This window comes from Rhodovulum sp. ES.010 (assembly GCF_900142935.1).
Classification (GTDB): Bacteria; Pseudomonadota; Alphaproteobacteria; order Rhodobacterales; family Rhodobacteraceae; genus Rhodovulum.
The window spans coordinates 508,280-563,685 of sequence record NZ_FSRS01000001.1; the positions used below are offsets into that span (position 1 = coordinate 508,280).

Consider the following 55,406-nt stretch of genomic DNA (forward strand, 5'->3'; position numbering starts at 1 on the left):
AGCGTCCTGCGGTGCCAGCACAAGTACTGGAGCCGCCGGGAGCAGGCCGGGGCCGTGCCCGAGACGGTGCCGCGATTCGCGCTGGTCGATCCCTTCGAGGCCGATGCCGGCGATCCGCCGCTGCCCTATCCGTTCTGGATCAAGCCGGTCACGTCGCATTCCTCGATCCTGGGGTTCCGGGTCCGGAACCGGGCCGACTACGCGCATGCTCTGTCCGAGATGCGGGCCGGCATCCATCGCTTCGCCGGACCGCTGGAGGTGCTGATGGGGTATGCCGACCTGCCGGACGAGATCGCGGCGGCGGGGGCCGCGCAATGCATCGCCGAGGAGATCATCTCGACGGGCCGGCAATGCACGCTGGAAGGCTACGTCTTCGAGGGCGAGACGACGGTCTACGGCATCGTCGACTCGATCCGCGGCCGCAACCGCTCCAGCCTCGAACGCTACGAATACCCCTCGGCGCTGCCCGAACCGGTCAAGGCGCGGATGCGCTCCTACGCGGCGACGGTGCTGGAGCGGATCGGCCTGGACGACACGCCCTTCAACATGGAGTTCTTCTACCAAGCACGGGACAAGCGGTTGTCGCTGCTGGAGATCAATGCGCGCATCTCCAAGTCGCACAGCCCGATCTTCGACAAGGTCGAGGGCGTGCCGCACAAGGAGGTGATGATCGACGTGGCGTTGGGGCGCCGGCCCGAGTTTCCCGCCCGGCGCGGCGCCTATCGCTACGCCGCCAAGTTCATGCCCCGGCTCTACGGCCATTCCGACGACGAGATCGTGACCCACGCCCCGTCCGAGGCGGAGGTCCGCGCGCTGGAGGCGCGCTACCCCGGCACCGACATCAAGATGCATGTCGACCAGGGGATGCGGCTGCGGGACGATCACCATTACGACGAGTACAGCCACGAACTGGCGGCGATCTTCATGGGGGCCGACAGCCGCGACGCGCTGCACGCCAATTTCCGCCGCCTGTTCGACGAGATGGACATTCGCACCGCCCGGCCGGGACGGACCCCGCAATGAGCGCGCCGGCCGTCCGCACCGCGTTTCCCCGCGCCATCCGCGACCGCGAGACCGTGTGGATCCCGATGCGCGACGGGGCGCGGCTGGCCGCGCGCATCTGGCTGCCCGAGGATGCCGAGTCCGACCCGGTGCCCGCGGTGCTGGAATACATCCCCTACCGGCGGCGCGATTTCACCCGCGCGCGCGACTCGGTCATGCACGCGTACGTCGCCGGCCACGGCTATGCCTGCGTCCGGGTCGACCTGCGCGGCAGCGGCGATTCCGACGGCGTTCTGCGCGACGAATACCTGGAACAGGAGTTGCAGGACGGCTGCGACGTGATCGAGTGGCTGGCCGCGCAGCCCTGGTGCAGCGGCACGGTGGGGATGATCGGGATATCCTGGGGCGGGTTCAACGGGCTGCAGATCGCCGCGCGCCAGCCGCCGGCGCTGGGCGCGATCATCACCGCCTGTTCCACCGACGACCGCTATGCCGACGACATCCACCACATGGGCGGCTGCCTGCTGGGCGACAACCTGTCCTGGGCCTCGGTGATGTTCTCCTACACCTCGCTGCCGCCCGACCCGCAGGTCGTGGGCGCGCGCTGGCGCGACATGTGGACCGAGCGGCTGGAGCGCAGCGGGCTGTGGCTGGAAACCTGGCTGCGGCACCAGCGCCGCGACGCCTATTGGCGCCACGGCTCGGTCTGCGAGGATTACGCGGCGGTGCGCTGCCCGGTGATGGCGGTCAGCGGCTGGGCGGACGGCTATTCGAACGCGGTGTTCCGGCTGTTGGCCAACCTCGACGGGCCGCGCCAGGGGCTCATCGGGCCGTGGAGCCACAAGTACCCCCATATCGGCGTGCCCGGCCCGGCCATCGGGTTCCTGCAGGAATGCGTGCGCTGGTGGGACCACTGGCTGAAAGGCATCGACGCCGGCGTGGACGACGACCCGATGCTGCGGGTCTGGATGCAGGACAGCGTGCCGCCCAGCGCGCGGTACGCGCACCGGCCCGGCCGCTGGGTGGCCGAGCCGGACTGGCCGTCCTCGAACGTCAGGACGGTGCGCCGCGGGCTGGGGCCGGGGGCGATCCTGGCCGAGGGCGACACCGGGCCGGAGGCCGACCTGCCGATCCAGTCGCCGCTGACGCTGGGGCTTTTCGCGGGCAAATGGTGTTCCTACGCCGCCGGTCCCGACCTCGCGCACGATCAGCGGCAGGAGGATGGCGGGGCGCTGATCTTCGACAGCGCGCCGCTCGACGCGCCGCTGGAAATCCTGGGTCGGGTCTGCGTCGAACTCACCCTGTCCAGCGACCGGCCGCTGGCCATGGTCGCGGTGCGGCTGTCCGATGTCGCCCCGGACGACAAGGCCACCCGCGTCACCTACGGCATGCTGAACCTGACCCACCGCACCTCGCGCCAGCATCCCGAGCCGCTGGAACCGGGCAAGCGCTATACCGTGCGGATCGGGATGAACGACATCGCCCAGTCCTTTCCCGCCGGGCACCGGCTGCGCCTGGCGGTCTCGACCTCCTACTGGCCGCTGGCCTGGCCTTCGCCCGCGCCCGTGCGCCTGACGATCCATCCCCGGCAGAGCGCGCTCGACTTGCCGGTGCGCGCGCCGCGCCCCGCGGATGACGGCCTGCGCGCGTTCGGCCCCCCCGAGGGGGCGGCGCCCACGCCCCGGCGCGTGGTCGAGACCGGGCATCACAACTGGCTGGTGCATCGCGACCTTGCACGGGACCTCTCGACGCTGGAGGTGATCAACGACAACGGCATCCTGCATCTCGACGAGATCGACCTCGACGTGGAGAACCGCGCCTTCGAGTGGTATTCCGCCCAGGGCGACGATTTCCTCTCGCCGCGGGGCGAGACGCGCCTCCTGCGCGGGCTGAAGCGCGACGACTGGGCGGTGCGCACCGAGGCGCGCACGGTCCTGACCTCGACGCCCGCGGAGTTTCGCATCTCCGCCGATCTCGATGCCTGGGAGGACGGCAACCGGGTCTTCTGCCGGAGCTGGAATCTGTCGCTGCCGCGGGATTTCGTATGAGCGCCCGGAAACCGCCCGGCGTCGCGCGGCGTTGCCGCCGCGGAAGGTGCCGAAAGCGTTTGAACTCCGCGACGATTTTGTGAACACTCCGGCCGAACGAGGGGGGCGAGGGCCGATGACGGTCATTCACCCGCACAGACCCGAAGCAGCGGCCCGAGGCGCCGCCGCGACCGTTCTGGCCGCGTTCACGGCGATACGGGCGGCGGGCCGCCCCGTCCCGAACGACAATAACGCCCGTGCCCTCGCGTCGGGGGCGGGCGGCTTTCCAAGACGCGACGAGGCCCCGAGCCACGACACAGGCAAACATCACATGGTCCAACTGGAGATCACCATGAAACTCAGAAACCTCATGGCCACGGCCGGCGTGCTGGCCCTTCTCGGCACGGGCGCGTCCGCCGCCCAGACCCTCGTCTACTGCTCCGAGGGCTCGCCCGAGGGCTTCGACCCGGCGCTCTACACCTCGGGCACCACCTTCGATGCCTCCTCGCACCCGGTCTTCAACCGCCTGGTGGAGTTCGAGACGGGCACCACGAATGTCGTGCCGGGCCTCGCCGAAAGCTACGAGGCGTCCGAGGACGGGCTGGAATACACCTTCAAGCTGCGCCAGGGGGTGAAGTTCCATTCCAGCGACCAGTTCACGCCGAGCCGCGACTTCAACGCCGATGACGTGATCTTCACCTTCGAGCGCCAGTGGAAGGACGACCACCCCTACAACGAGGTCTCGGGCGGCACCTGGGAATATTTCGAGTACATGGGGATGTCCGATCTCATCAAGGAGATCGTGAAGGTCGACGACTACACGGTGAAGTTCGTCCTGAACCGGCCGGAGGCGCCGTTCATCGCCAACATGGCGATGGATTTCGCCTCGATCCAGTCGAAGGAATATGGCGACGCGATGATGGAGGCGGGCACGCCGGAGATGCTGAACCAGCAGCCCATCGGCACCGGCCCGTTCCAGTTCGTCGCCTACCAGAAGGACGCGGTGATCCGCTATGCCGCGAATCCCGACTACTGGAAGGACGGCCTGCCCAAGGTCGACAACCTGATCTTCGCGATCACCACCGACAACTCGGTCCGCTACCAGAAGCTGAAGGCGGGCGAATGCCATGTCATGCCCTTTCCGAACCCGGCCGACGTGCAGGCGATGAAGGACGACCCCGAGGTCAACGTCCTCGAACAGGAAGGGCTGAACGTCGGCTACCTCGCCTACAACACGCAGATGGCGCCCTTCGACAACCCGAAGGTCCGCAAGGCGCTGAACATGGCGATCGACAAGCAGGCCATCATCGACGTGGTGTTCCAGGGCACCGGGACGGCGGCCAAGAACCCGATCCCGCCGATCATGTGGTCCTATAACGACAACGTCGAGGACGACCCGTTCGACCCCGAGGCCGCGCGCGCGATGCTGGAGGAAGAGGGTGTCAGCGACCTGTCGATGAAGGTCTGGGCGATGCCGGTGCAGCGGCCCTACAACCCCAATGCGCGCCGCATGGCCGAGCTGATCCAGGAGGACTTCTCGCAGATCGGCGTCGATGTCGAGATCGTCACCTACGAATGGGGCGAGTATCTCGACCGCTCGAAGGACGCCGACCGCGACGGCGCGGTGCTGCTGGGCTGGACCGGCGACAACGGCGACCCGGACAACTTCCTGGCGCTGCTCGGCTGCGACGGCGTGGGCGGGGCCAACCGCGCGCAATGGTGCCACGAGCCGTTCCAGGAGCTCCTGGAGGCCGGCAAGGTGACCTCGGACCGCGACGAGCGCACCGCGATCTACGAAGAGGCGCAGGCCGTCTTCAAGGAGCAGGCGCCCTGGGCGACCATCGCGCATTCGGTCGTGTTCATGCCGGTGCGCCCCGAGGTCGAGGGCTACAAGGTGCATCCGCTGGGCGGCCACATCTTCACCGAGGTGGGGCTGTCCGAGTGACGGCCTGACGACTGCGGGCGGGGCCGATGGCGGCCCCGCCCGGCTTATGGGGGTTTCATCGACATGGCGTCGAAACTTGCGGACTATGCCGGGCTTGCGTCCCGGCTGGGGATGGATGCCGTGGCCCTGGTGCCCGGCCCCAACTTCACCCGGATGACGGGCCACGGCTTTCACAGCAACGAACGCCCGCTGGTCGTGGTGGTCCCGGCCGAGGGACCGCCCGCGGCCATCGTGCCGAATCTGGAACTGCGGTCCTTCGATCTTCTGGATTTTCCCGGCGCGGTATTCGACTGGCGCGACCAGGACGGCTACCAGCCCGCCTTCGAGGCGCTCGCCCGGCACATGCCGCTGGGGCGGCTGGCGGTCGAGGGGCAGGTGATGCGGGTCTTCGTCCATCACGCGCTGGCGGCCGCCTATCCGGGGCTCGACCTCGTCGATGCCGAACGCGAGATCTCTGCGCTGCGCCTGCGCAAGACCGGCGATGAGATCGCCGCGCTGGAGCGGGCCATCGCGATTTCCGAACGCGCCCTGGCCACCGTGCTGGACCGGGTGCGCCCCGGCCAGACCGAGAAGCAGGTCGAGCAGATGCTCATCCAGGCGCTGTTCGCCGAGGGGGCCGAGGACCTGGCCTTTCCGCCGATCGTGGCGGCCGCCGACAACTCGGCGCGGCCGCACGCCGCCGCCCGTCCCGACTACGCTATCCGGGCGGGCGATGCGCTGCTTCTGGATTTCGGCGCCCGCTGGGGCGGGTTCTGCGCCGACATCACCCGCACGGTGTTCGTCGGGCATGCCACCGACGAGGCGCTGGAGGTCTACGACACGGTTCTCAGCGCGAATCTCAAGGGCCACGAGATCGCGAAACCGGGCGTCACCGCGCACGCCGTGGACGATGCGGTGATCTCGGTGCTCGAATCCTCGCCCTTCGCCGAGCATATCCGCACCAAGACCGGCCACGGGCTGGGCCGCGAGGTGCACGAGGCGCCCTACATCATGCGCGGCAATCCCCAGCCGCTGGAGCCGGGCATGGTCTTCACCGACGAGCCGGGCCTGTACCGGCCGGGCGGGTTCGGGGTGCGCATCGAGGACGACATTCTCGTCACGGAAACCGGCTGCCAGTCATTGACCACCTTTCCCCGCGAGTTAATAGTGACCGCCTCATGATCCGCTACCTCCTCGCACGCCTGCTGACCTTCTTGCCCACCTTCATCGGGGTGACGCTGATCTCGTTCGCGTTCATCCGCGTGCTGCCGGGCGACCCGATCATCGTGATGGCCGGCGAACGCGGGCTGAGCGAGGAGCGCTACCAGGAGCTTTACGAACAGTTCGGCTTCGACGAGCCGCTGGTGGTGCAGTTCTGGAACTACCTCACCGGGGTGCTGCAGGGCGACCTGGGCGTGTCCTACGTCACCAAGCGCCCGGTCTGGGACGAGTTCTTCGCGCTGTTTCCGGCCACGCTGGAACTGTCGATCTGCGCCATGGTCTTTGCCATCGCCGTGGGGCTGCCCGCGGGCGTGATCGCCGCGGTCAACCGCGGCAAGCTGTTCGACCGCGTGCTGATGTCCTCGGCGCTGGTGGGCTATTCGATGCCGATCTTCTGGTGGGCGCTGCTGCTCATCATCATCTTCTCGGGCAATCTCGGCTGGACTCCGGTCTCGGGGCGGATCGATCTGCTGTATTTCTTTGAGCCGGTCACGGGGTTCATGCTGATCGACACGCTGCTGTCGGGGCAGGATGGCGCGTTCGCCTCGGCCGCGCGCCACCTCGTCCTGCCCGCGATCGTCCTGGGGACGATCCCGCTTGCGGTGATCGCGCGCCAGACCCGTTCGGCGATGCTGGAAGTCCTGTCCGAGGACTACATCCGCACCGCGCGCGCCAAGGGGCTGTCGCCGCTCAGGGTCAACGGCATGCACGCGCTGCGCAACGCGATGATACCGGTCATCACCGTGATCGGCCTGTCGGTCGGCACGCTGCTGGCCGGCGCGATCCTGACCGAGACGATCTTTTCCTGGCCGGGAATCGGCAAGTGGATGGTCGACTCGATCTTCCGCCGCGACTACCCGGTGGTGCAGGGCGGGCTTCTTCTGATCGCCTCGATGGTGATGGTCGTGAACCTGACGGTCGACATCCTCTACGGGCTCATCAATCCCAAGATCAGGGCGCGGAAATGACGGCAGACACCGACGCACAGGGAACGGCGCCGGCGCGGCAGGGCCAGCTGGCCGAGTTCTGGTACTATTTCCGCGAGAACCGGGGCGCGGTGATCGGGCTCTACGTCTTCGTGGCCTTCGTCTTCGTGGCGCTCTTCGCGCCGCTGCTGGCCCCCTACGACCCCACCGAGCAGTTCCGCGATTACACCCTGCTGCCCCCGGCTTGGGCGGACGGCGGAACCTGGGCCTTTCCGCTGGGCACCGACCCGCTGGGGCGGGACATGCTCTCGCGGCTGATCCACGGCGCGCGGTTCTCGTTCTTCGTCGGCATCGTGGTGGTGGTCGTCGCGGCCTCGGGCGGCATCCTGATCGGGCTGATCGCGGGCTTCGCGCCGAAATGGCTCGATACGCTGATCATGCGGCTGATGGACGTGATCCTGGCGTTTCCGTCGCTCCTGCTGGCGTTGGTGCTGGTGGCGATCCTGGGCCCCTCGCTGCTGAACGCGATGATCGCCATCGCGCTGGTGCTGCAGCCGCATTACGTGCGCCTCACGCGCGCCTCGGTGATGGCCGAGCGCACCCGCGATTACGTGGTCTCGGCCCGCGTGGCGGGGGCCAAGCTGCCCCGGCTGATGTTCGTGACCGTGCTGCCCAATTGCCTGGCACCGATCATCGTGCAGGCGGCGCTGTCGTTTTCCACCGCGATCCTGGATGCCGCGGCGCTGGGCTTTCTCGGCATGGGGGCGCAGCCGCCCACGCCCGAATGGGGCACCATGCTGGCCGAGGCGCGCGAGTTCATCCTGCGCGCCTGGTGGGTCGTCACCTTCCCCGGCGTCGCGATCCTGGTGACGGTGCTGGCGATCAACCTGATGGGCGACGGGCTGCGCGACGGGCTCGACCCCAAGCTCAAGCGGAGCTGAGCGAATGGCGCTGCTCACCATCCGGAACCTCTCGGTGGATTTCGCCACCGCGTCGGGCCAGTTCCGCGCGGTCGACGCGATGGACATCACCGTCGAGGCGGGCGACATCCTGGCCATCGTGGGCGAGTCCGGCTCGGGCAAGTCGGTGTCGATGCTGGCGCTGATGGGCCTTCTGCCCTGGACCGCGACGGTCACCGCCGACGAGATGAGCTTCGACGGGCAGGACCTGCGCGATCTCGCGCCGCGCACCCGCCGCAAGATCGTCGGCAAGGACATCGCGATGATCTTCCAGGAGCCGATGTCGTCCTTGAACCCGTGCTTCACCGTGGGCTTCCAGATCAAGGAGGGGCTGAAGAAGCATCTCGGCCTTGACGCCAAGGCGCGCCATGCCCGCGCGCTGGAACTGATGGAGATGGTGGGCATCCCCGATCCGGCGCGGCGGCTGAACGCCTTTCCGCACCAGCTGTCGGGCGGCATGAGCCAGCGGGTGATGATCGCGATGGCGATCGCCTGCCGCCCGCGCCTGCTGATCGCGGACGAACCGACCACCGCGCTCGACGTGACGATCCAGGCGCAGATCCTGGACCTCTTGACCGCGTTGCAGGCCGAAACCGGCATGGCGCTGATCCTGATCACCCACGACATGGGCGTGGTGGCCGAGACCGCGCGGCGCGTCAGCGTCCAGTATGCCGGCCAGAAGGTCGAGGAACAGCCGGTGGAGCCGCTTTTCGCGACCCCGCACCACCCCTATACCGCGGCGCTGCTCGCCGCGCTGCCCGAACGCGCCACGACGCGTATCCTGCCGACGATCCCGGGCGTGGTGCCCGGCCAGTTCGACCGGCCGAGGGGCTGCCTTTTCGCGCCGCGCTGCCAGTATGCCGACGAGACATGCCGGCAGGTGCCGCCCGTCGTCCAGCCGCCGGGGCTTGGCTGGGCACGCTGTCACTATCCGCTGCCACACGGGGAGGGCCGGGGATGAGCGAACCCGTCGTCAGCGCCCGCGGCCTGTCGCGCTTCTACGAGGTCGGGGGCGGCCTGCTGTCGAAGCCGCAGGAGATTCGCGCGCTTTCGGAAGTGAGTTTCGAGATTCCGCGCGGGCGCACGCTTGCGGTTGTCGGCGAGTCGGGCTGCGGCAAGTCCACGCTCGCGCGCGTCGTCACGATGATCGAGCCGCCCAGCGAAGGCGGCTTCGCCATCGAGGGCATCGGGATCACGCCCGACCAGTGGGACGCGCATCGCGACGCCGTGCAGATCGTGTTCCAGGACCCCTACGGCTCGCTCAACCCGCGCCAGCGGGTCAGTGCCATCCTGGCCGAGCCGCTGAAGATCAACCGCAAGGACATGTCCCGCGCCGAGCGCGAGGAAAAGGTGCGCGAGGTGATGCGGCTGGTGGGTCTGCGCCCGGAATTCTACGACCGCTACCCGCACATGTTCTCGGGCGGGCAGCGTCAGCGCATCGCGGTCGCCCGCGCGCTGATGCTGGAACCGAAGGTGCTGGTGCTGGACGAGCCCGTTTCGGCGCTCGACCTGTCGGTGCAGAGCCAGATCCTGAATCTGCTGCTGGAACTGCAGGAGCGGCTGGGGCTGACCTATCTGTTCATCTCGCACGACCTGTCGGTGGTCCGCCATGTCTGCGACGAGGTGATGGTGATGTATCTCGGCCGGGCGGTCGAGACCGGCACCAAGGACGAGGTGTTCGAGCGGCCGCGCCACCCCTATACCGTCGCGCTGTTGTCCGCGACGCCAGTGGCCGACCCGGTGCGCGAGAAGGAACGCATCAAGCTGTCGGGCGAGTTGCCCTCGCCGCTGAACATTCCGCCGGGCTGCCCTTTCGCCGCGCGCTGCTGGAAGGCGCAGGACCGATGCCGGGCCGAGCGCCCCGTGCTGGAGGGCGACGGGCACAAGGCCGCCTGTTTCTACCCGGAGAACACCTGACGCCGGCCCGCGCCGCCGCGCGGGGCTCTCACTCCGCGTCGGGCAGCAGCTTGCCGGGGTTCAGGATGCCCTTGGGGTCGTAGGCCGCCTTCAGCCGCCGCATCCAGTCGAGCGCGTTCCCGTGTTCGGCGCGCATGTATTTGCGTTTTCCCAGGCCGATCCCGTGTTCGCCCGTCACCGTGCCGCCGAGGCGCAGCGCGGTCTCCGCCAGCCGCCGCGAGAATTCCGCGACGCGTTCCATCTCGTCGGCGTCTTCGGGGTTCAGCCGCACCCCGCAATGGAAGTTCCCGTCGCCGACATGGCCGACGATGGCGCTGGTCAGGCCCAGATCGCGTGCACCGGCCTGCGCGTCGGCCACCGCCTCTGCCAGCGCCGAGATCGGCACGCAGACATCGGTGGCGAGCGTCCGCTTGCCGGGCTCCAGCGCGCCGGTCGCGTGGTGGGCGTTGTGGCGCATCCGCCAGAGGGCGCTGCGCGCCTCGGTCGTCGTCGCGTCCTGCCAGCCTGACACGCCGTGATCCTCGGCGATCTCGCGGAACAGCGCCGCCTGGTCGGCGACCGCGCCGGGCGCGCCGTGGAACTCCAGGAAGAGATGCGGCATTTCGGGCATCTCGGCGCCGGCGTGGAGGTTGAAGCCCCGCACCATCATCTCGTCGACGAGCTCGATCCGCGCCATGGGGATCGCCGCCGGCATGACCTCGATCACGCAGGCCACCGCCTCGGCGACGCTCGGGAACCGGCAGGTCGCGGCCGCGACCGCCTCGGGCAGGGGGTGCAGGCGCAGCGTGAGTTCGGTGATGATGCCGAGCGTGCCCTCCGAGCCCACCAGCAGATGCGTGAGATCGTAGCCCGAGGCCGATTTCCGCGCCCGGCTGCCGGTCCGGATCACGCTGCCGTCCGCCATCACCGCCTCAAGCGCCATGACGTTGTCGCGCATCGTGCCGTAGCGCACGGTGGTCGTGCCGGAGGCCCGCGTGGCCGCCATGCCGCCGAGCGAGGCATCGGCGCCCGGATCGACCGGAAAGAACAGCCCCGAGTCGCGCAGCGCGTCGTTCAGCCCGGTGCGCGTCAGGCCGGGCTGCACCACCGCGTCCATGTCGCCGCCATGGACCGCCAGCACCCGGTTCATGCGCGACATGTCCAGGCTGATCCCGCCCGCGACGGGCAGGTGCTGGCCTTCGAGCGAGGTACCGGTGCCGAAGACGGTGACCGGCGTACCATCGGCGGCACAGGCCCGGACGATGGCCGCCACCTCCTCGGTCGATTCCGGGAAGGCGACGGCGTCGGGCAGGGCCGGCGGGAAATGCGACTCGTTCCGGCCGTGCTGGTCGCGCACGGAGGCGCCCGTCGACAGGCGCGGGCCGAGCAGGTCGGCGAGGTCGGAAAGGGCGCTCATGGGGACCTCCTGTCTGGGTGACGCGCCCCGGTGAACCGCGACCGGGCGGCGAATGCAAGGGGCCTCAGCCATAGGTGGCCAAGAGCGCCTTCAGGTCGTCCAGCGTGTTCGCCTCGGCCGGCGGCTTGTCGCGGCGCCAGCGTGCCATGCGCGGGAAGCGCAGCGCCACGCCCGACTTGTGGCGGGTGCTTTCCTGGATGCCCTCGAAGGCGATCTCGAAGACCTGCTCGGGCCGGACCTGGCGCACCGGCCCGAAACGCTGGAGCGTGTTGCGCCGGACCCAGGCGGTGATCGAACGGAACTCGGCGTCGGTGAGCCCCGAATAGGCCTTGGTGAAGGGCACGAGGTCGGCGCCGTCCCACACCGCGAAGGTGAAATCGGTGTAGAGCGTGGCGCGGCGGCCGTGGCCGGCCTGGGCATAGATCATCACCGCGTCGACGGTCAGCGGGTCGAGCTTCCATTTCCACCAGTCGCCCTTCTTGCGCCCCGCCAGATAGGGCGCGTCGCGGCGTTTCAGCATCACCCCCTCGGCGCCCTCGGCCCGCGCGCCTTCGCGGATAGACGCCAGCGCCGGCCAATCGTCGAAGGGCAGGAGCGGCGACAGGCGCAGGGGGCTGTCCTCCGGGAGCCCGGCGAAGAGGTCCTCCAGCCGCGCGCGGCGCTCGGCAAGCGGCGTTTGCCGGATGTCGCGGCCCTGGTGTTCGAGAAGGTCGTAGGCCTTGAGCACCACCGGCGCCTCGGCCAGCAGTTTCTTCGGCACGGTCTTGCGGGTGATCCGTTTCTGGAGCGCGGCGAAGGGCAGGGGGCGCCCGTCCATCCACGCGAGAATCTCGCCGTCGATCACCGTGCCCTCGGGCAGGAAGTCGCGGGCGGCCACGAGTTCGGGGAAGCGGTCGGTCATCAGTTCCTCGCCGCGGGACCAGACGAAATGTTCGGCCCCCCGGACGATCAGCTGGCCGCGGATGCCGTCCCACTTGTATTCGGCAAGCCAGTCGGCCGCGTCGCCCAGCCCCTCGGCGCCCTCCTCGACCTGGTAGGCCAGGTAGAACGGGTAGGGCCGCGAAAGCTGCGCGGCGGGGTCGGGGGCCTCGATGAGCCCCGCCCAACTGGTCGTCGCGGGCGTCCAGTCGCCCATCAGCCGGTGCGCAAGCTCCGCCTCCTCGATGCCGGTGGCCTGCGCCAGCGCGCGCGTCATGAGCTTTTGGCTGACGCCGACGCGGAAGCCGCCGGTGATCAGCTTGTTGAACAGGAACCGCTCGGTGCCGTCGAGCGCGTCCCAGGCGGCGAGGATGCGGGCCTTGCGCTCGGGCTCGGGCAGATCGGCAAGCGCGACGATCTCGGCCATCCAGTCCGAGAGGCTGGCGGTGCTGTCGCCGGTGGCGGGGGGCAGCACCAGCGCGATGGTCTCGGCCAGGTCGCCCACCACGGGGTAGCATTCCTCGAAGAGCCATAGCGGCAGCCCGGCGCGTTCCGCCGCCCATTCGCGAAGCCGCGTCGTGTTGACCGCCCGGCGCGGGCGGCGCCCCGACAGAAGCGCCACGGTCCAGAGGCGGTCGTCCTCGGGGGCTTGCGTGAAATAGTCGGCCAGCGCCGCGACCTTGGGGGTGATCCTTGTGGTGCGGTCGAGCGCGGTGAAGAGGGCGGCGAAGCGCTTCATTCCTCCTCCCCGTCCGCGCGGTCGAGGCTTTCGCCCTCGAAGGCGGTCTGGACGATCTCGGCGTCGTAGCCTTGCTCGGCCAGCCAGCGGCGGAAGACGCTGGTATAGCCGTGGGTCACGAAGACGCGGCTTGCGCCTGTCTCCCGGATCGCGTCGTTCAGCCCGGCCCAGTCGGCGTGGTCGGACAGGACGAAACCGCGGTCGGCGGCCCGCCTGCGGCGCACGCCCCGGAGCGCCATCCAGCCCGAGGCGAAGCCGGTGGCCGCCTTGCCGAATCGCCGGGCCCAGGGCCCGCCCAGCGCCGAGGGCGGCGCGAGGACCAGCGCGCCGGCATGGGCCTTGAGATCGGTGTCGGGCGTGACCTGCACGGTGTCGGGCAGCGCTATCCCCTGGGCGCGCATCACCGCGCAGGTCGCCTCGACCGCGCCATGGGTCAGGATCGGCCCGATGCCCGCGTCCACGCCCGCGAGCAGGCGCTGCGCCTTGCCCAGCGCGTAGGCGCCGAGCAGCGTGAACCGGCCCTCGGCCGCGGTCTGCGCCCACCAGGCGTCGATCTCGGCGAACACCTCCGCCTGCGGGCGCCACTTGAACACCGGCAGCCCGAAGGTGCATTCGCTGATGAAGGCATGCGCGGCGACAGGCTCGAACGGCTCGGAGAGCCCGTCATCCTCCAGCTTGTAATCGCCCGAGACCACCCAGACCTCGCCGCCCACCTCGACCCGGATCTGGGCCGAGCCGGGCACATGGCCGGCCGGGTGGAACGACACGGTGGCGTCGCCGATCCGGCGCGTCTCGCCATAGCGGACGGTGTCGAGGCGAATGTCGCCCAGGCGGTGGCGGATCACCGGGGCGGCGGTGTCGGTCGCGAGGTAACGGCCGTGGCCCGGCCGCGCGTGATCGGCATGGCCATGGGTGACGAGCGCACGGTCGACCGGCGCCCAGGGGTCGATGAAGACATCGGCCGCGGGGCAGTAGATGCCGCGCTCGGTGAAGGTCAGGACGGCCATGCTGGGCAGTATAGGGCCGGGCGCGGCCGGGGCCACGGCGCCCGCATGTCAGACGGAGACGGCGGAGGCCGGCCCGGTTCCCGGTCCGCCGAGCGGGGCACGCGGCGCGGCGTGGCGGAGAAAATGCTCGGCCACCTCGTCGAAGACGCGGTCGCGGACCGACGCCCCTTCCATCATCACCTCGTGGCGCGCGCCCTCGATCTCGCGAAGGGTGCCGGACGGCCAAACGCCCTTGACCGTGCGGATCGCGTTCGGGCAGACGATCCGCTCGTCGCTGCCGAGATAGGTCAGCGCGGGCAGGGGCGGCGGCGGCATGCGGACCAGCGCGCGGGTCTCGCGCAGCGCCTCGTGCAGCCAGCTGAGGCTCGGGCCGCCCAGCGCCATCTCGGGCCGCGCGGCGATTTGCCGGCGCATGTAGCCGTACATCTCGGCGTCGCCGGTCAGTTCGTTGTCGTCGAAGTCGCTGGCCTCGACATAGGCCGCGGCGCCGCGGCCCGGCGTGACCCGGCTGCCCAGGCCCAGGGGGCGGCTCGCGGCGCTGATCATCCAGGCCGCCGGCCGCATCAGGGGTGGCATCCGGATGCCCCACATCGGCGCGGTAAAGACGACCGAGGCCACATCCAGCCCACCGTGCAGGGCGCGCAGCCCGATGCAGCCGCCCATCGAATGCGCCAGCAGGTGGAAGGGGCGGGGCAGGCCCAGCGCGCCGGCGGCGCGCGCCATCGCCTCCACGTCGCGCTGATAGGCCGCGAACCGGTCGACATGGCCGAGCACGGGGTCGTCATGCAGGCGGTCGGCCAGCCCCTGTCCGCGCCAGTCGATCGCCACCGTGGCGAAGCCGCGCGCGGCCAGGTCGGCGGCCGCGCGGCCGTATTTCTCGACATACTCGGTGCGGCCGGGAAACAGGAGCACCGTCGCCCGCGCGCCCGTGGCCCCCCAGACGGCGAGGCGCAGCCGTATGCCATCCGCGGCCATGATCCAGAACGCCCCGGCGTCTCCGGGGCCCTCGGCGATGTCGTTGTAAAGCGGTGCCTCCTCCATCGATCCTTTACTTGGGTCAGGAGAACATCTGGGCAAGTTGCATCGCCTTGCCCATGTCGCCCTCGATCTTGAGCTTTCCGGTCATGAAGGCGGCCGTCGGGTTCACCTCGCCATCCATCATGCCCCGGAACGTTTCGAGCGAGGCGAACAGCGTGACATCCGCCTCTTCGTCGCCGGGGCGGGCGCCCTCGCCGTCGATGATCACCGAGCCCTCGTCCTCGATCACGAACTTGACGACGCCGTCGACCGCGTTGTTCATCCGCTCGTTCAGGGTCTCGACGGCCTTGTCGATCATCTCGCTCATCTCGGTCCTCCGATTGTGATTGCGCGGGCTGTCGCATTTTCCGCGCGTTGCGCTAATCTCAAATGTGTTATGGGCATCTCGCGTCACATTCTCAATGCTGTCGTCACGGCATTCCTGGCCGCCGCGCCCGCCCTGGCGGACGGATCGCGGGCCGAGGCTCTGCTGGACGAGTTGCAGCAGCCCGACCTGCCGAACTGGAAGAATGTCGAGGACTCGATCTGGGAGGAATGGTCCAGATCGGGCTCGGCCGCGATGGACCTGCTGCTGCGGCGCGGTCGCGAGGCGGTGGAAGAGGGCGCGTTCGAAACCGCCATCGAGCATCTGACGGCGCTCACCGATCATGCGCCGGATTTCGCCGAGGGGTACAACGCCCGCGCGCTGGCCTATTTCAAGACCGGCCGGTTCGGCCCGGCCGTGGCGGATCTCGCCCGCACGCTGCAGCTTAACCCCCGGCATTTCGGGGCGTTGATGGGGCTTGGCGCCATCCTGGAGGAAACCGGGCGGTATGACGCCGCGTTGGAGGCGTATCAGCGTGCCCATGCTATACATCCGCACGATCCTGACCTAGAAGAGGCCGTGACACGGCTGGAACTCATGACCTCCGGCCGCTCGCTCTGAGATCGGGCGAAAGGGCAGGGAATGGCAGAGCAGGCGAGGATCACCGCGGTCCTCGGGCCGACGAATACCGGCAAGACCCATTATGCCATCGAGCGGATGCTGGCCCACCGGACGGGCGTGATCGGCCTGCCGCTGCGACTTCTGGCGCGCGAGGTCTATGACCGGATCGTGGCCCTGCGCGGGCCGTCCGTGGTGGCGCTGGTCACCGGCGAAGAGCGGATCGTGCCCGACCGCGCGCAATACTGGGTCTGCACCGCCGAGGCGATGCCCACCGGCACCGGCGCCGACTTCCTGGCGGTGGACGAGATCCAGCTTTGCGCCGATCCCGAGCGGGGGCATGTCTTCACCGAGCGGCTGCTGCACGCGCGCGGGTTGCACGAGACGCTGTTCCTCGGCGCCGAGACGATGCGCGGCGCGATCCAGGCGCTGGTGCCAGGGGCGCATTTCATGAAACGCGAGCGGTTCTCGGAGCTCGTCTATACCGGCTCGAAGAAGATCAGCCGGATGCCGCCGCGCTCGGCCATCGTGGGATTCTCGGTCGAGAACGTCTATGCCATCGCCGAACTGATCCGCCGGCAGAAGGGCGGCTGCGCGGTGGTGATGGGGGCGCTGTCGCCCCGCACCCGCAACGCGCAGGTGGAACTCTACCAGAACGGCGACGTCGATTACCTGGTGGCGACCGACGCGATCGGGATGGGGCTGAACCTCGACATCAAGCATGTCGCCTTCTCGGCGCTGTCGAAATTCGACGGCCGCCGGATGCGGCCCCTGCAGCCCAACGAACTGGCGCAGATTGCGGGACGCGCTGGGCGGCACACCCAGAACGGCAGCTTCGGCGTCACCGGCGAGGCGCGGCCGCTGGACGACGAGGTGGCCGAAGCGATCGTCGAGAACCGCTTTGCGCCGGTGCGCAAGCTGCAATGGCGCAATGCGCGGCTGGATTTCGGCAGCCCCGAGCGGCTGATCGCCGCGCTGGAGGCGCGCGCCGAGGGCGACTGGCTGACCCGTGCGCGCGAGGCCGACGACCTGCATGCCCTCAAGACGCTGGTCGCGCTGCCCGATCTGCGCGACCGCCTGCGCGACGCGCGCGACGTCAAGCTGCTGTGGGACGTCTGCCGAATCCCGGATTTCCGCGGCATCTCGTCGACCGAGCATACCGGCCTGCTCGAACGCATCTTCGGCTATCTGAACGAGTCGGGCCGGGTGCCGGACGACTGGCTGGCCAGGCAGGTGAAGCGCATCGACCGGACAGATGGCGACATTGACACGCTCTCGAAACGTCTGGCCTATATCCGCACCTGGACATATGTCGCACAGCGCACGGGCTGGGTGGCGGACGAAGAGCATTGGCGCGGCCTCACCCGCGCGGTAGAAGACCGCCTGTCCGATGCGCTGCACGGCGCGCTGACGCAGAGATTTGTTGACCGGCGGACGAGCGTGCTGCTTCGCCGGTTGAAGCAGAAGGAGAGCCTTGTGGCCGAGGTGAACGACAAGGGCGAGGTGACGGTCGAGGGACAACATGTGGGTCGCCTCGAAGGCTTCCGATTCCGTCAGGACGCGTCCGCCAGCCCGGACGAGGCGCGCACCCTGCGCCAGGCGGCGCTGGCGGCCCTCGGTCCCGAGTTCCACCTGCGGGCCGACCGGTTCTACAATGCGCCCGACACCGAGCTGGACTTCACCGAGCAGGGCGGCCTGATGTGGGGCGGGAACGCGGTGGGCAAGCTGGTGCCCGGCGCCGACCCGCTGAAGCCGCTGGTGGAGCCCTTCGTCGACGAGGAGGCCGGCCCGGACGTCGCCGAGAAGGTGCGCCGACGGCTGCAGCATTTCATCGACCGCCGCGTGGCCACCCTGTTCGAGCCGCTGGTGAACCTGCAGCGCGACGAGACCCTGACCGGGCTGACCCGCGGCTTCGCCTTCCGCATGGTCGAGGCGCTGGGCATCCTGCCGCGCGAGGGCGTGGCCCAGGAGGTCAAGCAACTCGACCAGGAGGCGCGCGGGCAATTGCGCAAGCACGGCATCCGGTTCGGGCAGTTCACGATCTTCATGCCGACGCTGCTGAAGCCCGCGCCGACGCGGCTGCGCCTGGTGCTGTGGTCGCTGTCCAAGGGACTCGAAGAGTTCCCCGAAAGCCCGCCGCCGGGGCTGGTGACGATCCCGTCGGGCGAGGGCGTGACGCCGGAAATCCACACGCTCGCAGGGTACCGCGCCGCCGGGGCGCGGGCGATCCGTATCGACATGCTGGAGCGGCTGGCCGACCTTCTGCGCGCCGAGGACACGCGCGGCGGCTTCGAGGCCAAGCCCGACATGCTCTCGATCACCGGCACGACGCTGGAGCAGTTCGCCGACCTGATGCAGGGACTCGGCTACAAGGCCGAGCGCGGCGAGCGGCCCAAGGTCAAGGGCGCGCCGGCGATCACGCCCGAAAAGGCAAGCGACGGCGAGGCGACGGCCGACGCGGACCCGGCCCCGGAGGCGACCGAGGTCCCGGCCGCGGAGACGCCCGCCGCCCCGGCCGAGGGGGAGGCCGCTCCCGAGGCGGCGACGCAAGACCCGGCGGAAGACGGCCCGACGGATGCGCCGGCCGGGGACGAGCCCGAGACCGAGGTGTTCTATACCTTCTCCTGGGCGCCCCGGCGGAAGGGCGGCGGACGCCCCTCGCGCGGCGACCGGCCCCAGGGCAAGGGCAAGCCGCGCGGCAAGCCCAAGGGCAAGGGCGGCCCCCGCCACGACAAGCCCGCGAGCTTTCAGTCGCGCCCGCCCAGGAAGGACAAGCCGATCGATCCCGACAATCCCTTCGCCGCCGCGCTGATGGGCCTGCGGGACAAGTCCTGACGGCGTGAGCGACGGCGGCCCCCGCCCGACGATCCGGCTGGACAAGTGGCTGTGGCAGGCGCGCTTCTTCAAGACACGCACGCTGGCGGCCAGGACCGTTTCGGGCGGGCATGTCCGGGTCAACGCCGCCAAGACCGACAAGCCGGGCGCGCGCGTCGGCCCGGGCGACACGCTGACCTTTCCGCAGGGGCGCGACATCCGAGTGGTGCGCATCCTCGCGCCGGGTGCGCGCAGAGGGCCCGCGACCGAGGCGCGCAGCCTCTACGAGGACTTGACCCCGATCAAGGAACGCCCCCCCGAAAATCCGCGATACGAGGGCCGCGGGCGCCCCACCAAGAAAGACCGCCGGGAGATCGCGCAGCGACGCAAACCCCCGCTTGAATGATGTGGCCCTGTGTTCTAGTTCCTGAACAACAAGGATAATGTGAGTCTGCAAATGACCTATGTCGTCACCGACAACTGTATCGCCTGCAAGTATACGGACTGTGTCGAGGTCTGCCCCGTGGACTGTTTCTACGAGGGGGAGAACATGCTGGTGATTCACCCCGACGAGTGCATCGATTGCGGCGTGTGCGAGCCCGAATGTCCCGCCGACGCTATCCGCCCCGACACCGAACCCGACATGGACCAATGGGTCGAGTTCAACCGCAAGTATTCGGAAATCTGGCCGGTCATCATCACCCGCAAGGACCCGCTGCCCGAGGCCGAAGAGCGTGACGGCGAGACCGGCAAGCGCGAGAAATACTTCTCGGAGGCGCCCGGCGAGGGCGGTTAACCTCCGATTCGGCCCGGCTGCACAAGCTGCGGGCAGGAAATCGCATTTCCGGACAGGGACTTGCGGCGGTCGCTCTGTCGCGGCGCTTCCCCGCGCGGCATTTTTCTGTTATGGTCTCTTCATAAATTGGCCGACCGAGTCCTGACGTGCCACACGCAGACTTTCGTCTGCGGGGTGGATTTTCAGCGCCTGAGTATCCATGTCTCCGGAAATAGACACTCCGGACACATGTTACGGCGCTGTGTCGGGGGTCCATGCGAGGAAGAATGAATGTCCAAAACCAAGAAAGCCGAGTTCCGTCCTAACGACTTCGTCGTCTACCCCGCCCATGGCGTGGGCAAGATCGTCTCGATCGAGGAGCAGGAGATCGCGGGAATTCCGCTCGAGCTCTTCGTGATCTCGTTCGAGAAGGACAAGATGACCCTTCGCGTGCCGACCCACAAGGCCAGCGAGGTGGGGATGCGCTCGCTCTCGACCCCGGATGTCGTGTCCAAGGCGATGGCCACGCTGAAGGGCAAGGCCAAGGTCAAGCGCGCGATGTGGTCGCGCCGCGCCCAGGAGTACGAACAGAAGATCAACTCGGGCGACCTGATCTCGATCGCCGAGGTCGTTCGCGACCTGCATCGCACCGACGATCAGCGCGAGCAGTCCTATTCGGAGCGCCAGCTTTACGAGGCCGCGCTGGAACGGCTGACCCGCGAGGTCGCCGCGGTTTCCGGCGCCGACGAGGCGGCCGCGCAGAAGCAGGTGGACGAGGTGCTGGTCTCTCGCGCCGCCTGAGCACTCGCCGGATCGGTTACCTCAGGCCGTGGCGTCCGCGCCGCGGCCTTTTTCTGTGGCTGCGTCCGCGTCCGCCTTGCCGTCCTCGACCTGCGAGATGTCCTCGCGGCTGGCCAGCGCCGTCTCCAGCTCCTTGTTGAGTTCGCGCGCGCGCTTGAGATAATCGGGGTTCTCGTCGGTCGGCACGCCGGGTACCCAGAGTTCGGCGAGCTCGCGCAAGGTGGCGCGGTCGTGCTTGTAGAACGCGAATTCCAGTTCGTGCGCCTCGTAATCCGAAACGCCCAGGTCCTCCAGCACGTAGCGCGCCGCCCGGAGGCTGGAGTCGAACATCTCGCGCACGATCTGCGTCGCGCCGGCGCGGTACAACTCGTAGGCATGCACCCGGTCATGGGCGCGGGCCACGATGCTGAGGTCCGGGCGCACCTGGCGGACGTAGCGCACCAGCTTGGTGGTGTCCTGCGGATCCTCCAGCGCGGCGACCAGCACCTGCGCCTCGTCGAGCCCGGCGGCGCTGAGGATCTCGGGCCGGGTCGGATCGCCGAAGAACGCGGTGAAGCCGAAGGTCCGCAACAGCTGCACCCGGTTGAGATCGTTGTCGAGCACCGTCGCGCGATAGCCCGACATCTGCAGCATGCGGTTGACCACCTGCCCGAAGCGGCCCACGCCGGCGATGATCACCGCGCGTTGTTCGTCGATCGCGTCGGGCTTGGCCGGGCTTGCGCCGTCCACGTGCATCCGCCGCGCCAGCACGTCGTGCAGGATGAACAACAGCGGCGTGAGCAGCATCGACAGGGCGATCACGATCAGAAGTGTCTGGCCGAGCTGCGTCGTGAGCACCGATTGCTGCAGTGAGAAGCTGACCAGAACGAACCCGAATTCACCGGCCTGCGCGAGGCCGAGGGTGAACAGCCACCGGTCGCGGCCGCGCAGCTTGAAGAGGATCGCGAGCCCGTAAAGGATCGCGCCCTTCATCGCCACCATGGCGAGCGTCAGCCCGAGGATGCGCGCGGGCTCGCCGAACAGCACGCCGAAATCGATGCCGGCGCCGACGGTGATGAAGAAGAGGCCCAGCAGCAGCCCCTTGAAGGGCTCGATATTGCTCTCCAGCTCGTGGCGGAACTCGGAATCCGCCAGCACAACGCCCGCCAGGAAGGTGCCGAGCGCGGGTGAAAGCCCCACCGCGCTCATCAGGACGGCGATGCCCACCACGATCAACAGCGCCATGAAGGTATACATCTCGCGCAGCCGCGCCATGTGGACGAAGCGGAAGAGCGGCCGGGTCAGGTAATGGCCCCCCAGGATCACCGCCGCGACTGCGCCGAGCGTCACCAGCGTGACGCCCCAGGCCGGCAGGCCCTCGATGATGGTCACGGCGCCGTGGGCGTCGCCGACGGCGTCGAGCCCGGAGCGGACCACCGACCCGTCCGGCCCGAGGTGGGCCGCGGGGGCGACGGCCAGAAGCGGCAGCAGGGCGAGCATCGGGATCACCGCGATGTCCTGGGTGAGCAGCACCGAGAAGGTCGCCCGGCCGCCCTGGGTGGGCATCAGCCGTTTTTCGGTCAGCGTCTGCAGGACGATCGCGGTCGAGGACAGGGCGAAGATCATGCCCACCGCCAGCGCCGCCCGCCATTCGAGCCCCAGCGCGGAGGCCACGGCGAACCCCGCGGCCGTCGTGAGCAGCACCTGCAACCCCCCGAGGCCGATCAGCCTGTGGCGCATCTCCCACAGCGCGCGCGGCTCCAGTTCGAGCCCGATCAGGAAGAGCATCAGCACCACGCCGAACTCGGCGAAATGTTGCAGGCTCTCGGAATCGGCGCCGAGGCCGGGCACGAGCCCCAGGGCGATGCCGGCCAGCAGGTAGCCCAGCACCGACCCCAGCCCCAGCCGCGCGGCCAGCGGCACCGCGATCACCGCGGCCCCGAGATAGACGGTCGCTTGCAGCAGGGCGAATTCCATGGGCGCCTCGTTCGAAATGGGTGATCCCAGGGTCTACGCCGCCCTCGCCGATGTCCAGCGATGCGGCGCCCCGGCTAGCCGCCCGGAAGGTCGAGCACGATATTCCGCCCGTTTTTCACGTAGCGCAGGTCGCTTTCGCCGATTGCGGCGACACGGCCGCCATCAATGCGGTCGCCGACCTTGACCTTCTCGTAGCGCCCGCTCGGCAGACGCACCAGCGCGCGGCGGTCGCTGGACGAGCCGTAGACCCCGATCAGGTTCAACTGTCGCAGGTTGATCGCGTTCGACACCGTCGCCTGCCGGGCGACCGAGGCAGTGGTCGGAATCGACGGCCGCACCGTGGCGGTCTGCGGCACGGCCGGGGCCGTGGCGGCCACCCGGGCGGCCAGGTCCTCGGGGCGGGAGACCGGCCGGATCGAGCGGACGATGGCATTCGCGGGCAGCGGGTTCGCGGCAAGCGCCGCGGCGACGGCGGCGGCGACGTCTTCCTCGACCGGGCCTTCCGGGCCGTTCTCGGCACCGGGCAGCGCCACCCGTTCGAGGGGGCGCGGGAGCGGGCGCGGGCCGGGTTGCGCCGCCGGGTCGGGGGCGGGCGCCAGCGCGGCGGGTGCGATCCCGTCCGGGCGCAGGCGCGGCCGGAACGGCGTCAGGCGCGCGGCGATCTCGGGGCTCGCGGCGATGACGACGCCCTCGGGCAGCGGGGCGGGCTCTGCCGGCGCCGCCGCCGTTTCCGTGGCGGGCGCGGTATCGACGGGCGGAGCCGGTGGGCGCGTGTCGGTCTGCGCGTCGGAGGCGGGATCGCCGGCCGGGGCGGCCTCCGGTGCCGGCGCGGCGTTCGGCGCGGGGCGCGCGGGCGGCACCGCCGGCGGGCGTCCCTCGGTCACGGGGAAGACGAAGGTCGGGCGCGGCGGCGGGGTAATCTCGGGCCGGCCGAGGACGACTTGCGGGGCGGGGGCGGCCGCGTCGCCGGGCTCGTCCGGGGCGGGCAGGATATCCGCAACCACCGGTTCGGTCGCACCGCCGGGCGTGGCGTCCGCCCCGGGGCGCGGTTGCCGCGCGGCGATGTCGTTCGCCGCCGGCGGGTTCGCCTGCTGCGGCAGTTCCGCGTCGATGGCGCGCGTTGCGGCGGGGTCCGGCAGGGGCGGGGCCACAGGGGCGCGGAGGCCAGGTTCGAGCGCCGCGATGAACAGCTCCTCGATCCGGTCCTGGCCGGGCGCGGCGGGCGGTTCCGGGGCGCGCTGCCACAGGCCGCTGCTGGCATAGGCTTCGATCGCCGCGGTCTCGGCCATGGCGGGGGGCGTCTCGGGGGCTGACGGCGGCGTGCCGGGCGCGGAGGCCGTGGCCGCCGTGTCCGGCTGCGCCGCGCTGTCGGGAGACGTGGCGTCGGGCACGGTGGCGGCAATCTCGCCTGGGTCGTCGCCGAGCGACCAGAGCCCGATGGCGGCCATCGCGACCAGCAGAAGGACGCTCAGGACAAGGCCGCCCAGCAGACCCGGGCTCGGGCGGCGCAACGCCGCGGCCAAGCCCTGCATGCCCTCGCCGTTGTCGGGCGGCCGGCCGGTGGCCGCAGGGTGCGGCTTCGGCATCTTGGGCGGCGCTGCCGCCGGGCGGTGGGCGGTCAAGGGCGGAGGAGCGGGGGGCAGTTTTGGAGCGCTTGCCGTGGCCGGGGCGGCCTCCTGCGGGCGCGGGGGCTGCGGCGCCGGCGTCACCGGTTTCGGCGCCGCGGGCGCTGCCGCGGATGGCGCCTGTTCCGGCGCCTCGCTCGGGGTCGCCGACGGCGCCTGCTCCGGCGTCGGGTCGGCATCCGACGTGCCGCCGTCTTCGGTGCCGAGCGTCAGGCGCGAGGGCACCGTCGCGGACGACCTGTCGTCGGACTGGGCGGGGGCGTCGCCGGCCCGCCGCGTGGAGAATGAGGGCGGCGTCCTGTCCTGCGGTGCGTCCTCGTCCGGGGGGGCGGCCGGAGGCGTTTCCGGCGCTGTTTCGGCCGGCTCCGGTTCGGGTTCCGCAGGGGCAGGCTTGGCCGGTGCGGCTTTCGGGCGGTCGGCTTCGCCCGCCGATGCCTTGGCCGGGCCGGCGGGTTTCGGACGGGCCGCGGGCTCGTCGCCGGCCGCGTAATCGGCCATCGCGCCGGGCCGCACCGGCGCGCTGTCGCGTTCGGGCGACTCGCCATTCTCGAGGACACGGCCAGCCACCGAGGTCGGCCCGAAGAACGCCTCGCCCCCGAACTGGTCGGCAGGCGGCGCGGCGACGCAGCAGACCGGGTTGAACGCGTGCTGGTCGGCGAAGGCTTCCGCCTCGGCGAGCGTTTCGCGCGCGACCACGGCAAGGCGGGCCCGGCCGTCGCCGGTCTCCTGCCAGTCGAACACGATCTCGTCGACCGCGTAGGGCGTCAGGCCGTCGAGCCCGTTCAGCAGGCTTGCGTGTTTCTCTGCCGGGGTCTCGCCGCGCAACGGCTGCGTGGTGTAAAGCACCTGGCTGTCGGGAATGACCAGCTTGGTGTGCAGCTTGCCGCGCGCCAGCCCTTCGGCCGTGCCGCGCATCAGCCGCAGCGTCTCGCCCAGGCCGGGATCGTCGAGCGACACGTCCCCGATCCTCTGCCATCCGCCCTTGGCGCGGTGCAGCAGGCCGATCCCGTCCTCGGAGAGCGTCAGCGCAAACCCTGGTCTCATTACCGCTTTCTAACCAGCCCCGTCCCGGCGCGAAACCGGGATTAATGAAGTATAGCAGGAAAACCCCGGGCGGCATAAGGGGCGGCCTGGAATTCCTTGCCGCATCGGCGGAGAGGCGCGATGCTTGTGACCCCGAGCACACTGCAACGAAAGGCCGACCCCATGCGCATCGCCTTGCTTCTGCCCCTATTATTCTTCTTGGCCCAGCCGCTCGCGGCGCAGGGGGGCGCGCAGCTGACCGTCACGGGGCAGGGCCGGGCCGAGGCCGCGCCCGACATGGCGACGCTCACGCTGGGCGTGACCCACAACGCCGTGACGGCCGAGGAGGCGATGGGCCTGGTGTCGGCGGACCTGTCGCGCATCTTCGAGCGCTTGCGCGCGGTCGGCATCGCCGAGCGCGACCTGCAGACCGCGGGCCTGCGCCTCGCGCCGGTCCGGAGCCTGGCCGACCAGGGCCAGCGCCGGGAGATCACCGGGTTTCGCGCGTCCAACACCCTGCGCGTGCGCCAGCGCGATCTCGACGGGCTGGGCGCGACGCTCGACGCGGTGCTGGCCGATGGCGCCAACCTGTTCGAGGGGCTGCGCTTCGGGCTGCAGGACCCGACGCCGGTCGAGGACGAGGCCCGGCGCAGGGCGGTGGCCGACGCGGCGCGGAAGGCCGCGCTCTATGCCGGGGCGGCGGGCCGCGCGCTTGGCGCGGTCGTCTCCATCCGCGAGGGCGGCGCCGAGCGCCCCGAGCCGATGCGCCTGGAGGCCGCCGCGGCCGCGGGCGGCGGGGTGCCGGTCGCCCCGGGCGAGGTCTCGTTCTCTGCCCGGGTGACCGTGGTCTACGCGCTCGGCGAGTGAGGCGCGGGCCTCAGAGCTGGTCCAGCGCCTGTTCGAGATCGGCGATCAGGTCGTCGGCATCCTCGATCCCGATGGACAGGCGCACGACGTCAGGGGCGGCGCCCGCGGCGACCTGCTGGTCCTCGGTCAGCTGGCGGTGGGTGGTCGAGGCCGAGTGGATGATCAGCGAGCGCGTGTCGCCCAGGTTCGCGACATGGCTGAACAGCTGCACCGCGTCCACGAGCTTTACGCAGGCCTCGTAGCCGCCCTTCAGCGCGAAGGTGAACAGCCCGCCCGCGCCCTTGGGGCAGATCCGCGGCACCCGCTCGGCATAGGGCGAGGACGGCAGACCGGCATAGGTGACCGCCGCGACCTTGGGGTGGTTTTCCAGCCAGGTCGCGACCTTGACCGCGTTCTCGCAGTGGCGCTGCATGCGCAACGACAGCGTCTCGATCCCCATCAGCGTGTAATGCGCCGCCTGCGGGTTCATCGTCATGCCGAGATCGCGCAGGCCCACGGCGATGCCGTGGAAGGTGAAGGCGAGCGGGCCGAAGGTCTCGTGGAATTTCAGCCCGTGATAGGCGGGCTCGGGCTCGGAGAGCGAGGGGAACTTGCCCGAGGCCGACCAGTCGAACGCGCCGGAATCGACCACCGCGCCGCCGGTCACCGTGCCATTGCCGGTGAGGTACTTCGTGGTGGAGTGGACGACCAGCGCCGCCCCGTGCTCGATCGGGCGGCAAAGGTAAGGGGTGCCCGAGGTATTGTCGACGATGAGCGGCAGGCCCGCCTCCTCGGCGATCCTGGCGATGGCGTCCAGATCGGTGACATAGCCGCCGGGGTTGGCGATCGCCTCGCAGAAGATCGCGCGGGTGTCGTCGTCGATGGCCGCCTTGACCGCGTCGAGATCGTCGGTATCGACGAATTTCGCCGACCAGCCGAAGCGTTTGATCGTCTGGCTGAACTGGGTGACGGTCCCGCCGTAAAGCCGGGTCGAGGCCACGATGTTCTTGCCCGGCCCCATCAGCGGGAACAGCGCCAGGATCTGCGCCGCGTGCCCCGACGAGGTGCAGACCGCGCCGACCCCGCCCTCCAGCGTCGCGATGCGCTCGGCCAGCACCGCGACCGTCGGGTTGGTCAGGCGGGAATAGATGTAGCCCACCTCCTGCAGGTTGAAGAGCGCCGCCGCGTGGTCGGCGTCGCGGAACACGTAGGACGTGGTCTGGTAGATCGGCGTCTGCCGCGCCCCGGTCGCCGGGTCGGGCCGGGCGCCGGCGTGAATCTGCAGCGTGTCGAAGCCGTAGGTAGGACCCTCGCTCATCGGATCGGAACTCCCTCTTTCCCGTTTGCGTCAGCTTTACGGCATCGTCGCCGACCCCACAACACGGCGCAGGGGGAAAGGACGCGGGTGCGCGCGGCGCGGCGGGACAGGAATTCCGTTCGCGCTGCGCGGCGCCTTGCGGGACGGCCGCGCGATCGGGGGCTGCAGGCCGCGGCCGGGCGTGCGGTCAGTGCAGCCGCGAGCCCGACCCGCCGGTTGGCAGGTCGGCCGCCTTGAGCACGCTATGCTCGGCCTCGGCAAGCTTGCGTCTGACCTCTTCGAAATCGAGGCCGCCGGTCCCGTTGCGGGCGGCGAACGCGGCGAGGAACGTGTCGAGGCCCACCAGCGTCTCGAGGACCTCGAACAGGGCGTCTTGGCAATCTTGGGGCATGGATTTCAAAGCGTTCCAGAGTGAGCAAGGTGGCTGGATGGCATGCACGGACCGACACCGTGCACCGTCCTGCTTTGTACTCGGGACCGCGTCCACCGATACAGGCAAAGCTTCGGGCGGGACGTATATAGCGCGTTTCGGAAACCGCAAGTGCTTCTTTAGTCTCGGTCCGGAAAACCGGCGGGTTTAGCGGCGATCCGCCGCAAGCGTGGCGCCACCCGCCCCGGTCAAAGCGCATCGAGGCGTTGCAGGATCGTCCGCAACTCGGCCAGTTGGGTCTCGGTCAGCGGCGCCTGCGGGGGCACCGGAGGCCCGCAATCCAACCCCTGAAGCGCAAGACCCGCCTTGATCGCCGCGGCGAGATTGAAGCGTGCGAAGGCCTCGTTCACCGCCCAGAGGCGGCGTTGCAGGTCCATGGCCGCGTCCCATGCGCCCGCCCGGCACAGGCGGTACAGCTCGGCGCTTTGCGCGGGCACGATGCAGGAGGGGCCCGCCATCCAGCCCAAGCCCCCGATCATCATCACCGCCACCGTGATATGCGACGAGGCGGCGAAGATGCCGATGCGCCCCTCGGTGCGGTTCATGATCGACAACAGACGCCCGGTATTGGTCGAGGCATCCTTGAGATAGGCGATGCGCGGGTGATGGCTGAGCGTCCCGATCGCGGACAGCGACAGGTCCGAGCGCTGGAAATTGGGGTTGGTGTACATCGTGACGGGCAGGTCGGTGGCCTCGGCCACGGCGGTGAAATAGTCTACGACGCCCGCCTCGGGGATCGGGAAATACGCCTCCATCACCGCGAGAATGCCGTCCGCCCCCAGCGCCGCCCAGTCGCGGGCCTGGCTGACGGCGTCGGCGGTCGCCGTCGAGGCCACGCCGGCGATCACCGGCACACGCCCCTGTGCGGCCTGCACCACGGTTTCCACCACTTCGGCCTTCTGCTCGCGCGTCAGATAGGCGAACTCGCCGGTGGAGCCCAGCGGGCAGAGCCCCTGCACCCCTTGCGCGATCAGATGCTCGCAAAGCCGCGTCAGAACTTCGCGGTTCACACGGCCATCGGCCTTCAGGGGGGTGGCTATATAGGGGATGACCCCGTGCAATCCGTCCATCTTTCTTTCCCTCAACGCATCCAGAGATTGTGTTTCTTCAACCGGTTGCGGATCGCCTGTTCGCGTCGGGGCAGGGCGGCGCGGTCGAAGAGTGCGCGCGCCCGGGCGCCCTTGCCCTGGTAGACGAAGCGCTTGATAGGTTCGTGCGCCTTGATCACCTTCTTGACCCTGTTGGGGGCGCAGATGTCTTCCAGAACGGCGACGACGCGGTCGCTCTCGCGGGCATAGAGCAGGGGCAGGGTGCGCCAGTGGCAGGTCACCTCTCCGTCGAGCCCGCAGAGCTCCGGCCCGGGCCGCCCGCCGCCGAGAGAATGGATCGCCAGCGGTAGCGCCACCTGGTCGAGCCAGGGGTCGAGGGACTGGCAGACGAGTTCCGGCGGCGGGTCGTCGCGGATCGCCGTGGCATAATCGAGAAAGCGCCTGCCGAAGGCGCGGGGGCAGCGAAAGAAGAACCAGCCGGCGTTGAAATAGAGATAGCGCTGCCAGTATTCGTCGGGGTGGGACAGGTCGAGCGAGCTTTCGAAGTCGAGCCCGAAGCGGTCGTAGAGCGCCCGCCATGTCGCGGTGTAGCCCGGCCCATAAAGCGCGATCTCGGGCCATGTGCCCTCCCGCCGCATCGAGGCGGCGGGGCGGTCGAAACCGAAGGGCACGCCGGAAAGCGCGCCGGTCACCAGCGTGTCGGTGTCGAAGAACACGAAGGGTTCGCACTCGGGCAGGGCGGCAAGCGCCTCGATCTTGTTGCCCTGGGGGTAGGCGGCGCCGAAGGCGCGGCACTCGAAGGGCACGATCTCCGCGCCCAGCCCGCCGAGTAGGTCGCGCACGCCCGGATCGCCGATCCGCGGGTCCCTGTCCCAGAGCGGCCCCGGCTGCGGTTCCGCCACGAGCAGTCGACCGGCGAAGCCCGGGTCCGAGGCCCGGAGCGAGGCCGCGAACAGGACGGCTTCGTATTGCAGGCGGCCGTTCTGGGCGACGATCACGATGTTAAATTCGGTTCGGTCCGCCCGTGCCTGGGCCATGAGCATCCGTTTCTTTTGCCCGGTTCCGCGCCACTATAGGCGCTGCGGTCGGTGGCCGAAAGCGGGGCGCGCGGCCGAACGGGGGCTTTCACCCCCGACATGACCGGCCCCGCTGTCGGCCAGTCTTTGGGGCCGGGTCGGGGCACGCGATGCCGGTGGGTTCGCGGGGCCGAGTCGCCGTCGCCTGCCGGGCGCGCCCGTCGGCGCCGCGCCGCCCGGACCGGTCGTGCGCGACGGTGGGCTTTTGCCGTCGGCGTCCCCCCGCCGACCCGCCGGCAGCCCTCCGCGCCCGCCAAGTCCCTGTTTTGGCGGCCCGCCGCCCGGCGTCGTGGCCATGCTGCCTTGGCCCTTCCGCCTGCGGTTTCCGGGTGTATCCGGAAGGCGGGTTCCGCGCAGAGCGACGGGACCGACAACACAAACCGACTCACGGAGGAAAGAACTATGAAACGTATCACCGCTTGCGCCGCCCTTCTCGGCCTGACCCTCGGCGGGGGCGCGGCGTTCGCCCAGAGCCTCGACGCGGATGGCGACGGGATGGTCAGCTTCGAGGAAATGCGGGCCGTCTATCCCTCGACCACCGAGGAAACCTTCGAAAGCATCGATTCCGACGGTGACGGGATGGTGTCGGAGGCGGAACTGGCCTCGGCCGAGGAGGTCGGTCTGATCCCGTCCGAGGGCTGAGAACGCGGGCGTCCCCGCGCCCGTCCGGGCACCCGCCCGGAGGAGAAGGCCCCTGCATCCCCCGGGGGTCTTCTCCCGTATGCGCGGCGGGCGCCGCCCGGGCGCTTTTCACGAGTGTTCCAGAATTGATCGCGATTTCGAGAGGTTACGGAGACAAGCGGCGCCGCGTGCGTTGATGTGGTCGAGGGCCGCGACGAACCGTGGCCTTCGTTCGAAGGAACGACAGACCAAAGCCAAGGAGACCCATCATGAAACGGAACACCCTTTGCGCCACGATCCTTTGTGTCGGCATGGGCGGCGGGGCCGCGTTCGCGCAGGACGTGCCGCCGCTTCTCGACAAGAACGCCGATGACGAGGTGTCGTTCACGGAATTCCAGAGCGAGTATCCCACCGCCACCGAGGCGGAGTTCGAGTCGCTCGACATGAACGACGACGGCGAGATCTCCGAACGGGAGGTTGCCCAAGGGCTCGACGCGGGGATGGTCTCGACCGAGAGCTGAGGCCGCGCCCCACGCGGCCGGCCGGGTGCGGCCCGGCGGCGCAAGGCCCCGCCCGATGCGGCGGGGCCTTCGCGTTTGCGCTCAGCTTCCGCGGGCCAGCGCCGCGACGCCGGTCCGGGCCATTTCGATCAGGCCCAGCGGGCGCATCAGCTCGCCGAAGGCGTCCACCTTCTGCGGCGTGCCAGTGATCTCGAAGACGAAGCTTTCCAGCGTCGAATCCACCACGTTGGCCCGGAAGATGTCGGCCAGGCGCAGCGCCTCGACCCGCTTCTCGCCCTCGCCCTTCACCTTGAAGAGCGCCAGTTCGCGTTCCACCGAGGGGCCCTCGACGGTCAGGTCGTGCACGTCGTGGACCGGCACGATGCGCCCGAGCTGCGCCTTGATCTGCTCGATGATGGCGGGCGTGCCGGTGGTGACGATGGTGATGCGGCTGGTGTGGCCGGTATGGTCCACCTCGGCCACGGTAAGGCTGTCGATATTGTAGCCCCGCCCGGAGAACAGCCCGATCACGCGGGCCAGCACGCCGGGTTCGTTGTCCACGATCACCGCGAGCGTGTGCCGCTCCACCGTCTCGGCATTGGGGTCGCGCAGGTCGTAGGCCGAATGCTTCGACGTGCCCTTCTGGATGTTGAGTGCTGCTGCCATGTCCGTTCCGTCGTCCTTGTCCCGTTCAGGGGTGTGTCGCCCGAGGTTATCGCCTCAGAACCGCATGTCGATCTCGGCATAGCCGGGCGTCGGCACCGGCGGGCCGCCCCAGATCATCGATTGGTAGCTGGCGTCCGACAGGATCACCGAGTCGAGCAGCGCGCCGTCGGGCGGGGCGCCGCTGGGCCCGACGAAGGCGAAGGTCGCCAGCACGCCCGGCCGCCCCGTCAGCCCGTAGGTGTGAAAATGCACGGTCTCCGCGCCCGTCGCCACCTGCGCGCCGCGGCCGGGGAAGACCATGCCGCCCGACCCGGTGAGCGCGAGCACCTCGCCCCGCGTCGTGGCGCCGAACCGCAGGCCCATGCCCACCGAGGGCGGTGCCGCCGGCCCGCGGAAATTCTCCATGTAGACGATGCGCCCGGCGCTGTCGGTCGTGACCGAAAGCTGGTTGCCGCCGGGCTGGTGCCACAGCGTCGCCATGTAGCCCGGATTTGCGGCGCCCGCCGAAACCGGCGGCCCGAGCGTCCCGAAGGCGGCCGCGCTCTGGCCGATGTCGAGCCCGGCGAAATCCTGCGCCGCGCCCGGCAGCGGCGCAAGCGCCAGGCACGCGGCAAAGGCCAGCGCCCGGCTCACACCAGCACCGCCCCGCCGGCCTTGATCGCGTCCTCGCCGGTGTCTTCGCCGAGCAGCATCTTGTTATGCGGCTCGCCGGACGGGATCATCGGATAGCAGTTCTCGTGCTTTTCCACGAGACAGTCGAAGATCACCGGGCCGTCATAGGCCAGCATCTCCTGGATCGCCTCGTCCAGATCGGCCGGGTCCTCGCACTTGATGCCCTTGCAGCCGAAGGCCTCGGCCAGCTTGACGAAGTCGGGCAGCGCCTCGGACCAGGAATGCGAGTAGCGGTTGCCGTGCAAGAGCGACTGCCACTGGCGGACCATGCCGAGCCGCTCGTTGTTCAGGATGAACTGCTTGACCGGCAGGCGGTACTGCACCGCGGTGCCCATCTCCTGCATGTTCATCAGCCAAGAGCCCTCGCCGGCGACGTTGATGACCAGCGCGTCGGGGTGGGCGACCTGCACCCCGATCGAGGCGGGCAACCCGTAGCCCATGGTGCCCAGCCCCCCCGACGTCATCCAGCGGTTCGGGGCCTCGAAGCCGATGAACTGGGCCGCCCACATCTGGTGCTGGCCGACCTCGGTGCAGATGTAGCGGTCGGCGCGATGCCTGGTCAGCGCCTCCAGCCGCTGGACGGCGTATTGCGGCTTGATGACCTTGTCGGAGCCCGTGTAGCGGAGGCAGTCCACCTTGCGCCACTCCTCGATCTGGCCCCACCAGCGGTTCAGGCCTTCCTTGTTCACCTTGCGGCCGCGCGATTTCCAGATGCGCAGCATGTCCTCCAGCACATGGGCGACGTCGCCCACCACGGGGAAGTCCACATGGATCGTCTTGTTGATGGACGAGGGGTCGATGTCGATATGCGCCTTGCGCGAGCCGGGGCTGAAATCGGCGACGCGCCCGGTGATCCGGTCGTCGAACCGCGCCCCGATATTGATCATCAGGTCGCAGTCGTGCATCGCGAGGTTGGCCTCGTAGAGCCCGTGCATCCCCAGCATGCCCAGCCAGTTCTTGCCGGAGGCCGGGTAGGCGCCGAGCCCCATCAGCGTGGAGGTGATCGGAAAACCCGTGGCCTCCACCAGCTCGCGCAGCAACTGGGTGGCCGCGTCGCCCGAGTTGATCACGCCGCCGCCGGTATAGAAGATCGGGCGCTCGGCGCTCTCCATCGCCTCGACGAGGCGGGTGATCATCTCGCGGTCGCCCTTCACCTGCGGGCGGTAATGACCGTCCGACGCGGCGCGCGGGCCGACATAGGTGCCCTGGGCGAACTGCACGTCCTTGGGGATGTCGACGAGCACCGGGCCGGGGCGTCCGCTGGTCGCGACATGGAACGCCTGGTGAATGGTCTCGGCCAGCCGGTCGGTCTCCTTCACCAGCCAGTTGTGCTTGGTGCAGGGCCGGGTGATGCCCACCGTATCGGCCTCCTGGAAGGCATCGTTGCCGACCATGAAGGTCGGCACCTGGCCCGACAGCACGACCAGCGGAATCGAGTCCATCTGCGCGTCGGTGATCCCGGTGACGGCGTTCGTGGCGCCGGGACCCGAGGTGACCAGAACCGCGCCGGGCTTGCCGGTCGAGCGGGCATAGCCCTCGGCCATGTGGACCGCGCCCTGTTCGTGTCGGACGAGGACATGCTGGATGTCGCTTTGCTGGAACAGCTCGTCATAGATCGGAAGCACGGCGCCGCCCGGGTAGCCGAAGATTACCTCGACGCCCTGGTCCCTGAGGGCCTGAACCACCATTTTCGCGCCGGTCATCTGTGTCATCTGTCTCTCCGTGCTCTCCGCCGGTCCTGCATCCTGTCGCGCACAAAAAAGCCCCCGGGTTTCGGGGGCGCATGGGGGTAACCCAGGGTCCGTCCTACCGGCCCATGCGCCTGTCTTCCGTCACTACGAGTACGATCGCCATCGGGCACTCCTCGGGTCGCGTGCGCGGGACATTAGGAGTGCACCGGTGCAGGGTCAAGCTGCAAAAGCCATAATTTTCGTGCTCCGCGACAAGTTAGCCTTTGCATTTGTTGCGGCCGGGGGCGTCTCGGCGCACGGATCGCAAACCCGACCGTGCCTTGGGGCGGGCGTCCCGCGCAGGTCCGGCGGCGGTGAACGATCCGGCGGCGCCGGGCGCCCTGGCTGCTCGTGTTGCGTCCAGGCGGCCGGTCTTCGACATCGGGAAAATCCAACGCGGACCATTCCGGCTATTTAATTGACGGGAAGCTGCGGCTAGATTGCGTGCATTCAAACGATCCGCCCGTCGATGGCGGGCCTAAATCTGGGAGGATAACCTATGGATCGCCGTTCTTTCCTGAGAACGTCCGCGCTGGGCGGTTCGGCCGCCGCCGCCACGACGCTGGCCGCGCCGGCCTATGCGCAGGGCAAGCGCACGCTCACGATGGTCACCACCTGGGGCCGCGGGCTGGCCGGCGTGCATGACGCGGCGCAGTATTGCGCCGACGGGATCACCGCGGTCACGGACGGGCAACTGACGGTCGACCTGAAGGCGGCCGGCGAACTCGTGGGCGCCTTCGAGGTGTTCGACGCCGTTTCGGCCGGGCAGGCCGACATGTATCACGGGGTCGACTACTACTTCCTCGGCCAGCACCCCGCGCTGTCGTTTTTCAGCCAGATCCCGTTCGGCATGACGTTCCAGGAATTCAACAACTGGTTCTACCATGCCGGCGGCCGCGAACTGGCGGACGAGCTTTACGGCATCTTCGGTCTCAAGGCCTTCCCGGCGGGGAATACCGGCCCGCAGGCCGGCGGCTGGTATTCGCGGGAAATCAACAGCCCCGAGGATTTCCAGGGCCTCAAGTTCCGCATGCCCGGCCAGGGCGGCGAGGTGCTGGGCAAGCTGGGCGCGAGCGTCCAGAACCTGCCGGGCGCCGAAGTCTACCAGGCACTGGCCTCGGGCGCGATCGAGGGCACCGAATGGATCGGCCCCTGGGCCGACGAGAAGGCCGGCTTCCAGGAGATCACCAAAATCTACTACACCGCCGGTTTCCACGAGCCCGGCCCGGTTCTGAACCTGACGCTCAACCTCGACACCTGGGAAAGCCTGACGCCGGCGCAGCAGGCCGCGGTTCAGCAGGTCGCGACCGCCTGCCACGGCTGGAACATGTCGCAGTTCATGGCCAACAACTCGTCCGCGCTGCAGCGTCTGCAGGCCGCCGGGGTGCAGGTCATGGAATTCCCCGACGCCGTCTGGGACGCCTTCGGCGCCGCCGCGCAGGAGGTCATCCAGGAGTCGATGGACGACGAGATCTACGCGACGTGCCATGAAAGCTACATGGCCTCGCTGAAGAGCTCGGCCGGCTGGAACAGCCGCTCGCAGGCGATCTTCACCGAACAGCGCGACCGCGTGATCGGCCTCTGAGCCGACGCGGCCGGAACCGGCGCGCCCCCGCCCATGCGCGGGGGCGCCACCTTCGGCGTTTTGCATCGGGCGCGGGGGCATCGGGCCCGATTCGCGACGCCTAAGCGACAGGGGGGCGAAGATGGAAGACGCGGCATCGCCCGGCGCGCTGGGCGCGTTGGTCGACGGGGGGCTCTGGATTCTGACGAACATCGCGATGGCGTTCTACAATTTCGGCTACGCGGTGACGCATCCCGGGCTGTGGCTGGACTGGTCGAACAAGGAAGCGATCATGCGCGTCGTCTATTACGGCGGCTCGGTCGAATTCTTCTTCGTGGTGTTCGCGGCCTTCCTGGTGCTGACCGCGCTGGGGCTGTGGCGGCGGTCGATCATGTGGGGCACCGTGCGGGTGCTGGAGGGCTTCGCCAACACCGTGGGCCGGTTCTTCGCCTGGGCGGGCCTGTTGATGGTGCTGCAGCAGATCATGATCGTGTTCCTGCAGCGCATCTTCCGGGTGGCCGAGATCCAGCTTGGGCCGCTGGGCTATTCCTTTGCCAAGGACCTCAGCTGGTGGTCGGAAGAGCTCAAGTTCTACAACGCGATGATCGTGTGCCTGTGCGTGTCCTACACCTTCGTGCAGTCGGGCCACGTGCGCGTGGACCTGGTCTATTCCGCCGTCAGCCACCGCACGAAGCGGCTGATCGACATGTTCGGGGCGCTGTTCTTCATGGTGCCGGCCGCGGTGCTGACCTGGATGTACGGCTGGTACTTCCTGTGGCGGCATCTCATCACGCCCAAGCCCTCGGCCTCGGAGTCGCTCGACCGGCTGATGATGAAGGCGCGCGCGCTGCGGTGGAACGTCGAGACGATCGGGTTCTCGCCCAACGGCTTCAACGGCTATTTCCTGTTCAAGGTGCTGCTGGTGGCCTTCACCGCGCTGGTGTTCCTGCAGGCCATCGCGTTCTTCTACCGCTCGTTCCTCGAATATGTCGAAGGGGAAGAGAGCGCGGGGAAATACCTCGACAGGGACAGCCTCGGGGCAGGCGACGACGCCTATGAAGGCGCGCATTAAAGGGGCGGGGCGAGTCACATGCTTTTCGGACTAGACGGCATCGAGATCGGCCTGATTATCGTTTTTCTCTGCCTGTTCTCGGGCATCCTGTCGGGTTTCCCGGTCGCCTTCGCCATCGGCGGCGCGGCGGTCATCTCGTTCGGGATCATCGCCGCGCTCGACAGCGCGGGGCTGCTCATCCACCAGGCCATCGACACCGGCAGCGCGGCCTATGACACGCTGGTCGCGCAGGGCATCCATCCCAACGAGATCTCGGTCTTCCGATACCCGGAACTGCCCCGCTACGGGACCGCGCTGTTCCCGCAGGGCTGGGAGATGGCGCTGGACCGCAACATCAGCTTCATCGTCAACCGCATGAACGAGCGCGTGCTGGCGGGGCAGTCGATCGAGACGCTGCTGGCGGTGCTGATGTTCGTGATGATGGGCATCACGCTGGAGCGGTCGAGGATCGCCAACGACCTGCTCACCACCATGGCGCGGGTCTTCGGCCCCTGGCCGGGCGGGCTGGCCGTGTCGGTCGTGGTCGTCGGGGCCTTCCTCGCCGCGTCCACGGGCATCGTGGGGGCGACCGTGGTGACGATGGGGCTGCTGTCGCTGCCGACCATGCTGCGCAACCGCTATTCGCCGGAACTGGCCACCGGGGTGATCGCGGCGAGCGGGACCCTGGGCCAGATCATCCCGCCCTCGATCGTCATCGTTCTTCTGGGCACGCTGGCGGGCGATCTTTACGCCACCGCGCAGGAAGCCCGGGCGCAGGAGGTGGGCTGTTCCGACGCGCTGACCTACCTGGGCGAAGCCGCGGTGGTCTCGGTCGGCACGCTGTTCCAGGCGGCGATCCTGCCGGGCATCCTGCTGGCCGGGCTCTACGCCGCCTATGCCTTCGGCTTCGCGCTTTTCAACCCGTCCAAGGCGCCGCCGGTCATCGACGGCGGCGCGGCGGGCAGGCCCGCGCAGTCGCGCAACGAGGCGCTGGTGTGGTTTCTGGGCGCGCCGGTCGCGCTGATCGGCGGCGCGCTGCTGGCGGGCGCCGTGGGTCTTGTCGGCAGCCAGGACATCACCGTCAGCAGCTACACCGACCGCGGCGAGGCGGCCGTCCTGCGCACCAATGTCTCCGACCGGTGCCGCGCGGCGATGATCGAGTTGCACGGGCAGGAGAAATGGGACCGCGCGGTCGCCCAGCAACGGGCCATCGACGAGTCGGGCGGGGCCGTCGAGGCGCATGAACGCAGCGCCGAGGAACTGGCCGTGGCACGCGCAGAGAAGATCGCCGCAGCCGCGCCGCTCTCGACTTCCATCGTGACCGGCTTCGTGTTGCTGGCGCTGCTGCTGACCACCGCGCGCGGCGTGGTGCCGGGCGCCGATCCGCGCCCGCTGCTGATCGGGGCGGCCGGCGTCGCGCTGGCCTTCCTCGCCGATGCGCTGTTCATCTCGCCACTGACATCGTCGGGCGCGAGCTTCCTGATCCTGGCGATCCCGCTGGCCCTGACGCTTTACGGGGTGCGCGTGGCGGTGGGCATGCTCGGCCAGTCCGACCTCTTGCGCGTGGTGTTCCCGCCGCTCGTCCTGATCGTGGCGGTGCTCGGCTCGATCCTCGGGGGCATCACCAACCCGACGCCCGCGGCGGCGCTGGGGGCGGGCGGGGCGCTGATGCTCGCGGCCTATCGCAAGCTCAAGGAAGAGCAGCGCAGCGGCAAGCTGATCATCTGGGCGTCCTTCGCCATCGTCATCATGATCCTGGCCGGCGTGAATTTCGACCTGCGGGTCAGCCGCGACACGGTGCCCTTCGAGGACTGGGTGGCCTTCTTCGTCGCCCAGGGCGCGTATCACTTCGCGATGTTCGGCATCCTCTACGCATGCTGGGTGCTGTTCCGGTCCGGCGTTCTGCCGCCGGTGGTGCGCGAGACCGCCAAGGTCACCTCGATGGTGTTCACCATCCTGATCGGTTCGCAGCTTCTGAACCTGGTCGTCATCTCCTTCGGGGGCGAGCATTACATCCAGCAGTTCCTGCGCAGCTTCGACAACGAGTTCACGGTGTTCCTGATCGTGATGCTGGTGCTGTTCATCCTTGGCTTCGTGCTGGACTTCCTCGAGATCATCTACATCGTCGTGCCCATCGTGGGCCCGGTGATCTATGGCGGAAGCTTCGATCCGAAATGGGTGACGATCATGATCGCGGTGAACCTGCAGACCAGCTTCCTGACGCCGCCCTTCGGCTTCGCGCTCTTCTACCTGCGCGGCGTCGCGCCGAAGGAGGTCACGACGCTGCAGATCTATCGCGGCGTTCTGCCCTTCGTCCTGATCCAGGTGGTCGGGCTTGCGCTGCTCTGGGCCTTCCCCGGGATCGTGACCATCGTGCCGGACCTGCTGCCGGGGGGGTGAGCCGGGCGCCGGGTGCCCGCCCGGCATCGGGGGGCTGTCCTCAGCCGTCGCCGATCGGGTTCAACTCGTCGACCAGCCGCAGCATGTCGGCCATCGTGAAATCGCCGTCGGTCGCGCCGGGCAGGGTCGGCCGCCAGCCGGGGCCGCGCTGCCACAGGTAGGATTGCTGGTCGCCATGGACGAGGCCGACCAGCACCTCGGCCACCAGCGCGGAGCCCACCGGGCCCAGCCGCTCGCCGTCGCCTTTCACAGCCGCCTCCTTGAGAATGTAGTACCAGAGCGGTGTCTGGGTGTGCAGGCCGTGCTGCGCCGCGACCTGCCCGTCGGGACCGCTGGCCAGTTCGTCCGCCGTGATGCGGTCGTGGATGTCCATGGCCTCGGCGACCGACTGTCCCGACGGCAGGCCCATCTGCACCCCGCGCTTGAGGTTGCGGAAGGCGAGGTTGCCGCCGCCGCCCGGCAGCGTGTGCAGTTCCGCGGCGAGGAAGCCGTCGAGCTTGCGGGAGGGGCTGTGCGTGACGGTGTCGTCGAGGTCGTAGAACCGGCGCCAGTCGATGATCCAGTTCGACGGCAGGTGCGAGACCGGCAGCGGCCCGGTGGGCGGCTGCGGCGCAAGATCGCCGATGATCTGGCCCGACAGCCCGGTGAAGCCGAACAGCAGCGAGAAATCGGCATTCGGGAAGACCCGGTTGTAATCGTAGTCCTGCCGCACCATCGAATGCCCCAGCCGGTAGGCGGCGCCGGAGAATTCCACCGGCATGTAGGGCAGCCGCTTGAAGCGGTAGAACTTGCGCCCGTCATGCAGGATGCGGTCGACCGTCCCCGGCGCGGTCAGCCGGCCGAGGAAGTCGTGCAGCACGATCCACTGGTAGTGCCAGGTCACCGTCTGGCGCGCCTCGAGAAACAGCGCCTCGTCGGCGACGCCCTGATCCGCGAGCATGTCCACCACCTTGTTGTGGAACTTCAGGAACGCCAGGTGGGTCTGCGCCACCACCAGGTTCTCGTCGTTGCGGTGATCGCCGATCAGGGCCTGGCCCTCGGGGCTGCGCGGCAGGTCGTTGCGGAACTCGCCGGTGATGCCGCCGAAATCGACCGTGATGTTGCGCCCGACAAGCAGCTTGGGCGTCGGCTTTCCGGTTCCGGGATCGCGGGCATACATGTGCGGGCTGCCATCCGGCCCGCGGCCATAGATGCTGTCGAGATCCAGGCTCGGGCTGCGAAAGTTCTGCACCGCGGTCGGGTCGCGCATCTTCTCGCCGAGCGAGGTCAGGTCGAGCGTGATGTCGTGGTCGACGAACTGCCCGAGATAGGTGAAGCCCGCCGGAATGCGCGGGTTGTCGCCGCTCAGGCTGCCGTCGTCCATCATCGCCTGCGACAGGGCCTGCAGGCGGTCGTCGTCGACATTGAGGCCGGGCAGGCCCGGAAACATGCGCCCGAACTTGCCCGGGTCGTCATGGCCCGACAGCGTGTTGAGAGAGTTGCGGGTCGGGTGCCGGCCCGCGCCGCCGTGATGCGGGTTGAGATTAATGGCGTATGACAAAGCTTTGCCTCTCCAAAAAAGGAAAATTTCTGCACAGGAAACCAAATTCGAACTGGAATAGATTTACTGTATAGCACGACGCGCCCTCGAAAGCGGCGCGTTTTTCGTGGGGACGGTCCGGTGCGCGAGCGTCGGCCGACCGCGTGTCACGGCACGCAGCGGGGGAAAATGCCGACGGTCGTTGCGGGGCACGCGGCGCTCAGCCCTTGGTCGGGCGGCTGTCGGGCAGGGTGATCTTGGCGACCTGCTCGGCGATCGGCGCGACCGAAAGCGGATGGGTCTCGCCCTCGTGATCCGTCGGGTCGCCGAGTTCCTGCCATAGGCCGTTCTTGTAGATCTCGAGGGCAGAGAAGCTCGACTTATAGCCCATCTTCGGGCTGCCCGGCACCCAGTAGCCGAGATAGACGTAAGGCAGCCCCGCCTCGCGCGCGATCTCGACATGGTCGAGGATCACGTAGGTGCCGACCGACAGCTTGGTGCGCTCGGGGTCGTAGAAGGAATAGACCATCGAAAGCCCGTCATCGAGGATGTCGGTCAGGCTGACCGCGGCCAGCGGGCGGTGCCGGCTGCCCGGCTCGGGCTCGGGCTCGGCGCTGTATTCCACCACGCGCGAGCGCACCGGCGTTTCCTCGATCATCGCGGCGAATTCGAAGATGTCCATGTCGGCCATCCCGCCATCGGCGTGCCGGCTGTCGAGGTAGCGGCGGAACAGCGTGTACTGTTCCTCGGTGGCCCAGGGCGAACTCGCCTGCCGCTTCAGGTCGGCGTTGCGGTTCCACGCCTTGCGCTGGCTGCGGCTGGGCTTGAAGTCCGCCACCCGGATGCGCGCCGAGAGGCAGGCGGCGCAATCGGCGCAGGCCGGTCGGTAGAGCACGTTCTGCGAGCGCCGGAAGCCCTGCTTGGACAGCGCGTCGTTCAGCGTCTCGGCGGTTTCGCCCTGGAGCGCGGTGAACAGCTTGCGCTCCATCCGCCGGGGCAGATAGGGGCAGGGCTGGGGGGCCGTGACATAGAATTGAGGCGCGAGCGGGAGCGTGTGGCGCATCGGTCCGAGGGGTCGTTTCCGCGTGTGACACGAAAGCTAACATCGGTTTCGCGCAAATGCCAAGGGGTCGGTTGCAGGGCCCTCAGGCTTGCGCCGGCCGGTTGATCGCGGCGGTACCCAGCATCAAGTCGTGCAGCCCCTGGGCCCGCGGCCCGGTCAGCATCAGCACGATCGAGACTACCTGCGGGATCACGAAGGCCGCCGAGACCGAGTAGATCAACGTGTGCAGCGCCGCCGTTCCCGTATCCAGCCGCTCGCCTCGGCCGTTGCGGATCTCGATTGCGACGAGCCGCATGCCCCAGGTGGCCGAACCGCGGGCGAGCGTGACCGTGCGGTAGGCGAACCCGACGATTGCCGCGAAGAAGGGCAGGAACAGGACCGCGGCGAAGGCGGTGAAGGGCAGGGCGAGCAGCGCGAGCAGGATCACGATGACCGTGTCAACCACCCAGGCGACGAGACGCTTGGTGGGGATGCCGTCGTAGAAGGCGGCATGCAGGTCGGGATCGGGTAGGCCCCAGTGGCGGTCGGTCTGGTCTGTCATGTCGTTGATGTAGGGGGCCTTGGCGTCAGGGGGAAGGGCGCGCGCCCGGCGGACGGGCGCGCGCTGCGGTCGTTCAGGTGGCGGCCGGCGTATCGGGCGTTTCGCGCGCGCCCCGCTCGCGTTCTTCCATGAACTGGTCGAACTCGGTCTGGTCCTTCGCCTTGCGCAGCCGTTCGAGGAACTCTTCGAAGGCGCGCTGCTCGTCCTCCAAGCGGCGCAGGGTCGCGTGCTTGTAGGCGTCGAAGGCGGTGTTGCCAGACGAGCGATAGGCGCCGTGGACGTGGCGCAGGCGGGCGTGGCGGGACTTGCAGCTGCCGCTGAACATGCGTTTGCTCCAGATCATGTAGAACAGGATGGCAAGGCCGATGGGCCAAAACAGGATGAAGCCGATCACCATGGCGGCGATCCAGGCCCCTTTCCCGCGTTCGTCGAGCCAGGTTTCGGCCCGGCCGGGCCAGGTGGCGGCGGAAGACATGTGGGTTCTCCTGTGGTCGTGGTCGGATGTGAAGGGTGTTCACATTCACTCAGGTCGGCACCCGGCCGCGCGGTTTCAAGGGGGGATGTGAAGGTTTTTCACATTAGCGGGTCAGCGCGTGAAATCGGCGGGTTCCGCGCCTGTCAGACCGGGCAGGAGATGCGGGTCGAGCGGGAAGACATGGCGGGGCGTGCCCGCGGCCGCCCAGACCGTGTCGAACTCCAGAAGCCGGGGGTCGAGAAAGGCGCGGATCGGGGTCAGGTGCCCGACGGGCGCGACGCCGCCGATGGCGAACCCCGTCCGCGACCGGATCAGCGCGGCATCGGCCTTGCCCAGCGGCTCCCCCGCCAGTGCCGAGGCGCGGTCGTCGCAGACCCGATTGCCGCCGGCGGTCAGGAACAGGATCGCCGCGCCGCTGTCCATCCCGCGGAAGATGATCGACTTGGCGATCTGGTCGATCTGGCAGCCCACCGCGTCGGCCGCCTCCTGCGCGGTTCGCGTCTGGCCGAGCTCGCGGATATCCGCCGCGATCCCGGCCGCGTCCAGGGCGCGGCGCACGCGCGCGCGGCTCTTGCTCATCCTCAGGTCCTTTCCTTGCCTGGCGCGGACTATCGGGGGCGCGGCTTCGGCGCGCAAGCCGTTGACCGCCGGGCGGGCCGGCGTCATCAAGACGCCATGAGTTTCGCATCGCGCCTGACCCGCACGCCCATCCCCCACGAGCCCGAGCGGGCGACCGAGGCGGAGGACCGCTTTTCCGCCCAGCCGCCGGAAATTCGCGCCTTGCTGGCCGGGACCGCGGGCTGCAGCCCGTATCTCTGGGGCCTGATGACGCGGGAGGCGGAGTGGATGGACGCGGCGCTGGCGGGCGATCCCGACGACGCCTTCGCGGCACTTCTGGACGCGGTGCGCGCGCTGCCGCTCGACGCGCTCAAGACCGGGCTGCGGCAGACCAAGCGGCGCGCCGCGCTTCTGATCGCGCTGGCCGACCTGGGCGGGGTCTGGCCGCTGGAGCGCGTGACCGGCGCGCTGACCGACTTCGCCGATCTCTGCGTGGACACCGCGCTCAGGCGCCTGGTCGCCGCAGAGATCGGTCGGGGCAAGCTGCCGGGGCTGACCGAGGACGACGCCGCGACCGCCGGCGGCATGGTGGCGCTGGCGATGGGCAAGCAGGGCGCGCACGAACTCAACTATTCCTCCGATATCGACCTGATCGTGCTGTTCGACCAGGACCGGTTCGCCGAGGCCGATTTCCACGAGGCGCGGTCCGTCTTCGTCAAGGTTACGCGGCGGATGAGCCAGCTTCTGTCCGAGATGACCGGCGAGGGCTACGTGTTCCGCACCGACCTGCGGCTCAGGCCGGATGCCAGCGTGACGCCGGTCTGCCTGTCGATGGAGGCGGCGGAACGCTATTACGAAAGCCTCGGCCGCACCTGGGAACGCGCCGCGCATATCAAGGCGCGGCCCTGCGCGGGCGATATCGAGGCGGGCTGGGCCTATCTCGACCGGCTGCGCCCCTTCGTCTGGCGCAAGCACCTGGACTTCGCGGCGATCCAGGACGCCCATGACATGCGGCTGAAGATCCGCAGCCACAAGGGGCTGCACGGGGCGCTGACGCTCGAAGGCCATGACATGAAGCTGGGCCAGGGCGGCATCCGCGAGATCGAGTTCTTCACCCAGACCCGGCAGATCATCGCCGGCGGCCGCGACCCCGACCTGCGGGTGCGCGGCACGGTGGAGGGGCTCGCGCGGCTGGCCGACAAGGGCTGGGTGCCGCAGGACGTGGCCGACACGCTCAGCGCCGACTACCGGGCGCATCGCGAGGTCGAGCACCGCTTGCAGATGGTGAACGACGCGCAGACCCACGCCTTGCCGGGCAACGCGGACGGAATCGCGCGGATCGCGCGGTTCTGCGGCGCCGACGACGTCGCGCTGTGGCGGGCCGACCTCACGGAGCGGCTGGAGCGGGTCGACGGGCTGACCGAGGGGTTCTTCCAGCCTGGCAAGGGCGGAGCCGCCGAGGCAGACGTGGCCGACCTGCCCGAGAACGCCGAAGAGATCGTCGAGCGCTGGCCCGACTATCCCTGCCTGCGCTCGGCCCGGGCGCGCGAGATCTTCAAGCGGCTCAAGCCCGACCTTCTGGGCCGGCTGACCAAGGCGCCGCGCCCCGTCGAGGCCTTCGCCGCCTTCGACGGCTTCCTGCGCGGGCTCCCGGCGGGGGTACAGCTCTTCTCGCTTTTCGAGGCCAACCCCCAGCTCATCGACCTGATCATCGACATCACCAGCGTGTCGCCGGAGCTTGCGCAGTACCTGTCGCGCAATGCCGGCGTGCTCGATGCGGTGATCGGCGGCGATTTCTTCCGCGACTGGCCGGGCCGCCCGGCACTCGAGCAGGCCCTTGCGGAGAGGTTGGCGGCCATCGACGACTATGAGCGCAAGCTCGACACCGCGCGCGCCTGGGCCAAGGAGTGGCATTTCCGGGTCGGCGTGCATTTCCTTCGCGGCCTGATCGACGCCGGCGAGGCGGGGCGCGAATACGCCGACCTTGCCGAGGCGGCGCTCGCCGCGCTGTGGCCGCATGTGGTGGCTCATTTCGCCGGAAAGCATGGCGACCCGCCGGGCAAGGGCGCCGTGGTGCTGGGTATGGGCTCGCTGGGGGCGGGGCTGCTGACCGCGCGCTCCGATCTCGACCTGATCGTGATTTATGACGCCGACGGGGTGGAAAGCTCGGACGGCCGCCGCCCCTTGGCCGCGCGCGCCTATTATGCCCGGCTGACCCAGGCGCTGGTCACGGCCCTGACCGCGCAGATGCCCGAGGGCAAGCTTTACGAGGTCGACATGCGGCTGCGGCCGTCGGGCAACCAGGGCCCTGTGGCGACCGCGTTGCAGAGCTTTCGCAACTACCAGAGCGACGAGGCCTGGACCTGGGAGCATCTCGCCCTGACCCGTGCCCGCCCGGTGGCCGGCGACAGCACGCTTGGCGTGGAGGTGGAGGCGTTCCGGCAGGACCTGCTACGGGACAAGGCCGACATCGCCCGAACGCTGACGGGCGTGGTCGACATGCGTCGCCGGCTGGCCGAGGCGAAGCCCGCGAAATCGGCCTGGGACGGCAAGCAGGGGCCGGGGCGTGGCCAGGATATCGAACTGATCGCCTCCGCCGCGGCGCTGATCGCGGCGAGCCCGGCGACGGCGGTGGCCGATCAACTGGAGGCGGGCGTGGCGGCGGGGTGGCTGTGCGCGGAAGAGGCGCGCACGCTGTGCGAAAGCTACGCGCTCTTGCGCAAGGTGCAGGGGGCGGCCAAGTTGATTTCGGACGGGCCGCTCGACCCGCCGGACTTGGGCGAAGGCGGGCTGACCTTCCTGCTGAGGGGCACCGGCGCCGCCGATGCCGGCGCGCTGGAAGACCTGCTGGCGCGGGCGCGCGGCGCGGCGGCCGAGGTGATCGAGACGGTGATCGCGCGTGGCCCGGTGGAGGAGAAAGATGCGGATTGAAGCGGCAGACCCAAAGGGCCTGGTGCGGGAAGCCTACCGAATCGAGGAGATCGGCACCGGGGAATGCCGGTCGATCTTCCTCGACTGGGCGCTGTCGCTGCCGGTGGGGGTGGACACCAAGGCGGCCCTCAAGCGGCTGATCGCGGAATATGCGCCCGCCGCGCCGGACCACCCGATGACCGGTGTGCTTCGGGCCGGGCTCGACACCGAGGCGCCGCCGCGCCGGCGCGGCGGCGCGCGCGGGCGGCGGAACTGAGGCCGCCGCCCGCGCGCTTGTACTGCACGGCCGGGGGCGAGAAGGCGCCTCAGTTCTGGGCTTCGCGCGCCTCCTGCGAAACCTGCTCGCCGGCGGTTTCGAGATCTTGCCCGACCCCTTCGACGGTTTCGCAGGCCGCGAGGCCGAAAAGGAGCGTGGCGGAAAGCAGGGCGAAGCGGATCATGAGACCTCCGTCTTGATTTGCGTCGAAAGTGCTCCCGGCGCCTTCACAGGGGGTGCCGGGGCAAGGGTTGCAGGCGGCGGCGCTGGCGCTGCCCGGTCGTGCGGGGGCGCGCCGCTCAGGGCGCGCGGCCGCGCAGGAGGCGCACGAGGATCGTCGCCACGAAGAGCACGAGGAAAACGAAGAAGATGATCTGTGCGATCCCCGCCGAGGCTGCGGCAATGCCGCCGAAGCCGAGCACGCCGGCGACCAGCGCCACGATCAGGAAGAGTAGGGCCCAATAAAGCATGATGTCCTGTCCTTTCGCGTTTGCTACGCCCTCACCAACGCGCCATGGCGCCCGATGTTCCGCCGCCGCGCCCGGGTGGTCGGAACGGCTGCTTCGGGAACCGTCGCGGGCCGGCAGCGTTGGTGTCCCGCAACCATGTGACAGCAAAGAAAGGAGCATGCCCCATGGCACAGAGTGGAAACGGTGCGGCAAGCAGCGAAGATCTGGCGCGCCAGATCGAGGCGTTGAAGGACGATGTTGCGGGTATTTCGAAAATCCTGACCGAAATGGGCGGGGCGCAACGCGATGCGGCGCTCGACCGGGTGCAGCGCGAGGCGGCCGAGATGCGCGCGCGCGGCGAGGCCGCGGCGACGGAGGCGCGCGACCGGGGCGTCGCGGCCGGTAACGAGGCGCTGGACGCGGTGCGCCGCCAGCCCGCCACCGCGGTCGGCCTGGCCGTCGGCCTCGGCTTTCTCGTGGGGCTGATGACGGGGCGGCGCTGATGGGGTTCGATCCGCTGCCGCAGATCGAGCGCCGCGCCGAGTCGTTGGCGCTGCGGCTGGAACTCCGGTTGCTGATCGGCATCTGTCTGCTGATCGGGATCGGGTTCCTCACCGCGGCCGCCTGGCTGGTGCTGGCCGCGGCGCATGGCGCGCCGGTCGCGGCGACGGTCCTCGGCAGCGTTTATGTGGCGCTGTCGGCCTTGCTGTTCGCGCTGGTCAAGCGCGACCCGCCTGCCGCCCCGAAACAGCCCGAGAGCGAGACCGGAATGCCCTATTTCGAACTGGCCCAAGGGTTTGCCGCGGGCATGCAGGCGGGGCGCGCCGCCCGCAACGGGGCCGCGCCGCGCTAGAACGGTCAAGATGAAAACAAGATACAAAAACGCCCCGCCGGTTCGGGCGGGGCGTTTTGTACGGACCCTGTCGGGCCACGGCCTCAGAGCCGGTTCAGGAAATCGTCGACTTCCTTCTCGGCGGCCTCGCGGGTCTTGCCATAGCGCTTTTGCACCATGCCGATGAGCTTCTCGCGGTCGCCTTCGGCCTGCTCGATTTCATCGTCGGTCAGGTCGCCCCAGAACTCCTTGGCATGGCCCTTGAGTTGCTTCCACTGGCCTTTCACCTGGTCGAGATTCATGGCGTGTCTCCTTTCATTGCGTCTGTCTCTGACGGAAACAACGTTTCTCGGCGCCCGAAGTTGCATGCGGTCCGGGCACGTTCCGCCGGTCGGCTGGCCAGTCAAGCAATCGTGCGTGGGCGGCAGGGTGCGCGGGCGGGACCGTGCCGTTGACCGAATGAACGGCGCGCCCGGGCAGAAGGGAGGCACAAGATGCAACGCATTCTTATGACCACCGCAATCGCGACACTCGCCGCGATGCCGGCTCTCGGCCAAGGTAACGGCGGGATGGGAGAGACGGACAGCCCGCAGATCGACGTAGGCGAGACAACCGTGCACGCGGAGCGACTGATCGGCATGCCCGTCTAGATGGTGGAGAACGGCAGCGTGACCGAGGACGGCGCGATCGCCGAGGTGCCGGACGGCTGGACCGAGATCGGTGAGATCGCGGATGTCTACGTTTCCGGCGCGGAAGAGATCGAGTGGATTGTCACCGAGATTGACGGCGCGGTCGATGCCGCGCCGCGCGAGGTGGCGTTCGAACTCGGCAAGTTCCGGTTCAAGCCGGATCCCGACACCTCCGACGCGTTCTTCGTCGTCTACGAGGGCAATCGCGCGGCGCTGGAGGCCCGCGAGCAGCGGGACCGGGCGGACATGGAGCCCGGCGGCCGGTCTCTTGCCCGCGACACCGACGGGGACGGCGCGACCGCAATGGCGTCCATGGATGACGCCGCCGTCCGCGGGGCGGGCGAGTGCCTGAGGATGTCGGAGGGCGACCGGGCCGCGCTGCGTGCCGAGAGTCTCGAGCGCCATCCGGTGCTCGGGCCGGACGGCGCGCAGATCGGCGAGATCGGCGCGCTTGTCATCGGTGATGCGGGCGAGATGGAGCGGGTGGTCGTCGAGGTCGGCGGGTTCCTGGGGCTCGGCGAAAAGCGCGTGGCATTGCCCTTCACCGAACTTTCGGTCGCCCGTACCGATGGAGCGCAGGGATGGCGCGTCTCGACCGAGCACAGCGCCGCGGTGCCCCGCGCCATCGCAACACACCGCCCGCGCCGGCGTTACGCGGCGAGTGCCGCGGCCTCGCGCGCCAGCGCGGTGATCGCCGCCCAGTCGCCCGCCTTCACCTTAACGGCCGGGGCGACCCAGGACCCGCCGACGCAAAGCGTGTTGGGCAACGAGAGGTAGGCGCGTGCATTGGCAGGTCCGATCCCCCCGGTGGGGCAGAGCCGGATCTGCGGCAGCGGGCCGGCCAGCGCCTTCAGCGCGGCGACCCCGCCCGCCGCCTCCGCCGGAAAGAACTTCTGCACGCTGTAGCCCTTCTCGAGCAGGGACATCGCCTCGGTGGCGGTGGCCGCGCCCGGCAGCAGCGGCAGATCGCCCGCGCGCGCCGCGTCCAGCAGCATCGGCGTCGCCCCGGGGGACACGCCGAAGCCCGCGCCGGCCCCCTGCGCCGCCTCGACATCTTCGGGGGTGAGCAGCGTGCCCGCCCCGACGACGCCACCCGCCACGCCCGCCATCTCGCGGATCGCGTCGAGCGCTGCGGGTGTGCGCAGCGTCACCTCCAGCACCGGCAGCCCCCCGGCGACCAGCGCCTCGGCCAATGGACGGGCATGGCGCGCGTCCTCGATCACGAGCACGGGGATCACGGGCGCCCGGCGGCAAAGCGCCTCGGTGATCTCGCTGGCGGCATGGGGCGTCATGGGCGGTCCTTCCTCGGGCGATACGCGATGCGGGCAGTCTGGCGCGGAACCGCCTGTCAGACAACGAGGCTCGCTCCGGCGGTCGAGGGGCCGGCATGGGCGCGGAAGGCGGCGAAGAGGTCGCGGCCAAGCCCTGTCTCGTTGCCCGACAGGTCGGGCGTGGCGGGGGTGCGGTCGAGCGCGCCCGCGGTGGTCACGTCCAGCGTGTCGCGCTCGGCGTCCAGCCGGATCACGTCGCCGTCCTGCAGCCGCGCCAGCGGGCCGCCCTCGGCCGCCTCCGGCGCGATATGGATCGCCGCGGGCACCTTGCCGGACGCGCCCGACATCCGCCCGTCGGTGACCAGCGCCACCCTGAGCCCGCGATCCTGCAGCACCGCGAGCGTCGGCGTCAGGGCGTGCAACTCGGGCATGCCGTTGGCCTTCGGCCCCTGGAACCGGACCACGATCACGGTGTCCTCGGTGAATTCGCCCCGCTTGAAGGCGTCTTTCACCGCCTGCTGGTCGTGGAAGATGCGCGCCGGCGCCTCGATCACGCGGCGTTCGGGCGCCACGGCGGAGGTCTTGATGATGCCGCGCCCAAGATTGCCGTCAAGCGACCGGAGCCCGCCGGTGTCCTGGAACGGGTCGGCGGCGGGACGCAGGATCTTCTCGTTAAGGCTTTCGCCGGGTCCGTCGGCCCAGGAAAGGGCGCCATCCACGAGCTTCGGCTCCGTCGTGTAGGCGGCAAGGCCCCCGCCCGCCACGGTCTGCGTGTCGGGGTGGAGCAGGCCCGCCTCAAGCAGTTCGCCGATCATGTAGGCCAGCCCGCCGGCGGCGTGGAAATGGTTCACGTCCGCCAGCCCGTTGGGATAAACCCGCGCCATGAGCGGCGTCACCTCGGACAGGCGCGCGAAATCCTCGATGTCGAGGACGATTCCCGCCGCCCGCGCCATGGCGGGCAGGTGCAGCACAAGGTTGGTCGAGCCCCCCGTCGCCATCAGTCCGACGATGCCATTGGCGAAGGCGCGCTCGTCGAGGACATGGCCCGCCGGCGTGTAGGCGTTGCCGAGCGCGGTGATCTCCAGCGCCCGCCTGACGCCGGCCGCGGTCAGCGCGTCGCGCATCGGCGTGTTCGGGTTGACGAAGGAGGCACCGGGCAGGTGCAGGCCCATGACCTCCATCAGTATCTGGTTGGAGTTGGCGGTCCCGTAGAATGTGCAGGTGCCCGGCCCGTGATAGCTTTCCATCTCGGCCTTCATCAGCGCGTCGCGACCGACCTCGCCAGCGGCGAATTGCTGGCGCACCATGGCCTTTTCGTCGTTGGGCAAGCCGCTGGTCATCGGCCCCGCGGGCAGGAACACCGCCGGGATGTGCCCGAAACTGGCCGCGGCGATCACCAGCCCCGGCACGATCTTGTCGCAGACGCCGAGATAGACCGCCGCGTCGAAACAGTTGTGCGAGAGCGCAACGCCCGCCGCCAGCGCGATCACGTCACGCGAGAACAGCGACAGTTCCATGCCGGTCTGGCCTTGCGTGACCCCGTCGCACATCGCCGGTACGCCGCCGGCCACCTGCGCGGTGCCGCCGGCCTCGGCCGCCGCGGCGCGAATGAGATCGGGGAACCGCTCGAACGGCTGATGCGCCGAAAGCATGTCGTTATAGGCTGTGACGATACCCAGGTTCGGCGCGCGGCGCTCGGCGAGGGTGTCTTTGGCCGCGCCCGCGGCGGCATAGGCATGGGCTTGGTTGCCGCAGGACAGGTGCGCGCGGGCCGGCCCGTCCGCAGCCGCCCGTGCGATCCGGTCGAGATAGGCGGCGCGCGTTGGGCGGGAGCGTTCGACGATCGCGGCGGTCACCTCTTCGAGCGCGGGGTTGAGCGGCATCGGCTGTCTCCTTCGGGTCGGCTCGGCCTTGCGGCGGATATAGGCGGTTAGCGCTAACAAAGAAACCCCGTCCGCGCGCTGGCCGTCCCGATTCCGGCTTTTCGCGGCACGCGGCGCGGCGTAAGGGGAGGGCATGAGCGATACTCTTCCCACCGTCCGGCTGCGGCCCAAGGCCGAAGCCCGCGCGATCCGCCACGGCTTTCCCTGGGTCTATGCCGACGAACTGGTCACCGACCGGCGCACGAAGGCGCTGGCGCCCGGGGCTCTGGCGCGGCTGGAGGATGCCGAGCGGCGGCCCCTGGCACTGGTCACGGTCAATCCCGGCTCGAAGATCATCGCGCGGGTGCTGGACCGCGACCCGGAGGCCGAGATTGGGTCGGCTTGGCTGCGCGCGCGCCTGTCCCGCGCGCTTGCGCTGCGCGAACGGCTCTACGACGCGCCGTTCTACCGGCTCGTCCATGCCGAGGCGGACGGGCTCCCTGGCGTGGTGATCGACCGGTTCGGGGCGGTCGCGGCAGTCCAGCCCAATGCCGCCTGGGCCGAGACGCGTTTCGACGCGCTGACCGAGGCGCTGGTCGCGGTCACCGGGGTCGAGACGGTAATCAAGAACGGAACCGGGCGCGCCCGGAGCCTGGAGGGGCTGCCCGAGGAGACCGCGGTGATTCGCGGCGCGGCAGAGCGGCCGGTGCCGGTCCCGATGAACGGCGCGACCTACATGGCCGACCTCCTGGGCGGGCAGAAGACGGGGCTGTTCTATGACCAGCGCCCGAACCACGCGTTTGCCGCGCGGCTGGCGCGGGATGCGCGCGTGCTGGACGTGTTTTCGCATGTGGGGGGGTTTGCGCTGGCCACGCTTGCAGGCGGCGCGACGCGGGCGCTTGCGGTCGATTCCTCGGCCGCGGCGCTGGACCTCGCCGCGGCGGGGGCAGAGGCTACGGGCGTGGCCGCGCGCTTCGCGACGCGGCAGGGCGACGCCTTTGCCGCGATGGCCGCGCTTGCCGAAGAGGGGGAGCGCTTCGACCTGGTGATCTGCGACCCGCCGGCCTTTGCGCCGTCGAAGCCCGCGCTGGAGGCGGGGCTGCGCGCCTATGAACGGGTGGCGCGGCTGGCCGCGGGGCTGGTGGCGGCCGACGGTTTCCTCTGCCTTTGCTCGTGCTCGCATGCCGCCGACCTCGCCCGGTTCCGGGCGGCGTCTGCCCGCGGCATCGGCAAGGCCGGACGGCGGGCACAACTGCTTCATACCGGGTTCGCCGGGCCTGATCACCCGGTGCTGCCGCAGCTTGCGGAATCCTCCTATCTCAAGGCGCTGGTCTTCCGGCTGTCCCCATGAAGGTGCTGCTGGACGCCTGCGTCCTGTATCCGACGGTGCTCAGGGAAATCCTGCTGGGCATCGCGGGGCAGGGGCTGTTCACGCCGCTCTGGTCGCCGCGCATCCTCGAGGAATGGGCGCGGGCGGCGCGCAAGATCGGGCCCACCGGCGAGGCGCAGGCCCGCGCCGAGATCGCGCTGGTGCGCGCCGCCTGGCCGGCCGCGGAGGTGGCGCCGCGCGACGGCCTGGAGGCGCGACTCTGGCTGCCGGATGCGGCCGACATCCACGTGCTCGCGGCCGCGATCGCCGGGGGCGCGGACCTGATCCTGACCTTCAATGCCCGCGACTTCCCGCGCCATGTGCTGGCAGAGGAGGGGCTGCAGCGGGAGGGGCCGGACGGGTTCCTGATGGAGTTGTGGCTGGCGCATCCGGCGGCGGTGGGCGACACGGTCGAGCGGGTCCGGGCGGAGGCCGCGCGGCTGTCGGGCGCCCCCCAGGAAACGCGCGCGCTTCTGAAACGCGCGCGCCTGCCGCGACTCGGCAAGGCGCTCGGCTCAGGCATCGGCACGTCGTCCCGACAGGTCTGATCCGGCGGTCCTGCGCGACCCCGTCAGGAAACGCGCCCGCCCCTCAGTCCGGCGTCACCGCCCGCCAACGCGTCTCCAGGGCCTCGATGGCCTGCACGCGATCCGCGGTCTTGGGGTGGCTCATCAGCCAGGCCGGCATCACGCCGCCGCGCCCCTTGGTCAGCTCGTCGAGCTTGTGGAACAGCGATTTCTGGGGCTCTGTGCCGATGCCGGCCTTGGTCAGCAGCGCGGCGGCATAGGCATCGGCCTCGTATTCGTCCTGCCGACTGAGCCGCGCGGCCAGCAGCGAGGCCAGCGCGTTGGCGATATAGATGCCGATCCCCGGCAGGAACCGGCTCAGGATCATCGCCAGCGCGGTCCGCATCGCGTTCTGCCCGGAAAAGTCGATCATCCGCCGCCGCGCATGGCCAAGCGCCACGTGGCCGAGTTCATGCGCGATGACGCTGGCCATCTCCTCGGCCGTCACCTCGCCGGCCCGGTACCGGTCGTAGAACCCGCGGGTGACGAAGATGCGCCCGTCCGGCGCGGCGAGCCCGTTGACCGGATCGATCTCGTAGATATGGACGCGGATGCGCGGCACATCCAGCGCCTCGGCCATACGGTCGGTCATCGCCTTCAGCCGCTTGTCGGCCAGTTCCGTCGAGCGCGCATCGAGTTCGCGGCCCGTGCGCCAGGCCGAAAAGCGATACATCGCGACGGCGTAGAGGACGGCCAGAAGGATCGGCGTGAGCTTCAGCATGATGCGGATATGGCGCCGCGCGGTCCCGCAGGCAACCCGCGCGGCGTCACGCCCGCGTCAGGCAAGCCGCGCGTCCATCGTGATCTCGGCCCCCGCGCAGAGCTTGGAGACCGGGCAGCCGTCCTTCGCGGCGTCGGCCGCGGTGCGGAACGCGGCCTCGTCAAGCCCTGGCACCTTGGCGGTCAGGTCGAGATGCAGCCGCTTGATCGCGAAGCCTTCTCCCTCCTTGTTGAGGGTCACGGTCGAGGTGGCGGTGATCTCCTCGGGTGTCGCGCCATGCTCGCCGAGGATCATCGACAGCGCCATCGAGAAACAGGCGGCATGCGCCGCCCCGATCAGTTCCTCGGGATTGGTGCCGGCCGCGCCCTCGAACCGGGTGTCGAAGCCGTAGGGCACCTCGCGCAGCAGGCCCGATTCCGTCGACAGATGCCCCTGGCCGGATTTCAGATCGCCCGTCCAGGTGGCGGACCCTTTCTTCTCGATCATCTGGGGATACCTCCGTGGTTGCGGTTCGTCCCCCAACAACCGCCCGGGGCCCCGAGTCGTTGCAAGCCGTCAGCGCCCCAGCGCCTTCATGCCCCGCTCGATCCCTTCCAGCGTCATCGGCACCATCTGCCCGCCGAAGATCTCGCGGATCATGCCGATCGACTGGGTGTAGTCCCAATGCCGCTCGGGCACCGGGTTGATCCAGAGGTTGTCCGGCCATTTCGCGCGGGCGCGTTCCAGCCAGACACGGCCCGGCTCGGCGTTCCAATGCTCGTTCGCGCCGCCGGCAAAGGCGATCTCGTAGGGGCTCATGCTGGCGTCACCCACGAAGATGCACTTGTAGTCCGGCCCGTAGGTATGCAGCACGTCCCAGGTGGGCGTGACCTCGTTCCAGCGCCGGCGGTTGTCGCGCCAGACACCTTCGTACAGGCAGTTGTGGAAGTAATAGTATTCGAGATGCTTGAACTCGGCCCGCGCGGCCGAGAACAACTCCTCCACCACGCCGATATGGTCGTCCATCGACCCGCCGACGTCGAGAAACAAGAGCACCTTGACCGCGTTGTGCCGCTCGGGTCGGGTCTTCACGTCGAGATAGCCGTGATCGGCGGTGGCGCGGATCGTCTCGTCGAGATCGAGCTCGTGATGCGCGCCTTCGCGCGCCCAGCGTCGCAGCCGCTTGAGCGCGACCTTGATGTTGCGGGTGCCCAGTTCCACGCTGTTGTCGAGATTGCGGAACTCGCGCCGGTCCCAGACCTTGACCGCGCGGCGGTGGCGCGAGCGGTCCTGGCCGATCCGCACACCCTCGGGATTGTAGCCCCAGGCGCCGAAGGGCGAGGTGCCGGCGGTGCCGATCCACTTGTTGCCGCCCTGGTGGCGTTCCTGCTGTTCCTTCAGCCGCTCCTTCA

At 69.4% G+C, this 55,406-nt stretch carries 53 protein-coding genes and 1 pseudogene (2 of these 54 running past the window's edge); 27 read left to right on the top strand and 27 right to left on the bottom strand.

All coding sequences use genetic code 11. From position 1 onward, the window contains the following. The 8 genes from BUR28_RS02560 to BUR28_RS02595 all read left to right on the top strand — a co-directional run. Positions 1–1,023 carry the 3' portion of an ATP-grasp domain-containing protein gene (locus BUR28_RS02560; RefSeq protein ID WP_074218687.1) on the top strand. Its footprint begins 294 nt before the window's first position, so only the last 1,023 of its 1,317 coding nucleotides appear in the window; its start codon lies off the left edge, out of view; its stop codon occupies positions 1,021–1,023. Further along, on the top strand, positions 1,020–3,050 hold the full coding sequence (locus BUR28_RS02565) for a CocE/NonD family hydrolase (protein WP_074218688.1): 2,031 nt from the start codon (positions 1,020–1,022) through the stop codon (positions 3,048–3,050). Before BUR28_RS02560 ends, BUR28_RS02565 begins: the two co-directional genes overlap by 4 nt. A 331-nt stretch (positions 3,051–3,381) precedes the next feature. Then, positions 3,382–4,974: an ABC transporter substrate-binding protein gene (locus tag BUR28_RS02570; protein WP_074221486.1), complete on the top strand. Its 1,593-nt coding sequence runs from the start codon at positions 3,382–3,384 to the stop codon at positions 4,972–4,974. Positions 4,975–5,037: 63 nt separating this feature from the next. After that, positions 5,038–6,135 (top strand): M24 family metallopeptidase, encoded by a 1,098-nt coding sequence (locus tag BUR28_RS02575; protein ID WP_074218689.1) that lies wholly within the window; start codon positions 5,038–5,040, stop codon positions 6,133–6,135. Then, entirely contained in the window at positions 6,132–7,142 is a 1,011-nt protein-coding gene (locus BUR28_RS02580) for an ABC transporter permease subunit (protein WP_074218690.1), read from the top strand. The genes BUR28_RS02575 and BUR28_RS02580 overlap by 4 nt, the downstream gene beginning before the upstream one ends. Continuing rightward, complete coding sequence (locus tag BUR28_RS02585) at positions 7,139–8,041, top strand: ABC transporter permease subunit (protein ID WP_074218691.1); 903 nt, start codon at positions 7,139–7,141, stop codon at positions 8,039–8,041. The genes BUR28_RS02580 and BUR28_RS02585 overlap by 4 nt, the downstream gene beginning before the upstream one ends. A gap of 4 nt (positions 8,042–8,045) precedes the next feature. Continuing rightward, a complete protein-coding gene (locus BUR28_RS02590) occupies positions 8,046–9,020 on the top strand; it encodes an ABC transporter ATP-binding protein (RefSeq protein WP_074218692.1) in 975 nt (324 codons plus the stop codon). Beyond that, a complete protein-coding gene (locus tag BUR28_RS02595; RefSeq protein WP_074218693.1) occupies positions 9,017–9,976 on the top strand; it encodes an ABC transporter ATP-binding protein in 960 nt (319 codons plus the stop codon). Before BUR28_RS02590 ends, BUR28_RS02595 begins: the two co-directional genes overlap by 4 nt. Positions 9,977–10,004: 28 nt before the next feature. Here the strand turns inward: BUR28_RS02595 and BUR28_RS02600 are convergent, their stop codons facing one another. From BUR28_RS02600 to BUR28_RS02620, 5 genes are all read right to left on the bottom strand, one after another. Beyond that, on the bottom strand, positions 10,005–11,372 hold the full coding sequence (locus BUR28_RS02600; protein WP_074218694.1) for an FAD-binding oxidoreductase: 1,368 nt from the start codon (positions 11,370–11,372) through the stop codon (positions 10,005–10,007). 64 nt (positions 11,373–11,436) lie between these two features. Next, the gene (locus BUR28_RS02605) at positions 11,437–13,029 is read right to left on the bottom strand and encodes an ATP-dependent DNA ligase (RefSeq protein WP_074218695.1); all 1,593 of its coding nucleotides are present in this window, start codon (positions 13,027–13,029) and stop codon (positions 11,437–11,439) included. Further along, the gene (locus BUR28_RS02610; RefSeq protein ID WP_074218696.1) at positions 13,026–14,036 is read right to left on the bottom strand and encodes a ligase-associated DNA damage response exonuclease; all 1,011 of its coding nucleotides are present in this window, start codon (positions 14,034–14,036) and stop codon (positions 13,026–13,028) included. The genes BUR28_RS02605 and BUR28_RS02610 overlap by 4 nt, the downstream gene beginning before the upstream one ends. Positions 14,037–14,084: 48 nt before the next feature. Further along, complete coding sequence (locus BUR28_RS02615) at positions 14,085–15,077, bottom strand: alpha/beta fold hydrolase (RefSeq protein WP_074218697.1); 993 nt, start codon at positions 15,075–15,077, stop codon at positions 14,085–14,087. A gap of 16 nt (positions 15,078–15,093) precedes the next feature. Beyond that, complete coding sequence (locus tag BUR28_RS02620; protein ID WP_074218698.1) at positions 15,094–15,381, bottom strand: SCP2 sterol-binding domain-containing protein; 288 nt, start codon at positions 15,379–15,381, stop codon at positions 15,094–15,096. Between the two features lie 69 nt (positions 15,382–15,450). Here BUR28_RS02620 and BUR28_RS02625 point away from each other — a divergent pair, with 69 nt between their 5' ends. From BUR28_RS02625 to BUR28_RS02645, 5 genes are all read left to right on the top strand, one after another. Beyond that, positions 15,451–15,999 carry a tetratricopeptide repeat protein gene (locus BUR28_RS02625; RefSeq protein ID WP_083626388.1) on the top strand — a complete coding sequence of 183 codons (549 nt, stop codon included), beginning with the start codon at positions 15,451–15,453 and terminating at the stop codon, positions 15,997–15,999. Positions 16,000–16,020: 21 nt separating this feature from the next. Further along, positions 16,021–18,831, top strand: coding sequence for a helicase-related protein (locus tag BUR28_RS02630; protein ID WP_074218699.1), 2,811 nt, complete (start codon positions 16,021–16,023; stop codon positions 18,829–18,831). A 4-nt stretch (positions 18,832–18,835) separates the two neighbouring features. Continuing rightward, on the top strand, positions 18,836–19,216 hold the full coding sequence (locus BUR28_RS02635) for an RNA-binding S4 domain-containing protein (RefSeq protein WP_074218700.1): 381 nt from the start codon (positions 18,836–18,838) through the stop codon (positions 19,214–19,216). Between the two features lie 51 nt (positions 19,217–19,267). Next, entirely contained in the window at positions 19,268–19,606 is a 339-nt protein-coding gene (gene fdxA / locus BUR28_RS02640) for a ferredoxin FdxA (protein WP_074218701.1), read from the top strand. A 270-nt stretch (positions 19,607–19,876) separates the two neighbouring features. Then, the gene (locus tag BUR28_RS02645; RefSeq protein ID WP_074218702.1) at positions 19,877–20,386 is read left to right on the top strand and encodes a CarD family transcriptional regulator; all 510 of its coding nucleotides are present in this window, start codon (positions 19,877–19,879) and stop codon (positions 20,384–20,386) included. A gap of 21 nt (positions 20,387–20,407) precedes the next feature. On the opposite strand, the gene BUR28_RS02650 is transcribed toward BUR28_RS02645, so the two are convergent. Further along, positions 20,408–22,342, bottom strand: coding sequence for a monovalent cation:proton antiporter-2 (CPA2) family protein (locus BUR28_RS02650; RefSeq protein WP_074218703.1), 1,935 nt, complete (start codon positions 22,340–22,342; stop codon positions 20,408–20,410). A gap of 74 nt (positions 22,343–22,416) precedes the next feature. Then, complete coding sequence (locus tag BUR28_RS02655) at positions 22,417–25,011, bottom strand: hypothetical protein (RefSeq protein WP_074218704.1); 2,595 nt, start codon at positions 25,009–25,011, stop codon at positions 22,417–22,419. A gap of 162 nt (positions 25,012–25,173) precedes the next feature. Here BUR28_RS02655 and BUR28_RS02660 point away from each other — a divergent pair, with 162 nt between their 5' ends. Beyond that, positions 25,174–25,857, top strand: coding sequence for an SIMPL domain-containing protein (locus BUR28_RS02660; RefSeq protein WP_074218705.1), 684 nt, complete (start codon positions 25,174–25,176; stop codon positions 25,855–25,857). A 10-nt stretch (positions 25,858–25,867) separates the two neighbouring features. On the opposite strand, the gene BUR28_RS02665 is transcribed toward BUR28_RS02660, so the two are convergent. The 4 genes from BUR28_RS02665 to BUR28_RS02680 all read right to left on the bottom strand — a co-directional run bounded on the left by BUR28_RS02665 (position 25,868) and on the right by BUR28_RS02680 (position 29,670). Beyond that, entirely contained in the window at positions 25,868–27,154 is a 1,287-nt protein-coding gene (locus BUR28_RS02665) for an O-acetylhomoserine aminocarboxypropyltransferase/cysteine synthase family protein (RefSeq protein ID WP_074218706.1), read from the bottom strand. 187 nt (positions 27,155–27,341) lie between these two features. Continuing rightward, positions 27,342–27,545 (bottom strand): hypothetical protein, encoded by a 204-nt coding sequence (locus tag BUR28_RS02670; protein WP_074218707.1) that lies wholly within the window; start codon positions 27,543–27,545, stop codon positions 27,342–27,344. 227 nt (positions 27,546–27,772) lie between these two features. After that, the gene (locus BUR28_RS02675; RefSeq protein ID WP_074218708.1) at positions 27,773–28,654 is read right to left on the bottom strand and encodes a dihydrodipicolinate synthase family protein; all 882 of its coding nucleotides are present in this window, start codon (positions 28,652–28,654) and stop codon (positions 27,773–27,775) included. Positions 28,655–28,665: 11 nt separating this feature from the next. After that, positions 28,666–29,670 (bottom strand): hypothetical protein, encoded by a 1,005-nt coding sequence (locus BUR28_RS02680; RefSeq protein WP_074221488.1) that lies wholly within the window; start codon positions 29,668–29,670, stop codon positions 28,666–28,668. Between the two features lie 441 nt (positions 29,671–30,111). On the opposite strand from BUR28_RS02680, the gene BUR28_RS19195 reads away from it, so the two are divergent. Both BUR28_RS19195 and BUR28_RS02690 read left to right on the top strand, forming a co-directional pair. Then, entirely contained in the window at positions 30,112–30,351 is a 240-nt protein-coding gene (locus BUR28_RS19195) for an EF-hand domain-containing protein (RefSeq protein WP_074218709.1), read from the top strand. 248 nt (positions 30,352–30,599) lie between these two features. Further along, a complete protein-coding gene (locus BUR28_RS02690) occupies positions 30,600–30,851 on the top strand; it encodes an EF-hand domain-containing protein (RefSeq protein ID WP_074218710.1) in 252 nt (83 codons plus the stop codon). Between the two features lie 81 nt (positions 30,852–30,932). Here BUR28_RS02690 and ilvN read toward each other — a convergent pair whose 3' ends face one another. The 3 genes from ilvN to BUR28_RS02705 are packed head-to-tail and all read right to left on the bottom strand — an operon-like array spanning position 30,933 to position 33,880. Then, on the bottom strand, positions 30,933–31,496 hold the full coding sequence (ilvN, locus tag BUR28_RS02695; RefSeq protein WP_074218711.1) for an acetolactate synthase small subunit: 564 nt from the start codon (positions 31,494–31,496) through the stop codon (positions 30,933–30,935). 54 nt (positions 31,497–31,550) lie between these two features. Further along, the gene (locus BUR28_RS02700) at positions 31,551–32,129 is read right to left on the bottom strand and encodes a hypothetical protein (protein WP_074218712.1); all 579 of its coding nucleotides are present in this window, start codon (positions 32,127–32,129) and stop codon (positions 31,551–31,553) included. Further along, on the bottom strand, positions 32,126–33,880 hold the full coding sequence (locus tag BUR28_RS02705; protein WP_074218713.1) for an acetolactate synthase 3 large subunit: 1,755 nt from the start codon (positions 33,878–33,880) through the stop codon (positions 32,126–32,128). The genes BUR28_RS02700 and BUR28_RS02705 overlap by 4 nt, the downstream gene beginning before the upstream one ends. 517 nt (positions 33,881–34,397) lie before the next feature. Between BUR28_RS02705 and BUR28_RS02710 the strand changes: the two genes are divergently transcribed. The 3 genes from BUR28_RS02710 to BUR28_RS02720 all read left to right on the top strand — a co-directional run bounded on the left by BUR28_RS02710 (position 34,398) and on the right by BUR28_RS02720 (position 38,913). Next, positions 34,398–35,483, top strand: a complete 1,086-nt coding sequence (locus BUR28_RS02710) for a TRAP transporter substrate-binding protein (RefSeq protein WP_074218714.1) — start codon at positions 34,398–34,400, stop codon at positions 35,481–35,483. A gap of 121 nt (positions 35,484–35,604) precedes the next feature. Further along, positions 35,605–36,534, top strand: coding sequence for a TRAP transporter small permease subunit (locus BUR28_RS02715; RefSeq protein WP_074218715.1), 930 nt, complete (start codon positions 35,605–35,607; stop codon positions 36,532–36,534). Positions 36,535–36,552: 18 nt separating this feature from the next. Next, positions 36,553–38,913 carry a TRAP transporter large permease gene (locus tag BUR28_RS02720; protein WP_074218716.1) on the top strand — a complete coding sequence of 787 codons (2,361 nt, stop codon included), beginning with the start codon at positions 36,553–36,555 and terminating at the stop codon, positions 38,911–38,913. 40 nt (positions 38,914–38,953) lie between these two features. Here BUR28_RS02720 and BUR28_RS02725 read toward each other — a convergent pair whose 3' ends face one another. The 5 genes from BUR28_RS02725 to BUR28_RS02745 all read right to left on the bottom strand — a co-directional run bounded on the left by BUR28_RS02725 (position 38,954) and on the right by BUR28_RS02745 (position 43,090). Next, positions 38,954–40,453 carry a peroxidase family protein gene (locus BUR28_RS02725; RefSeq protein ID WP_074218717.1) on the bottom strand — a complete coding sequence of 500 codons (1,500 nt, stop codon included), beginning with the start codon at positions 40,451–40,453 and terminating at the stop codon, positions 38,954–38,956. A 199-nt stretch (positions 40,454–40,652) separates the two neighbouring features. After that, the gene (locus BUR28_RS02730; RefSeq protein WP_074218718.1) at positions 40,653–41,495 is read right to left on the bottom strand and encodes an arginyltransferase; all 843 of its coding nucleotides are present in this window, start codon (positions 41,493–41,495) and stop codon (positions 40,653–40,655) included. A gap of 82 nt (positions 41,496–41,577) precedes the next feature. Continuing rightward, positions 41,578–42,036: an RDD family protein gene (locus BUR28_RS02735; protein WP_074218719.1), complete on the bottom strand. Its 459-nt coding sequence runs from the start codon at positions 42,034–42,036 to the stop codon at positions 41,578–41,580. Between the two features lie 73 nt (positions 42,037–42,109). Beyond that, positions 42,110–42,511, bottom strand: a complete 402-nt coding sequence (locus BUR28_RS02740; RefSeq protein WP_074218720.1) for a DUF2852 domain-containing protein — start codon at positions 42,509–42,511, stop codon at positions 42,110–42,112. Between the two features lie 111 nt (positions 42,512–42,622). Next, positions 42,623–43,090, bottom strand: coding sequence for a YbaK/EbsC family protein (locus BUR28_RS02745; RefSeq protein ID WP_074218721.1), 468 nt, complete (start codon positions 43,088–43,090; stop codon positions 42,623–42,625). A 96-nt stretch (positions 43,091–43,186) separates the two neighbouring features. Here BUR28_RS02745 and BUR28_RS02750 point away from each other — a divergent pair, with 96 nt between their 5' ends. Next, a complete protein-coding gene (locus BUR28_RS02750; RefSeq protein ID WP_074218722.1) occupies positions 43,187–46,000 on the top strand; it encodes a [protein-PII] uridylyltransferase family protein in 2,814 nt (937 codons plus the stop codon). After that, positions 45,990–46,256, top strand: a complete 267-nt coding sequence (locus BUR28_RS02755) for a hypothetical protein (RefSeq protein ID WP_074218723.1) — start codon at positions 45,990–45,992, stop codon at positions 46,254–46,256. Before BUR28_RS02750 ends, BUR28_RS02755 begins: the two co-directional genes overlap by 11 nt. Before the next feature lie 49 nt (positions 46,257–46,305). Here the strand turns inward: BUR28_RS02755 and BUR28_RS02760 are convergent, their stop codons facing one another. Continuing rightward, on the bottom strand, positions 46,306–46,440 hold the full coding sequence (locus tag BUR28_RS02760; protein WP_074218724.1) for an entericidin A/B family lipoprotein: 135 nt from the start codon (positions 46,438–46,440) through the stop codon (positions 46,306–46,308). Between the two features lie 115 nt (positions 46,441–46,555). After that, positions 46,556–46,726, bottom strand: coding sequence for a DUF1328 domain-containing protein (locus BUR28_RS02765; protein WP_074218725.1), 171 nt, complete (start codon positions 46,724–46,726; stop codon positions 46,556–46,558). 164 nt (positions 46,727–46,890) lie between these two features. Here BUR28_RS02765 and BUR28_RS02770 point away from each other — a divergent pair, with 164 nt between their 5' ends. Both BUR28_RS02770 and BUR28_RS02775 read left to right on the top strand, forming a co-directional pair. Then, on the top strand, positions 46,891–47,208 hold the full coding sequence (locus BUR28_RS02770) for an ElaB/YgaM/YqjD family protein (protein WP_074218726.1): 318 nt from the start codon (positions 46,891–46,893) through the stop codon (positions 47,206–47,208). Further along, positions 47,208–47,558 (top strand): hypothetical protein, encoded by a 351-nt coding sequence (locus BUR28_RS02775; RefSeq protein ID WP_074218727.1) that lies wholly within the window; start codon positions 47,208–47,210, stop codon positions 47,556–47,558. Before BUR28_RS02770 ends, BUR28_RS02775 begins: the two co-directional genes overlap by 1 nt. An 83-nt stretch (positions 47,559–47,641) precedes the next feature. On the opposite strand, the gene BUR28_RS02780 is transcribed toward BUR28_RS02775, so the two are convergent. Next, a complete protein-coding gene (locus BUR28_RS02780; protein ID WP_074218728.1) occupies positions 47,642–47,839 on the bottom strand; it encodes a CsbD family protein in 198 nt (65 codons plus the stop codon). A gap of 192 nt (positions 47,840–48,031) precedes the next feature. Here BUR28_RS02780 and BUR28_RS19805 point away from each other — a divergent pair, with 192 nt between their 5' ends. Both BUR28_RS19805 and BUR28_RS20525 read left to right on the top strand, forming a co-directional pair. Continuing rightward, positions 48,032–48,187 carry a hypothetical protein gene (locus BUR28_RS19805; RefSeq protein WP_175566878.1) on the top strand — a complete coding sequence of 52 codons (156 nt, stop codon included), beginning with the start codon at positions 48,032–48,034 and terminating at the stop codon, positions 48,185–48,187. Between the two features lie 393 nt (positions 48,188–48,580). Then, positions 48,581–48,763: pseudogene (locus BUR28_RS20525) on the top strand (PRC-barrel domain-containing protein); the annotation flags it as partial. Between the two features lie 113 nt (positions 48,764–48,876). Here the strand turns inward: BUR28_RS20525 and eda are convergent. Continuing rightward, positions 48,877–49,518 (bottom strand): bifunctional 4-hydroxy-2-oxoglutarate aldolase/2-dehydro-3-deoxy-phosphogluconate aldolase, encoded by a 642-nt coding sequence (gene eda, locus BUR28_RS02790; protein WP_074218730.1) that lies wholly within the window; start codon positions 49,516–49,518, stop codon positions 48,877–48,879. 56 nt (positions 49,519–49,574) lie between these two features. Continuing rightward, positions 49,575–51,380 carry a phosphogluconate dehydratase gene (edd, locus tag BUR28_RS02795; protein ID WP_074218731.1) on the bottom strand — a complete coding sequence of 602 codons (1,806 nt, stop codon included), beginning with the start codon at positions 51,378–51,380 and terminating at the stop codon, positions 49,575–49,577. A 133-nt stretch (positions 51,381–51,513) separates the two neighbouring features. Here edd and BUR28_RS02800 point away from each other — a divergent pair, with 133 nt between their 5' ends. Further along, positions 51,514–52,710, top strand: a complete 1,197-nt coding sequence (locus tag BUR28_RS02800; protein ID WP_074218732.1) for an RSP_2647 family RNA methyltransferase — start codon at positions 51,514–51,516, stop codon at positions 52,708–52,710. Next, positions 52,707–53,276 (top strand): RSP_2648 family PIN domain-containing protein, encoded by a 570-nt coding sequence (locus tag BUR28_RS02805; RefSeq protein ID WP_074218733.1) that lies wholly within the window; start codon positions 52,707–52,709, stop codon positions 53,274–53,276. The genes BUR28_RS02800 and BUR28_RS02805 overlap by 4 nt, the downstream gene beginning before the upstream one ends. 43 nt (positions 53,277–53,319) lie before the next feature. Here the strand turns inward: BUR28_RS02805 and BUR28_RS02810 are convergent, their stop codons facing one another. The 3 genes from BUR28_RS02810 to BUR28_RS02820 all read right to left on the bottom strand — a co-directional run. Beyond that, positions 53,320–54,015: a M48 family metalloprotease gene (locus tag BUR28_RS02810; RefSeq protein ID WP_074218734.1), complete on the bottom strand. Its 696-nt coding sequence runs from the start codon at positions 54,013–54,015 to the stop codon at positions 53,320–53,322. A 57-nt stretch (positions 54,016–54,072) separates the two neighbouring features. Further along, complete coding sequence (locus BUR28_RS02815; protein WP_074221489.1) at positions 54,073–54,498, bottom strand: OsmC family protein; 426 nt, start codon at positions 54,496–54,498, stop codon at positions 54,073–54,075. Between the two features lie 72 nt (positions 54,499–54,570). Further along, positions 54,571–55,406, bottom strand: the 3' portion of a protein-coding gene (locus tag BUR28_RS02820; RefSeq protein WP_074218735.1) for a vWA domain-containing protein. It continues 349 nt past the right edge of the window; only the last 836 of its 1,185 coding nucleotides appear in the window; its start codon lies off the right edge, out of view — the gene reads right to left on this strand; its stop codon occupies positions 54,571–54,573.

Coding starts and splice junctions, on each gene's coding strand:
- BUR28_RS02565 (WP_074218688.1), top strand. CDS start 1,020: ATGAGCGCGCCGGCCGTCCGCACCGCGTTTCCCCGCGCCATCCGCGAC.
- BUR28_RS02570 (WP_074221486.1), top strand. CDS start 3,382: ATGAAACTCAGAAACCTCATGGCCACGGCCGGCGTGCTGGCCCTTCTC.
- BUR28_RS02575 (WP_074218689.1), top strand. CDS start 5,038: ATGGCGTCGAAACTTGCGGACTATGCCGGGCTTGCGTCCCGGCTGGGG.
- BUR28_RS02580 (WP_074218690.1), top strand. CDS start 6,132: ATGATCCGCTACCTCCTCGCACGCCTGCTGACCTTCTTGCCCACCTTC.
- BUR28_RS02585 (WP_074218691.1), top strand. CDS start 7,139: ATGACGGCAGACACCGACGCACAGGGAACGGCGCCGGCGCGGCAGGGC.
- BUR28_RS02590 (WP_074218692.1), top strand. CDS start 8,046: ATGGCGCTGCTCACCATCCGGAACCTCTCGGTGGATTTCGCCACCGCG.
- BUR28_RS02595 (WP_074218693.1), top strand. CDS start 9,017: ATGAGCGAACCCGTCGTCAGCGCCCGCGGCCTGTCGCGCTTCTACGAG.
- BUR28_RS02600 (WP_074218694.1), bottom strand. CDS start 11,372: ATGAGCGCCCTTTCCGACCTCGCCGACCTGCTCGGCCCGCGCCTGTCG.
- BUR28_RS02605 (WP_074218695.1), bottom strand. CDS start 13,029: ATGAAGCGCTTCGCCGCCCTCTTCACCGCGCTCGACCGCACCACAAGG.
- BUR28_RS02610 (WP_074218696.1), bottom strand. CDS start 14,036: ATGGCCGTCCTGACCTTCACCGAGCGCGGCATCTACTGCCCCGCGGCC.
- BUR28_RS02615 (WP_074218697.1), bottom strand. CDS start 15,077: ATGGAGGAGGCACCGCTTTACAACGACATCGCCGAGGGCCCCGGAGAC.
- BUR28_RS02620 (WP_074218698.1), bottom strand. CDS start 15,381: ATGAGCGAGATGATCGACAAGGCCGTCGAGACCCTGAACGAGCGGATG.
- BUR28_RS02625 (WP_083626388.1), top strand. CDS start 15,451: ATGGGCATCTCGCGTCACATTCTCAATGCTGTCGTCACGGCATTCCTG.
- BUR28_RS02630 (WP_074218699.1), top strand. CDS start 16,021: ATGGCAGAGCAGGCGAGGATCACCGCGGTCCTCGGGCCGACGAATACC.
- fdxA (WP_074218701.1), top strand. CDS start 19,268: ATGACCTATGTCGTCACCGACAACTGTATCGCCTGCAAGTATACGGAC.
- BUR28_RS02645 (WP_074218702.1), top strand. CDS start 19,877: ATGTCCAAAACCAAGAAAGCCGAGTTCCGTCCTAACGACTTCGTCGTC.
- BUR28_RS02650 (WP_074218703.1), bottom strand. CDS start 22,342: ATGGAATTCGCCCTGCTGCAAGCGACCGTCTATCTCGGGGCCGCGGTG.
- BUR28_RS02655 (WP_074218704.1), bottom strand. CDS start 25,011: ATGAGACCAGGGTTTGCGCTGACGCTCTCCGAGGACGGGATCGGCCTG.
- BUR28_RS02660 (WP_074218705.1), top strand. CDS start 25,174: ATGCGCATCGCCTTGCTTCTGCCCCTATTATTCTTCTTGGCCCAGCCG.
- BUR28_RS02665 (WP_074218706.1), bottom strand. CDS start 27,154: ATGAGCGAGGGTCCTACCTACGGCTTCGACACGCTGCAGATTCACGCC.
- BUR28_RS02670 (WP_074218707.1), bottom strand. CDS start 27,545: ATGCCCCAAGATTGCCAAGACGCCCTGTTCGAGGTCCTCGAGACGCTG.
- BUR28_RS02675 (WP_074218708.1), bottom strand. CDS start 28,654: ATGGACGGATTGCACGGGGTCATCCCCTATATAGCCACCCCCCTGAAG.
- BUR28_RS02680 (WP_074221488.1), bottom strand. CDS start 29,670: ATGGCCCAGGCACGGGCGGACCGAACCGAATTTAACATCGTGATCGTC.
- BUR28_RS19195 (WP_074218709.1), top strand. CDS start 30,112: ATGAAACGTATCACCGCTTGCGCCGCCCTTCTCGGCCTGACCCTCGGC.
- BUR28_RS02690 (WP_074218710.1), top strand. CDS start 30,600: ATGAAACGGAACACCCTTTGCGCCACGATCCTTTGTGTCGGCATGGGC.
- ilvN (WP_074218711.1), bottom strand. CDS start 31,496: ATGGCAGCAGCACTCAACATCCAGAAGGGCACGTCGAAGCATTCGGCC.
- BUR28_RS02705 (WP_074218713.1), bottom strand. CDS start 33,880: ATGACACAGATGACCGGCGCGAAAATGGTGGTTCAGGCCCTCAGGGAC.
- BUR28_RS02710 (WP_074218714.1), top strand. CDS start 34,398: ATGGATCGCCGTTCTTTCCTGAGAACGTCCGCGCTGGGCGGTTCGGCC.
- BUR28_RS02715 (WP_074218715.1), top strand. CDS start 35,605: ATGGAAGACGCGGCATCGCCCGGCGCGCTGGGCGCGTTGGTCGACGGG.
- BUR28_RS02720 (WP_074218716.1), top strand. CDS start 36,553: ATGCTTTTCGGACTAGACGGCATCGAGATCGGCCTGATTATCGTTTTT.
- BUR28_RS02730 (WP_074218718.1), bottom strand. CDS start 41,495: ATGCGCCACACGCTCCCGCTCGCGCCTCAATTCTATGTCACGGCCCCC.
- BUR28_RS02735 (WP_074218719.1), bottom strand. CDS start 42,036: ATGACAGACCAGACCGACCGCCACTGGGGCCTACCCGATCCCGACCTG.
- BUR28_RS02740 (WP_074218720.1), bottom strand. CDS start 42,511: ATGTCTTCCGCCGCCACCTGGCCCGGCCGGGCCGAAACCTGGCTCGAC.
- BUR28_RS02745 (WP_074218721.1), bottom strand. CDS start 43,090: ATGAGCAAGAGCCGCGCGCGCGTGCGCCGCGCCCTGGACGCGGCCGGG.
- BUR28_RS02750 (WP_074218722.1), top strand. CDS start 43,187: ATGAGTTTCGCATCGCGCCTGACCCGCACGCCCATCCCCCACGAGCCC.
- BUR28_RS02755 (WP_074218723.1), top strand. CDS start 45,990: ATGCGGATTGAAGCGGCAGACCCAAAGGGCCTGGTGCGGGAAGCCTAC.
- BUR28_RS02760 (WP_074218724.1), bottom strand. CDS start 46,440: ATGATCCGCTTCGCCCTGCTTTCCGCCACGCTCCTTTTCGGCCTCGCG.
- BUR28_RS02765 (WP_074218725.1), bottom strand. CDS start 46,726: ATGCTTTATTGGGCCCTACTCTTCCTGATCGTGGCGCTGGTCGCCGGC.
- BUR28_RS02770 (WP_074218726.1), top strand. CDS start 46,891: ATGGCACAGAGTGGAAACGGTGCGGCAAGCAGCGAAGATCTGGCGCGC.
- BUR28_RS02775 (WP_074218727.1), top strand. CDS start 47,208: ATGGGGTTCGATCCGCTGCCGCAGATCGAGCGCCGCGCCGAGTCGTTG.
- BUR28_RS02780 (WP_074218728.1), bottom strand. CDS start 47,839: ATGAATCTCGACCAGGTGAAAGGCCAGTGGAAGCAACTCAAGGGCCAT.
- BUR28_RS19805 (WP_175566878.1), top strand. CDS start 48,032: ATGCAACGCATTCTTATGACCACCGCAATCGCGACACTCGCCGCGATG.
- eda (WP_074218730.1), bottom strand. CDS start 49,518: ATGACGCCCCATGCCGCCAGCGAGATCACCGAGGCGCTTTGCCGCCGG.
- edd (WP_074218731.1), bottom strand. CDS start 51,380: ATGCCGCTCAACCCCGCGCTCGAAGAGGTGACCGCCGCGATCGTCGAA.
- BUR28_RS02800 (WP_074218732.1), top strand. CDS start 51,514: ATGAGCGATACTCTTCCCACCGTCCGGCTGCGGCCCAAGGCCGAAGCC.
- BUR28_RS02805 (WP_074218733.1), top strand. CDS start 52,707: ATGAAGGTGCTGCTGGACGCCTGCGTCCTGTATCCGACGGTGCTCAGG.
- BUR28_RS02810 (WP_074218734.1), bottom strand. CDS start 54,015: ATGCTGAAGCTCACGCCGATCCTTCTGGCCGTCCTCTACGCCGTCGCG.